The organism is Streptomyces sp. NPDC058701 (assembly GCF_042715295.1).
Lineage (GTDB): Bacteria > Actinomycetota > Actinomycetes > Streptomycetales > Streptomycetaceae > Streptomyces.
Genome location: NZ_JBHXSY010000007.1, coordinates 233806 through 287476 on the forward strand (window position 1 = coordinate 233806; position 53671 = coordinate 287476).

Consider the following 53671-nt stretch of genomic DNA (forward strand, 5'->3'; position numbering starts at 1 on the left):
CGCGCCTGCTCACCCCCCCCCCCCGCCCGCCGCCCCCGGCCCGCCCGGCCCCCCCCGGCGCGCCCCCCCCCCCCCCCGGGGGCCCCCCCCCCCCCCCCGGCCCCCCCCCCCACGGCGTACGGCACAAGGCGATCACGTCAACTGATGGCAGGGGCGGCAGGATTCGAACCTGCGGCCTTCGGTTTTGGAGACCGGCGCTCTGACCAGCTGAGCTACACCCCTTCGGTGAAACCAACCATGACACGGCAGGGTCTGAAGATCCACTGATTTCCGCGGTCAACCGGGTGGAATTTCGCCGGCGCCGTGCGCGCCGGCTGCCGTGAGCCAGTCGTCTAGCTCGGCGTCCTCGCTGTTCAGAGCGATGTCGAGCGGCGTCAGCCCGTCGTGGCCGGTGCGGTTGATGTCCGCGCCTTGAGACGTCAGGTAGTGCGCCGTGGACGGTTGGCCGCCGTGGCATGCCGACCAGCAGCCCCTCGTCACGTCTCCCGGGGAAACTCCGGAGGTGAGGAAACGGGCAACCCGGTCGAGGAGACCGAGGGCCGCCGCCTGTAGGCCGGGGCGGGCTCCGTGGTCCAGAAGCCTGCGCGCGGCCCGCCACCGGCCGAAGCCGCAGGCGTCGGCGAGCGGGACGCCGCCACCGCATCGGCGGCCTGCGGGCCCGTCGGCCGGGGCGCCCGCACCCCATCGATTTCCGGCCGCCCTCTTGACCGCTCTGGTCCAGACCAATAGTTTCCGGCATGCACCGCGCACGCGCTCACGCCCCACTCCCCGCATCCGCAAAGGAAGCCCATGCGCCGCAGCATGCTCGGCAAACTGGCCGTCGCCGCCTGCTCCCTCTCCCTGCTGACCGCCTTCGCACCCTCCGCCGGCGCGCACGGCGACGGAGGGAAGGGGCACGACCGCTCGTACAAGAAGGTCGGCTACTTCACCCAATGGGGTGTCTACGGCAGGGACTTCCAGGTCCAGGACCTGGACGCGAACGGCTCCGCCGGCAAGCTCACCCACATCAACTACGCCTTCGGCAACGTCAGCGCCGACGGCAAGTGCTTCACCGGCAACGTCCCCGGTGAGGCCGACGCCTGGGCCGACTACGGCCGGCCGCTCGACGCCGCGAACTCCGTGGACGGCGTGGCGGACACCTGGGACCAACCCCTCGCCGGCAACTTCAACCAGCTGCGCGAGCTGAAGGCGAAGCACCCGGGCCTCAAGGCCCTCATTTCGCTGGGTGGTTGGAGCTGGTCCACGCACTTCTCGGACGCCGCGCTGACGCCCGCCTCCCGCAAGGCCCTCGTGACCTCCTGCATCGACCTCTACATCAAGGGGAACCTGCCGCAGGACGGCACCCGCGGCGGCGCGGGCGCCGCGGCGGGTGTGTTCGACGGGATCGACCTCGACTGGGAGTGGCCCGGTTCGGCCGGCGACGCGGACACCACGTTCCGGCCGGAGGACAAGGCCAACTTCACCGCGCTCGTCAAGGAGTTCCGCACCCAGCTCGACGCGCTGGCGAAGAGCCAGAAGCGGAAGTCGAAGTACCAGCTGACGGCCTACGTCCCGACGGCTACGGCGAAGATCGATGCCGGTTTCGACGTCCCCCGGATCATGCGCGACTTCGACTTCGTCAACCTCCAGGGCTACGACTTCCACGTCTCCGGCGAGGCGACCACGGCCCAGCAGTCCGCGCTCCGCGCCCGGAACGACTTCAGCGTCGACGGCACGGTGCGGGCCTGGAAGCAGCGCGGCGCGCCCGCCCACAAGCTCGTGGTGGGCATGCCGTTCTACGGGCAGGGCTGGACCGGCGTCAGCGGTGGCGGGGACGGCATGGGCCAACCCGCGACCGGCCCGGCGCCGGCTACCTGGGCCGCCGGGTACGAGGACTACAAGGAGCTGAAGAAGCTCGCCGACTCCGGGACGTACCAGGTGCACCGCGACCGTCGTGGCGGCCACGCCTGGCTGTTCGACGGCACCACGCTGTGGACGTACGACGACCCGCAGGTGCTGCGCACGAAGACCGCCTACGTCCGTGAAGAGGGCCTGGGCGGCGCGATGTTCTGGTCGCTCGACGCGGACACCGCCGACGGCGAGCTGATCACCGCCGTGGACCGCGGCCTGCGCGGCCGCTGACCGGCGCCCCCGCGGGGGCCCTGCAGACCGGCGCCGCCGGGCCGCGGACACCGATCCGGCCCGGCGGCGTCACACCACGTACCACCCCCGCTCGGCCCGTACCACCCCGCGCACACGGGGGGCCGTACGGGCCGTCGGCCGTACGGGCGGGGAAGCGTGGCGTTCCGGCCGCGGTGGGGCCGGGGCGCCCGGTACGGTCACCCGATGACCACAGAAACGATCACCGCGGCCTCCGCGGGGACCTGGCAGCTGGGCGACCTCACCGTCAACCGGATCGGCTTCGGCGCGATGCGCCTCACGCACCTCGCCGACGGCTCCCCCTCGGACCGCGCGCGCGTGACCGGGGTCCTGCGGCGCGCCGTCGAACTCGGCGTGAACCACATCGACACCGCCGCGTTCTACTTCTCCCCCCTGCGCTCCGCGAACGAGCTGATCAACCGGGCGCTCGCCCCGTACGCCGACGACCTCGTCATCACCACGAAGGTCGGACCCGGCCGCGACGCGTCCGGTGCGTGGTGGTGGGCCGAGCCCGGACAGCTGCGGGGGCAGGTGGAGGAGAACCTGCGCCAGCTGGGCCGCGACCACCTGGACGTGGTGAACCTGCGCATCGCGCGCCGTGAGACGACCGGGTCGATCGCCGAGCATTTCGGCGCGCTCGCCGAGCTGCGGACGGCCGGGCTCATCCGTCACCTCGGCCTGTCCAACGCCCGGCCCGACCACCTCGCCGAGGCCCGGGCCATCGCGCCGGTGGTGTGCGTGCAGAACCCGTACGGGATCGGTTCCCCGGCCGGGGACCACGCGTTCCTCGACGCGTGCGGGGAACAGGGCATCGCCTTCGTCCCCTTCTTCGCCATCGCCGGAGCGGGCCGAGAGGCCGGCGTGATCGCGGACGAAGGCGAGCGCGTGCGCGCCGCGGCCCGGGCCCACCGCGTCTCGGCGGCGCAGCTGCGCCTCGCGTGGACGCTGAGCCGCGGCCGGCACGTCCTGGCCATCCCGGGGACCGGCAACCCGGACCACCTGGAGGAGAACCTCGCGGCGGGGGCCGTCCGCCTGTCGCCCGAGGAGATCACGCTCCTGGGCGAGGCGGAGCCGCCGGCGTAACGGCGCCCACCCACCCCGGTACTCCGCTACCGGACAGCCCCCTCGCCAACGCCCTCGCCCAGGCCCCCGGCGTGCGCCGTCGCCAGCGCCGCCGTGTCCGCGAACGCGGGCACGCACCCGGTGCCACCGCGCCCGGACACCGAGAGGGAGGCCGCGGCCATGCCGTACGCCACCGCGTCCGCGAGGCGGTCGCCGAGGGCGACCCGGGCGGTGGTGGTGCCGGTGAAGCAGTCCCCCGCGCCGGTCGCGTCGACGGGGGCGGGGTTGACGGGTACGGGGTGGTGCGCGACCCGTCCGCCGTCGTCGAGCAGCAGCGGTCCCGCGCCCGCGGTGACCGCCACCGACCGGGCGCCGAGCGCGCGGCAGCGGGCGGCGGCCGTACGCGGGTCGGCCGTGTCCAGGAGGGCGAGCGCGTCGGCGGGGCAGGACGTCTTGAGCAGCCCGGTCAGCGGGGCGATCCGGGCGAGCAGCTCCCGGGCCTCGGCCCGGCCGGTCAGCCGGGAGCGGAAGTTCGGATCGTACGAGAGGTGCCCCCCGGCCCCGTGCACGGTTCGGGCGGCGGCGAGCACCGCGTCTCGGCTTCCGCGCGAGAGCGCGCCGGTGATCCCGCTGGTGATGAGCGCCTTCGTGCCGGTCAGCAGTGCCCGCCAGGAGTCGACGTGGGCGGGTGAGAGGGTGGAGCCTGCGCTGTGGGTGCGCCAGTAGACGAACTCGCGGTCGCCCTCGGTGTCGGCGCCGAGCAGGTAGGCGCCGTTGGGGCGCGGGGCGCGGCGTACGTGGGAGACGTCGATGCCCAGGTCGGCGGCGCGGCGCAGCAGCGGGACGCTGAGTTCGTCGTCTCCGACGACGGCGAGCAGGGCGGTCCGGGCCCCTGCGGCCGCGGCGGCGGCCGCCGCGTTGAGGGCGTCGCCGGAGTAGGAGAGGCGGGCCGGGGTGCCGTCGGCGGCGGCGCGCAGGGCGGCGTCGGCGTGGATCTCGACGAGGACTTCGCCGAGCACGAGCACGTCGTACCCGGTCACGCCCGCCCCTCCCGGACACGGCCGGCGATACCGGCACCCGCGACACCGCCGGAACCGTCGGCGCCGCTGGCTCCGGCCCCGGCCCGGGCGCCGGAGCAGTCGGCGCAGCACGGGCCCGCCAGCTCGGCGAACACGGCGGCCAGTTCACCGGGGTCGTCCGGCAGTCCGTTCCCGATGCCGACCGCGCCGGCGCCGGCGGCGAGCCAGTCGCGCACCTCTGCGGGCCGGATCCCGCCGGTGGGGACGATCAGGGCCTCGGGGAGGACGGCCTTGAGGGAGCGGATGAACTGCGGGCCGCCCACGTGGGCAGGGAACACCTTCGCCGCACCGGCGGACCGGACGGCCGAGGCGATCTCCCCGGGCGTGAAACCACCCTCGATGAACACCGCGGACCGGCGGTCGGCGACGGCCCGGACCTCGGGGGCCGGGTACGGGGAGATCAGGAAAGCCGCCCCCGCGTCCAGGGCGGTCTCGGCCTGGGCGGCGGTCGAGACGGTGCCGACGCCGACGACGGCGGGACGGCCGTGGGCGTCGGCCAGCGGGACCGTACGGCGGACGGCGTCGGCCCAGCCGGGCGTGGAGGTGGTCAGCTCGACCGCGCGGCAGCCCGCGGCGAGCAGGGCCGTAGCCCTGCGGACGGCCGCGTCGGCGTCGGGGCTGCGCAGCACCGGCAGCAGCCGCTGGGCGGCTATCACCGCGTACGGGTGGCAGGACAAGGAACCCTCCCGTTCGTCCCACGTAATGGAACGAGGTATCGTGTACCGGAACCAGTTGGTCTAGACCCTACACAGGACGGGAGTTCCCGTGTCAACGAACGACCCGACCGGCCGACAGGCGGAGCGCCGGACGGACGGGCCCGTGGGCCGACCGGCGGACCGGCGCTCGGCCCCCGCGGCGGACCGGCCGACGGACAGCCCCCCGGCCACCGGGCGCGGCGGCCGGACCTCCGCCGCCGGGTCGGCGCTGGAGAAGTCACTGCGCATCCTGGAGGCGGTCGCGGCGCCCGGCGGCCCGCACCGGCTGGCCGACGTGACGGCGGCGGCGGCCGTGCCCAAGTCGAGCACCTTCCGCATCCTCGCCTCGCTCGTCGAGCAGGGCTTCGTACGCCAGGACTCCGAGAGCCGGTACGGGGCGGGTCCGCGGCTGCGCGGCCTGTCCGCGCTGGTCACCGGCGGGGAACCGGCGAGCATCGGACGCATCCTCGGTGAGCTGCAGCAGACCACCGGCCAGACCGTGCACCTCGCGCTGCACAGCGGCGAGACCATCACCTACATCCAGAAGCTGGAGAGCGACCAGCCCTTCCGCACGGCGTCCCGCGTCGGCATGCGCATGCCGCTGCACACGACCGCCATCGGCAAGAGCATCCTGGCGCACCTGCCCGAGGCGGAGGTGCGGGAGCTGATCGCCGCCGCCGGACTCCCGGCGCGGACCCCGCGCACGGTGACCGGCGCCCGGGAGCTGGGCGCGCAACTCGCCGAGGTGCGCGCCCGGGGCTTCGCCCTGGACGACGAGGAGAACGAACCCACCATCCGCTGCATCGGTGCGGCGGTCCTGCGACCGGACGGCCGCCCGGTCGGTGGGGTCAGCGTCACCACCGTCACCTTCCTGGTCTCGCGCGAGGAGATCGAGGCGTACGCCCCTGCCCTGCGCACCGCTACGGAGGCCCTGGCTCCGCTGCTGTGAGCCCGGCGCGGAGCGCGCGGGCGAGCCAGAGGTGGCGGTGGCCCGGTTCCAGGAACCCCCCGGCCTCCTCCGAGACCCGGGACAGCAGCTCGGAGGCCTCCCGCCGCCGCCCTGCCGCGATCAGCGCCCGTGCCCACTCCAGCCGGGAGTGGACGACGTGCGGGTGGTCCGTGCCGAGGACGCGGGCGCGGTCCGCGGTCAGAGCCGCCCAGGCCCGCACGGCCTCGGCCGCGTGCCCGGTACGGGCCGCCAGCGACGCCTGACCGGCTCGGACGGCCAGGGTGTGCGGATCGTCGGGGCCGAGCCGCCCCTCGGTGTCCGCGAGCAGCACGGCCCACTCCCGCCCGGCGTCGGCGGGTTCCGCCGGGCGGTACCAGATCAGGCCGCGCCGTACGGCCAGCACCCGGGGGTGGTCCGCCCCCAGTACGGGCACGGCGTCGGTCAGCAGGGAGGCCAACTGCCGGGCCGCCGAGCGGGGATCTCCCGACTCGCCGGTGAAGTAGGCGAGTTGGTGGCGGGCGGCCAGGGTGTCCGGATGCCCCGCGCCGAGCACGGCCCGGGCGTCCGCGACGAGCAGCCCGAACCGCCCGGCGGCGGCGCGGGGATGCCCGGCCTCCCCCGTGAAGAAGGCCAGTTGGTGACGGGCGGCCAGGGTGTCGGGGTGGCGGGGGCCGAGCCGCAGTTCACGCCGGCGGGCGATCGCTGCCAGGTCGGCGGCGGCCCGGCGCGGGCGGCCCGCGTCGCCGACCGCGAGGGCGAGGGGCAGCTCCGCCTCGGCCACCCCGCCCCGCCAGGCCGCGGTGAGGGCGCTGACCGCGCGGGCCGGCCGCCCCTCCTGACGGGCGACGAGCCCCAGGTCGTACGCGTCCCCGGGCCCGGCGCGATCCAGCAGCCCCTGCCACAGGTGCTCGGGAACCGGCCCGAGGCCGGGCGCGTCCAGCAGGCGTCGGTCGGCCGTGTACCCGAGCAGGTCGTTCCCGCTCAGCAGGCCCCGCCCGCCCGCGCCGGGGACCGGCTCGCAGGCCCATGCCAGGGCCCGTGCGAACGCCTCCCCCGAGTCCCTCCCGGCTGCCGCGGCGACGCCCCGGCCGGCGTCCGCCCCGGCAGGGCCGCCGAGGGCCCCGCCCGGAGCCCCCTCGAAAGGGCCGCCGAGGGCCTCTCCGGAGCCGCGGCCGGACCCCGTCCCGGAACCCCCGTCGCCGGGCCCGGGCAGGTAGGCCGGGTACAGCGCCCGCAGCCACGCGCGGGCCACCGGGCGGCGCAGCCCGGCCCGTCGGCAGTCCACCGCCGCGGCGACCACGGCGGCGCCGGCCGGCTGGGCGCCGACCGGGCGGCCACCGGTCCACCGGGCCACCGACCGCTCACCGCCCGCGAGGACTTCGGCGGGCCCGCGACCCTCCCCCGCGTCCAGGGCGGCCCCGATCCGCGGGTCCTCCCGGCGGGCGCCCGCCCTGCCCCGTTCCGCCGGCGTCCAGGACCGGGCGAGGGGGACGACGACCGCGCGGCCGAGCAGGTCGCACTCGGCCCGCCAGGCACCGCGGTCGCAGCCGGTGAGCCGGCTCGCCTCGCGCGCCCGGTACCGCCGGTACTCGGCAACCCGCATCGTGGCCACCACCACCGCCCCGTCCAGCCCGTCCAGATGCACGGCCGTGAGGCCTCCGGCCCCGAGGTGGTCCTCCAGGCCGTCCAGCCACAGCACCGCGCGCCGGCGCCGGGCGGCGACCCGTACCGCCTCGGGCAGGGCGGCACGGGAGAGCGGCCGGACGAACGCGTACCGGGGGTGGACGGCCCGCACCGCCTCGTACGCGAGCCGGGTCGCACCGGCGAGGGCCTCCCCCACCACCAGCACGAACCGGGTGCCGGGCTCGGCGAGGGCGGCCCGCAGCAGGGCCTCGGCGTCGCGCGGCACGTACGCGGGCTGTCCGCCCGGCCCCTCCACCGGGTGCATCCCGGCCCCCTCGGGAGGTACGTCCCGCAGCCGCGGAATCCGCCCACCGGGGGTCCGCCACACGTCCGCTGCCGCGGCCGCGCGCGGCCCGCGCCGCGCGGAGGCGTTTCCGCGCGCCGGTGCGGTCCGCCGCGGCGCGAACAGCTCCGGCACAAGCCGCGTGGTCGAGAACGATGCCGACATGGCGCCCCCCACATGCCCCGTGTCGTCCTATGGTTCCCCGTAAGTCCGTTCGACTACCCCAACGAGCCTGCGGGGAGCCGCAGTTCCTCGGATGGGACGCGGCCGTACGGCGCCCCTCCGCAACCCGCGCGGTCGGCTCGGCGGCCCGCTGCCCCGTACCGCCCGGCGCCGGCTCCGCCCGCGCACTGTGCGGTGTCGACCCCTCCGACGCCCCGCGACCGGTCCTCAGGACCGGCGGCGCTCCCGCCGCGACCACGACGGCCAGCGCGGCCGCGACCCCGAGCGTGCGTGCGTCCGGAGAGGTCAGGGCCTGACCGCGCAGCGCTTGCCGGGCGGTGAGGGCGATCAGGCCTCCTGGACGAGTTCGCGGCCGCGTCCGAGCGGATCGCCGAGGCCGACCTGGCCTTCGTGGCCCGGCGGCACCGGCCCGAGGAGATGGCGGAGCGGGTGGGGGTCGGCACCGCCCTGGGGGACGCGACGCCGGCCTGCCTGCGGCGGTTCGCCCCATCGGACGCATCGGCTCGGCACTACCGGCGCCCGGACGCCCCGGAGGCGGGCGGGCGGACTTCGGGATAAGACGTTCGGGAGGGACTCGCTGGACGGACGCGCGGAAGCGACGCGCTGGACGGACGCGCGGAGGCGACGCGCTGGACGGACGCGCGGAGGCGACGCGCTGGAGGGACGCGCTGGAGGGACGTTCGGAAAAAGTCTTCGGGAAAAGCGTTATCGGGCCCCCTCTCGACGGTCTCCCAGGTATCGGGCATCATCGACCGCCGGTACGGACAGGGAACATCACATGAGTACTCAGCACACGGCAGCGCTGGTGGCAGCGGCCCGCGCGGGCGATCCCCGCGCCCAGGACGAGCTCGTCAGCACCCACCTGCCGCTCGTCTACAACATCGTCGGGCGGGCCCTGAACGGGTCCTGCGACGTGGACGACGTGGTGCAGGACACCATGCTCCGGGCGCTCGACGGGCTGGGCGGCCTGCGCACGGACGACAGCTTCCGGTCCTGGCTCGTGGCGATCGCGATGAACCGGGTACGGGCGCACTGGCAGGCCCGCCAGAACGCTCCGGGCGCGAGCGGCCTGGAGGCGGCCGAGGACGTCGCCGACCCCGGGGCCGACTTCGTGGACCTGACCGTCGCCCGCCTCAACCTGGCGGGCCAGCGCCGGGAGACGGCCCGCGCCACCCGGTGGCTGGAGCCGGACGACCGGGCGCTGCTGTCGCTGTGGTGGCTGGAGTGCGCCGGCGAGCTGACCCGTACCGAGGTGGCCGCCGCGCTGGAGCTGCCCCCGCAGCACACGGCGGTGCGGGTGCAGCGGATGAAGGCCCAACTGGAGGCGGCCCGGGTGGTCGAGCGGGCCCTGGACGGCCAGCCGCCGTGCGAGGGGCTCCGGCAGATGACCGCGGGCTGGAACGGGGTGCCCTCCGCCCTGTGGCGCAAGCGAATAGCCCGCCATGCCCGGGAATGCGTACGGTGCTCCGGGCTGTGGAGCGGCCTGGTTCCGGCGGAGGGCCTGCTGGCCGGTCTGGCCCTCGTGCCCGTCTCGGCAGCCCTGCTGGCGGGGATGCGCACGGCCGGAGCGGCCGGCTTCGACCCCGCGGCCGCGGCCTTCGCCGACGGCTCGGAGGCGGACTTCGCGAACGCGGCCACCCAGCTCACCCCCACCGTGTCGGGCCCCGGCCGGGCGGCCCGGCGCCGCGCGGGCGACAAGGGCGGACCGGCCGCCGGCGGGCCGGGTTCCGGCGAGGCGGTCGCGGTCTCCCGCGGCGCGCTGCGCCGGCGGCGCCGCGGCCGCCGCCGGGTGGTCGGCGGCGCCGTGATCGCCGCCTGTGTCGCGGGCGGCGGGCTGGCGTACCTCGGCACGCTCCCCGGCTCCGGCGCGACCGGGGCCGGGGCCGGTGCGTCGCCCGCGCCGCTGGCGGCGCTCTCGGCGACCGACCCCGCGCCGCTCCCCAGCGCCTCGGCCTCCGCCTCGCCGTCGCAGTCCCCCTCGTCCTCCCCGTCGCCGTCCGCGTCGGCCTCGGCGTCGCCCTCCACCGCGCCGAGCCCGAGCGCGAGCCCGACGCCGCAGAAGAGCCGTTCCAGCGCCCCCGCGCCCAAGCCCTCGGCTCCGGCGCCCGCGCCGGCTCCGCCGGGAGCCGCGGGCCAGGTCGTCGCGCTGGTCAACAAGGAGCGCGCCACGGCGGGCTGCGGGCCGCTGAAGGAGGACCCGCAGCTGCGCGCGGCCGCCCAGGGCCACTCCGACGACATGGCGAAGCGGGACTTCTTCTCGCACACCAGCCCGGACGGCACGGACCCCGGCAAGCGGACGACCGCGGCCGGGTACCGCTGGTCGACCTACGGGGAGAACATCGCCAAGGGCCAGCAGACGGCCCAGTCGGTGATGGAGTCCTGGATGAACAGCTCGGGGCACCGCGCGAACATCCTCAACTGCTCCTTCAAGGACATCGGCGTCGGCATCCACCAGGGTGCGGGCGGCCCTTGGTGGACGCAGAACTTCGGGGCCCGCTGACCGGTCCCGGAACCCCGGCGGCGCCGGGGTTCCGCAGGCTCCGCCGGACCTGGCCCAGGGGTGTCGCCGGAGGCGCTCCACCGGACGGCAGGAGCGAGTGCGCCGACCCCGCCTAGTGGTGGAAGCCGGACCTCGGCTCCGTGGCCGGGACCGGCGGCGGAGAGGCCGTCAGGTGCTCCACGGCCCGGCGCAGGTCCTCGACGAGCAGGGCGATCTGGTCGCGGGTCACGCCGTGCCGGACGAGGACGCGCTGGATGACCGTGTCCTGGCGGTCGGCCGGCAGCGGGTACGAGGGCACCTGCCACCCCCGCATCCGCAGCCGGTCGGACAGGTCGTAGAGGCTGAAGCCGGCCGCGGCCGGGTCGGTGAGGGTGTAGGAGACGGCGGGCAGGGCGCCTTCGCCGTCGTACAGGAGGGTGAACGGCCCCATCGCGGCCACCTCCCCGGCCAGGTACTGGGCGGTCTCGGCGCAGGCCTGCTGGACGCGACGGTAGCCGCCCCGGCCGAGGCGCAGGAAGAGGTAGTACTGGGCGATGATCTCGCCGCCGGGGCGGGAGAAGTTGAGGGCGAAGGTCGGCATGTCGCCGCCCAGGTAGTCGACGTCGAAGACGAGGTCCGCGGGGAGCAGGTCCGCGGTGCGCCAGACGATCCAGCCGACGCCGAGGGGCGCGAGCCCGTACTTGTGGCCGGAGGTGTTCACGGAGGCCACGCGCGGCAGCCGGAAGTCCCAGACCACGTCGGGGTGCAGGAACGGTGCGACGAAGCCGCCGCTGGCCCCGTCGACGTGGATCGGGACGTCCCAGCCGTGCTCGGCCTGGATGCGGTCGAGCGCGGCGGCGAGCTCCGCGACCGGCTCGTAGTCGCAGGTGTAGGTGACGCCGAGGATGGCGACGACGCCGATGGTGTTCTCGTCGACGTGTGCGGCGAGCTGGTGCGGACGCAGGCCGGTGGCGCCCTCTTCCAGGGGGACCTGGCGCAGCTCGACGTCGAAGTACCGGGCGAACTTCTCCCAGCAGACCTGCACGGGCCCGCAGACCAGGTTGGGCCGGTCGGTGGGCAGCCCCTGGGCCCGGCGGCGTTCGCGCCAGCGCCACTTCAGGGCGAGGCCGCCGAGCATGGCGGCCTCGCTGGAGCCGGTGGTGGAGCAGCCGGCCGCGGTGGTGCCCCCGGGGGCGTTCCACAGGTCGGCCAGGATGTTGACGCAGCGGGACTCGATCTCGGCGGTCTGCGGGTACTCGTCCTTGTCGATCATGTTCTTGTCGAGGCACTCGTTCATCAGGCGGTGCACGCCGTCGTCCGACCAGGTGGTGCAGAAGGTGGCCAGGTTCTGGGCGGCGTTGCCGTCGAGGAGCAGCTCGTTGTGGAGGAGTTCGTAGACGACCTCGGTGGGCGAGTGGTCGTCGGGCATCCGGTACTTCGGGAGGATCTGGCCGCTGAGGGCGGACGCGAACACGTCCGAGTCGGCGTCAGGGCCACGTACGTCCTTCGTCTCATGGAGAGCCATATCGGAACTATAGGTGAATAAGCCTCAGATCCTTCCGGAACGCCCTGAGCCTCTCTTCGGCCACCTTCCCGGGCGGTTCGCGGTGCGGCTTCCGGCCGTCTCCGCGGTGTGACCCCTCCCATAGGGGACAGGGCGCGCCGGAGAAATTACTGCCGAGTAGGGTTACCCGCGTAGATCTTCCGGTACGCGCCGCTGGGGCCGGTACACACGGGAAGATCATCCAACTTGTTCTATCAACAACTTATCCGGTCATGTCCTGATACAGGTCAACCGTGTTCGCCCCACTGATACTTCTTCGCTCCATGAACACGATCACCCGCCGGCAGGCCTTGGGAACCTCTGCCGGTGTCCTCACCGCACTCGGCCTCGCCGCTGCCGCCACGAGCGCCAGCGCCGCCCCCGCCCCGTCCACACCCACCGACGCGGGCACGGTCGACGAGGTCTACAAGGGCCGCCGCATCCAGATCACCCCGGGCAGCGGCGGCCACCACGGCGGCGGCCACCACTCCCCCGGCCAGCCCACCGTGCGAATAGACGGCCGCGAACTGCACGTGATGCGCAACGCCGACGGCACGTGGATCAGCGTGGTCAACCACTACGAGACCTTCGCCGATCCGACCTCCCTGGCCCGCGCCGCCGTGCGCGAGCTCCAAGGCGCCACCCTCGCCCCGTTCGCACCGATGGGAGGCGCGGCATGACCGTGCGCAAGAACCAGGCCGCGCTCACGCCCGAGGAGAAGCGCGCCTTCACCAACGCCCTGCTGGAGCTGAAGCGGACCGGCCGCTACGACCGGTTCGTCACCACCCACAACGGCTTCATCATGAGCGACACCGACTCGGGAGACCGGGTGGGCCACCGCTCCCCGTCCTTCCTGCCCTGGCACCGCCGCTTTCTTCTCGAGTTCGAGGCGGCGCTGCAGGCGGTGGACGCGACGGTGGCGCTCCCGTACTGGGACTGGACCACCGACCGCACCTCCCGTTCCTCCCTCTGGGCAGCCGACTTCCTCGGCGGCACCGGACGCGCCCGCGACGGACAGGTCCTCGACGGACCGTTCGCGTACGCGACGGGCAAGTGGAACGTGAGCGTGCGGGTGGACGGGCGCGCCTACCTGCGGCGGGCCCTCGGCGAGGGCGTCGCCCAGTTGCCGACCAAGGCCGAGGTCGACGCCGTGCTGGCCATGCCGGTGTACGACGCCGCCCCCTGGAACAGCTCGTCGAGCGGCTTCCGCAACAACCTGGAGGGCTGGCGCGGCGCCAACCTGCACAACCGCGTCCACGTGTGGGTCGGCGGCCAGATGGGCACCGGCGTATCGCCCAACGACCCGGTGTTCTGGATGCACCACGCCTTCGTGGACAAGCTGTGGGCCGACTGGCAGGCCCGCCACCCGCAGTCCACGTACCTGCCCGCGGCCGGCACGGCGAACGTCGTGGACCTGGGCGACACGATGCGGCCGTGGAACGACGTGACCCCGGCGGACATGCTGGACCACCGGAAGTTCTACACGTTCGACACCGAGCCCGCCGCTGCCGCCAGCCAGCGGTAGTGCAGTTCGGGGCGGCCGACCTGGCCGTACCGGGGGGTGCGGTCCGCGCGGCCGCTGTCCACCAGGTGCTCCAGGTAGCGTCGGGCGGTGATCCGGGAGATCCCGGCCGCCCCGGCCGCCCCCGCCGCGGTCAGCCCCTCGTCCGCCGCCCGCAGCAGGGCGGCTACCCGGTCCAGGGTCGGCGCGCTCAGCCCCTTGGGGAGCTCGGCGGGGCGGGGCGCGCGCAGGGCCGCCACGGCCCGGTCCACGTCGTCCTGGCCGGCCGCCTCGCCCGCCGTCGCACGGAACTCGGCGTAGCGCAGCAGCCGTTCGCGCAGGGTCGGGAACGCGAAGGGCTTGAGCACGTACTGGACCACGCCGAGGGAGACGCTCTCGCGGACCACGGCCAGGTCCCGCGCGGAGGTCACGACGATCACGTCGACGGGATGTCCGGCGGCGCGCAGCCCGCGCGCGAAGCGCAGGCCGTGCCCGTCGGGAAGGGTCAGGTCGAGCAGCAGCAGGTCGACGCGGGTCCGGTCCAGGACGCGGGTGGCCTCGGCGAGCGAGTGCACGGCGCCGACCGCGGTGAAGCCGGGCACCCGGCCGACGTAGAGCGCGTGCGCGTCGGCGGCCACCGGGTCGTCCTCCACGACCAGCACCCGCACGTCCCCGCCCGTCATGGCCGGTCCCCGTCGGAGCGGTCCGTCCGGGGCTCCGGCCCCGACGCCCGGACGCCCTGCCCGGCGGCCTGTCCCGCCCGCCCGCCAGGGGCCCCCCGCGGCGGGCCCGGGTCCCGCCCGGGCCCCCGCCGGGCGGCCTGTCCGGGCACTCGACCGGCGGCCCGGCGCTCCCCCGCCGGGCCGTCTCCGGCGTCCGGCGCCGCGGCCGCCAGGGGCAGGCGTACGGTGAACTCCGCGCCACCGCCTGGCCCCTGCGCCGCGGTGACCTCGCCGCCGTAGCGGTCGGCCACCTGGCGGACCAGCGCGAGGCCGAGCCCGCGGCCCTCCCCCTTGCCCGACCAGCCGCGGCGGAACACGTCCACCCCCTCCGGGAGGCCGGGGCCGTTGTCGGCGACCCGCAGGAGCAGTTCACCGCCCGCCGGACGCAGCGTGACGGCGATCCGCGCGGCCGGTACGCCCGCGACGGCGTCGACCGCGTTGTCGATCAGGTTGCCCAGCACCGTGACGAGGTCGCGCGCCGGCGGCAGCCCGCCGCCCGCGGCCAGCCGGCGGCTGTCCGGGGTGACGACGAGTTCCACACCGCGTTCGTGCGCCTGCGCGGCCTTGCCCAGCAGCAGCGCCACCAGGACCGGCTCGCCGACCGCCGTGATCACCTCGTCGGTGAGGGCCTGCGCGAGCTCCAGTTCGGCGGTGGCGAACTCCACGGCCTCCCGCTCGCGGCCGAGTTCGATGAGGGAGACCACCGTGTGCAGCCGGTTGGCGGCCTCGTGGGCCTGGGAGCGCAGCGCCTGGGTGAAGCCGCGCTCGTGGTCCAGCTCGCCGGTCAGCGACTGGAGCTCGGTGTGGTCGCGGAGGGTGATCACGGTGCCGCGGCGGCCGCCGCCCGCGACGGGCGAACTGTTGACGACGAGCACCCGGTCCGCCGTCAGGTGCACCTCGTCCACCCGCGGCCGGTCCGCCAGCAGGGCGCCGGTGAGCGGAGCGGGCAGGCCCAGGTCGGCGATGGACGCGCCCCGCATCCCGCCGCCCAGGCCGAGCAGTTCGCGCCCGGCGTCGTTGATGAGGGTGATCCTGCGCTGCCCGTCGAGCATGAGCAGCCCCTCGCGGACCCCGTGCAGGGCCGCCTGGTGGTAGTCGTACATCCGGCTCAGCTCGGCCGCGTTCATCCCGTGCGTGTGGCGGCGCAGGCGGGCGTTGACCACGTACGTGCCCATGCCACCGAGGGCGAGCGCGGCGGCGGCGACCCAGGCGAGGGCGGTGAGCTGGGCGGCGAGCCGGTCGCTGACCGCCCGGACCGTGATGCCGGCGCTCACCATCCCGATGACCCGGCCGCCGTCGTCGAGCGGGGTGACCACGCGGATCGAGGGGCCCAGGGTGCCGGTGTAGGTCTCGCTGAAGGCTTCGCCGCGCAGGGCGGGGGCGGTGTTCCCGAGGAACGGCTCGCCGATCCGGCGCGGGTCGGGGTGGGTCCAGCGCCGGCCGTCGGGGGCCATGATCGTGACGAAGTCGACCCCGGAGTCGACGCGGACCCGCTCCGCGTACGGCTGGAGCCGGGCCGAGGGATCGGCGCCGCGCACGGCCTCCCGTACGGCCTCGCGCACGGACGGGGAGTCCGCGACCGCGTGGGCCACGGCTCCGGCCTGACGGCGGGCGGCCTCCTCGGCCTGGCCCCGGGCGGTCGCGTACGCGAAGACGGCACAGCCTGCGACGACCACGGCGACCAGCAGCACCTGCATGGCGAAGAGCTGGCCGGCGAGGCTGCGCGGCGGACGGGGCAAACGGAACATGACGCTCAGTGTGCACCGGGCCGTGAACTCAATGAACGCAAGGGTGACCGGGGTCACAGCGGCGCGCGATGGTCCTCCCGGGACGTAATCACCACAGGAGGCATCGTGGCCGCCAGGCGCGACAGAACGCACTATCTCTACATCGCGGTGATCGCCGCGGTGCTGCTCGGCATCGCCGTCGGCTTCGCCGCACCCGGCGTGGCCGTGGAGCTCAAGCCGCTGGGCACCGGCTTTGTCAACCTCATCAAGATGATGATCTCGCCCGTGATCTTCTGCACGATCGTGCTGGGCATCGGATCGGTCCGCAAGGCCGCCAAGGTGGGGGCGGTGGGCGGGCTCGCCCTCGGCTACTTCATGGTGATGTCGACCGTGGCCCTCGCCATCGGCCTGCTGGTCGGCAACCTGCTGGAGCCGGGCAGCGGCCTCCACCTGACCGAGGCGGCGCGCAGCGCGGGCGAGGCGCAGGCCAAGGCGGGCGGGGCGGAGAGCACGTCCGAGTTCCTGCTCGGCATCATCCCGACCACGATGGTGTCCGCCTTCACCGGCGGCGAGGTGCTCCAGACCCTGCTGGTGGCGTTGCTGACCGGGTTCGCGCTCCAGGCCATGGGCGCCGCGGGCGAACCGGTGCTGCGCGGGATCGGTCACGTGCAGAAGCTGGTGTTCCGGGTACTGGCGATGATCATGTGGGCCGCTCCGGTGGGCGCCTTCGGGGCGATCGCGGCGGTGGTCGGGGCCACCGGCATCGACGCGCTGAAGTCACTGGCCGTCATCATGATCGGCTTCTACGCGACCTGCCTGCTCTTCGTCTTCGTCGTACTGGGGACACTGCTGCGGGTGTGCACCGGGGTCAGCGTGTTCGCGCTGCTGCGCTACCTGGGCCGGGAGTTCCTGCTGATCCTCTCGACCTCCTCCTCTGAGTCGGCGCTGCCCCGGCTGATCGCGAAGATGGAGCACCTGGGGGTGTCGCGCCCGGTCACCGGGATCACCGTGCCGACCGGATACTCCTTCAACCTGGACGGGACCGCGATCTACCTGACGATGTCCTCGCTGTTCGTGGCGGAGGCCATGGGCAAGCCGCTCGCCCTCGGCGAGCAGATCTCCCTGCTGCTGTTCATGATCATCGCCTCGAAGGGGGCGGCCGGGGTGACCGGCGCCGGTCTGGCGACCCTCGCCGGCGGGCTCCAGTCGCACCGCCCCGAGCTGGTGGACGGGGTCGGGCTGATCGTGGGCATCGACCGGTTCATGAGCGAGGCCCGCGCCCTGACGAACTTCGCGGGCAACGCGGTGGCGACGGTGCTCATCGGAACGTGGACGAAGGAGTTCGACCACGCGCGCGCCGGCGACGTCCTCGCGGGACGGCTGCCGTTCGACGAGAGCACCCTGGTCGACGACGCGCACGGCGGCGACTTCGGCGGGCCCGGTACCCCGGGCGGCGGCGCCGGGAAGGACACCGGTGAGGTCGCCGGGAAGGACACCGGTGCGGTCCCCGGGAAGGATGCCGTCCCGGTGCAGCCGCACGGCGACAAGGACGGCGTCCCGGCCTGACCGGAACGCCCGCGCGGGAAGGCCGGGCCGGGCTCGCCCCCACGGTGCCCAGCCCGGCCGGACCCGGCACAGACCACGCATCTCACCCATACTCGGATGACCTCCACCGATAAACGAACCCCCGTGTTGCAAAAGGTACTTCCGCACCGGGGCATGCGTCTGACATCTTGCGTCCACCACTTGTTTCGTACGGCCCGGTAGGTGCGACCCACCGGGTCATCGGAGGACGCATTGATACCCCACATATCCCGCAGACCCCGACGCACCCTGGTGCTCGCCGCCGCCCTGGGCGCGGCGCTCGCCTTCGGGGCCCCGGCCGCGATCGCCGGTACCGCCCCGGTCTCCCCCGCCGCCCCGGCCCCGGCCCCCGCGCCGCAGGCAGCGGCGCCGGCTTCCCAGAGTGCGACCTGGGCTGCCGGCACCCGCGCCTACCTCGTGATCACCGCCCCCGGTGACAGCTCGGCGGTACGCTCCGCCGTCACCGCCAACAGCGGCACGGTCTTCGCGTACTACGACGCCATCGGCGTCATCGTCGCCCACTCCTCCTCGGCCTCCTTCGCCGCCACCCTGCGCGGCGTCAGCGGAGTCCAGCAGGTCGGCGCCACCCGCACCTCGGACGTACCGGCGGACGCCTACAACCCGGCGCTGCCCGCCAACCCGGCGCAGTCCGCGACCGGTTCGGGCGAGCCCGTCCGCGCCGACATGACGCAGATCAAGGCCGACCAGGCCTGGGCCGTCACCACGGGCGCCGCCAGCGTCAAGGTCGGCATCCTGGACACCGGTGTGGACGACCAGCACCAGGACCTGGCGCCGAACTTCAACGCGGCGGACTCCGCCTCCTGCGCGTACGGCAAGGCGGACACCCGCGCCGGCGCCTGGCGTGACGTCGGCACCCACGGCACTCACGTGGCCGGAACGGTCGCCGCCGCCAAGAACGGCAAGGGCGTCATCGGTGTGGCCCCGGGCGTGAAGATCTCCTCGGTGCGCATCGCGGAGCCGGGCTCCTCGCTCTTCTTCGCCGAGAACACCGTCTGCGGCTTCATGTGGGCCGGTGACCACGGCTTCAAGGTCACCAACAACAGCTACTACACGGACCCGTGGCAGTTCAACTGCCCGGACAACGCCGACCAGGCCGCGATCATCGAGGGCGTCAAGCGCGCCCAGCAGTACGCGGAGGGCAAGGGCTCGCTGCAGGTCGCCGCGGCCGGCAACTCCAACCTCGACCTGGCCAACAAGACGACCGACACCGCAAGCCCGAACGACTCGACGCCGGTCACCCGCACCATCACCAACGCCTGCCTGGACATCCCGACCGAGCTCCCGGGCGTGGTCACGGTCTCGGCGATGGGCACCACCGCGAAGGCCTCGTACTCCAACTACGGCCTGAACGTCGTGGACATCACGGCGCCCGGCGGTGACGCCACCGGCATCTACAGCACCCTGCCGGGCGGCAAGTACGGCAGCATGAGCGGTACCTCGATGGCCTCCCCGCACGTCGCGGGCGTGGCCGCGCTGCTGGCGAGCACCAACCCGGGCATCACCCCGGCGCAGCTGCGCGACAAGCTGGCCACCCAGGCCAACGACGTCGCCTGCCCGTCGGACACCCGCTGCAAGGGCACCACCGCCAAGAACGGCTTCTTCGGCGAGGGGCAGGTCGACGCACTCAAGGCGGTCGGATCCACCCCGCCCCCCGGCAAGTTCTTCGAGAACACGGGTGACTTCGCCATCGGCGACAACACCACGGTCGAAAGCCCGATCACGGCGAGCGGGGTCACGGGCAACGCCCCGGCCACCCTCAAGGTGGGCGTCGGCATCGTGCACACGTACATCGGCGACCTGAAGGTCGACCTCGTGGCTCCCGACGGCTCCGTGTACACGGTGCACAACCGCTCGGGCGGCAGCGCCGACAACATCAACCAGACGTACACGGTCAACGCCTCCTCGGAGGTCGCGAACGGCACCTGGAAGCTCCGGGTCAACGACAACGCCGGCGGCGACACCGGCAAGATCGACTCCTGGAACCTCACCTTCTAGGAAGACGTCGCGGTTCCGCTGCGGGGCCATCGGGGTGTGCACCCCGGTGGCCCCGCTCCGGTTTCCGTACGCGCGCGGCCGGGCGGGGCCGGGCCGGGCACTGCCGGGCGGGGCGCCTACCGGGTCCGCAGGACGCAGTCCCCGCAGAAGCCGCCACCCGGCACCTTGTAGTAGAGGCAGCAGCTGTTCCGGACGAAGGCCACGCCGAGCCCGGGCTCGTGGAGGAAGGTGCCGGCGCCGGCCAGCGGCCCGCCGTCGGCCAGCAGCGCGGCCGCCGCGCCCACGGCCGCGTCCCCCTCGACCCGGTCGGTCAGCACCCGCAGGGCCCCGACGAGCCCCGAGGCGGCGTTGCCCCGCAGGACCTTGGGCGAGACCCCGAACCGCTCGCGCAGGCCCGTGTCCAGCAGGTCCAGGTTCCCGAGGACGGTCTGCGCCAGTGCCTCGGCCGGCAGCGCGCCGGGCTCGGGGAGCCACAGTTCCAGCGAGCCCGCGCGGGGCAGCCGCCACCACACCCGGCCGGGGTCCAGGTCCGGCACCCGCCCGGCCAGCGCGAGGCACCCCAGCCCGAGCGACCACAGTCGCGAGGCGATGCCGAACTGCGCGGTCGAGGCCGCCACCCGGTCCGGTCCGGTGCCGATCCGGCGGCCCACCTCGGCCACGTACGGTTCCAGGTGCTCCCGGTACAGGTCGCCCAGCGGCCGGAATCCGGGACCGGGCGGCTCCTTCCCGGACGGAACGGCGAAGAAGGGCCCGACGGCGGCCAGCCGTCGCAGTACGTCGTCCAAGGTCAGGCCCCCGGTCCGGTGCCGGGAGCCCGCCCGGCACCCGGCTCCCCCACGCAGTGCATGCCCCGATGATCTCAGGCACGGCCCGGCGCCCCGCGGGGCGGGTCCCGACCGTCCTCGTCGGCTCACAGCCCGTCGAGGAACTCCAGCAGCACCCGGTTGAAGGCCTCCGGCTGCTCCACGCCCGGCAGGTGGCCCGCCCCCTCGATGACGGCGAGCACCGAGTGCGGCATCAGCGCGTGCAGCGCCCGCGCCTCGGCGACGGGGGTGTAGACGTCGTCCGCGCCGACCACCACGAGACAGGGCTCGCCCGCGGCGGCGAGCACGGGCCGGTAGTCCGGACGCTCCGCGCGGCCGCGCAGGGCGGCGGCCGCGCCCCGGGGATCGGTCGCGCGCATCATCGCCCCCACGTGCGCGGCGGCGGCGGGCATCCCGGTCACGTTGTAGGGCGCCAGCATCTTGTCGATGACCTCTTCGGCGTACGGCCCCATTCTCTCCGCGAGGAGCCGCTCGGCGGCCGCCCGGCGGAATTCCGCGCCCTCCGGCGTCTCCGGAACCGGGGACGTGTCGGAGAGGACGAGGGCACGTACCAGACACGGGTGGCGCAGCCGCATCTCCATCGCTATCTGCCCACCCATGGACACACCGCCGACGACTGCTTGTTCGATGTCCAGGAGGCCGAGCAGAGCAGCCAGGTCGTCCGCCAGATCGGCGAGCAGCGCCTTGCCGGGGACGACCGGACTTTCCCCGTATCCGCGCAGGTCAGGAGCAATGACCCGGTAGCCGGACGCGGTCAGCGCGGCCGTCTGGGGGGCCCACATCGTGCGGTTGAACGGATGTCCGTGGATCAGGAGGACGGGCGCCCCGGCACGGGGACCGAGATCGTCGAAATGGAGTTGCGCGCCATTGCCGAATCGGGGGTTCATGAGAGGACTTTAAGGGGCTACATTGAGCCGCTCGCGTTCACCTGACAGCCCGTTGCCTTTCACTCGTGTTTTGCACGGGGGGCGACGTCAGGGACGCAGACTGTGCAACCACCCCACCGCCCAGAAGGACCGAAGGCTCCGTGCCCGTACCCGTACTCCTCGCCGGCCGCACCGTGCGGCTCGAGCCCCTCGCCCCCCACCACACCGAGGCCCTGGCCGTGGCCGGGGCCGAGGATCGTACGACTTACGCCTTCACCCCCGTGCCGCACGGGCTGCAGGCGTCCCACGAGTACATCGACCGTGCCCTCGCCGATCAGGCGGCGGGTCGATCGCTCCCGTTCGCGGTGGTCAGAGCCACCGACGGACGGGTGGTCGGTTCGACCCGGTTCCTGGAACTCGACTACTGGCAGGGGCCCCTGGTGTGGCCCGCCGTGCCGGGCGTCCCGTTCGGCGATCCGGCGACGGCGATCCCCGATGCCACCGAGATCGGCAATACCTGGCTGTCCCCGGGCGCCCAGGGCACCGGCATCAACACCGAGGCGAAGCTCCTCATGCTCCGCCATGCCTTCGAGACCTGGGGCGTCCGGCGCGTCTCCCTTCGCGCGGACGCCCGCAACGGCCGCTCCCGAGCCGCGATGCAACGCCTCGGCTTCACCTCCGAGGGGGTCCGCCGGGCCCATTCCCGGGGACTGGACGGAGCGGTCCGCAGTACGGCCTTCTACTCGATCCTCGACGAGGAGTGGCCGACCGTGCGGTCGGTCATCGAGCAGAAGCTGTCACCCGCGGCGCAGCGCAGGCGGCGCCGCAAGACCCTGGTGCCGGCCTAGTCCCGGCCAGGTCCCCTCCCCGGAGCCGGAACGGTCCTGCGCCGCACGTCCCGGCCACCTCCCCCGTCCCCACCCCCGGCCTGCCTCGATCACGCCGCACCGAACCGTCCGCCCGCGCGGCTCCGGTCCGGATCAGTCGAGGAAGGCCGGGCCCAGGGCCGAGGGCATGAGCGGGGCCGCCGTGCCGGTGCCGTCGGCCGGCAGGGAGTACAGGTCCGCCCCGAAGTCCCCCGGGAGGGAGTAGACGACAGTCCGGTCGTCCGCCCACACGACCTGGTCGTCGACGCTGCGTTCCTCCGCGAGCGGGGTCTCCGCCAGCGTGGCCAGCTCCAGGGCGTACAGCCGCCACGGTGCCTCGGCCGGCCGCCCGGGCACCCGCTTCTTGAACACCATCCGGGTGCCGTCGGGCGACAGCGACGGGCACTCCGCGTTCTCGCGCAGCGTCGTCACCGTCCGCGCCGCCAGGTCCCCGCGGACCAGGTGGGTCCGGCCGCCGGTGGCCAGGGTCGCGTAGAAGGTCCGCTCGTCGGCGGCGAAGGTGACCCCCCAGAAGTTCACGTCGGCGCTGCGGTACGGCTTGCCGTCCCTGACCACCGCGAAGTCCTCCAGCGAGGCGTCGAGGCGGCCGGTACGCAGGTCGACCACGGAGGTCCGCGTCGAGAAGTCGGTTCCGGCGTACGAGTCCCCGCCGACGAAGACGGTCCACGCGGCGAGGTGTCCGCCGGGCGAGACCCGGGCGCGGGTCGGTACGCCGGCCAGCGGGTACGCCGCGACCTCGGCGAGCCGGGCGTCCAGAACGACGGCCCGGTAGCCGCCCTGGACTCCGTCCCCGGCCGCCCGCAGGCAGATCCCGGTGCCGGCCGCCGCGTGGAAGCGCAGGCAGCTCACCCCGGAGGCGGTGCGGTCGCCCCCGGGCCCGGCGGCCGGGACGGTGGCGAGTTCGTCGCGGTGCGGGCCCCAGGCCATGGTGCGGAACACGATCCGCCGGCCGCCGTCGCCGGGCGCCAGGGACACCGCGCCCCGGGAGACCCGCGGGCCGCCGTCCCGGGCCCGGTCCTTCTCGTCGGCCCGGGAGGAGGCCCGCAGCACGGCGCCCACCCCCACGGCGGCGAGCAGGACGAGGACGACGGCGAGGATCGGCATCCGGCGCTGGAAGGTCATCAGGGGCCTCTCGGTACGGTTGCGTGCCCGGTGCCCGCCCGGTGCCCGCCCGGGAGCTCCGGGCGGAACGGTCCGGCGGCTGCGCGGACGCACCGTACCCGGGGGACCTCGAGGGAGCCAGGGCCGGTCGGCCAACGGACCGCACACGTCACGGGTCCGGCGGGAGCCGGGCAAGGTCCTGGCCTAGAGCACCCCAAGAGAAGGGAAAATGCGGAACCCTGGCATGCTTTCGTACATCCTTCGAACGGAAGGAACCCACGCCAGACCGCCCCGCCCCACCAGGGCAGCACCACCTCCGGAGAGCCACCGCACATGTCGCACGCACCCGACGGGCAGCCGTACCAGCCGTACCGGCCGGAAGGGCGGCAGTCCCGGCCTCAGCCGCCCCACGGCGGACAGCAGTACGAGCAGCAGCCGCACCACGGGGCGCCGCAGCCGCCGTACGAACAGCAGCGGTACGAGCAGCAGCCGTACGAACAGCAGCGGTACGGGCAGGAACCCCACGCACAGGAGCCGTACGGCCAGGGCCGGTACGAGCAGGGGCAGTACGGCCAGGGGCAGTACGGCCAGGGCCAGTACGGGCAGCAGCCGTACGGTCAGGAGGCCCCGCGCCCCCGGAAGTCCCGGCTCCGCCGCTGGGTGACCGCCGGCACGTCCGTCCTCGCGCTCGCGGGCATCGCGGCGCTCGTGATGAACCACTACGAGATACCCCCGTTCACCGACAAGGGCGCGGCGGTCTCGTTCGGCCTGCCGCCCGCGGGCGGCTCCGGCAAGGCAGGCGCGGAGGCCCCGCAGCCGGTGAACTCCAAGATGCTGATGCCCACGGGCCCGGCCGCCGACTTCAAGAACGCGGCGACCCTGGCGGACGGGACGCACATCGCCGTCACCACGCTGGACGGCAAGAAGTCGGGCTTCAAGGGCAAGGTGTGGGTCTGGGCGCCCAAGGAGTACAACGACCCGAAGTTCGCCAAGAGCGGCTTCCCGGTGATGATCGCCCTGCCGGGCGGCGCCGGATACCCGAGCAACTACTGGATGGGCACCGACCTGGGCCTCCAGACCAGCATCAGCAAGTGGTACGCGGAGGGCAAGAGCAAGCCCTTCATCCTGGCGATGCCGGTGCTCAACCCCGGTCCGGACGACAAGGGCGTCTACTGGGACGCCTCCGACATCCCGGGCCAGCCGAAGATGGGCACCTGGCTCACCGAGGACGTTCCGGACCTGATGAAGGCGAACTTCCGCACCGTCAAGTCCCGTGATGGCTGGGCGTTCATGGGGTCGTCGACCGGCGGGTTCGCCGGCCTGAAGGCCGTGCTGAAGCACCCGGACAAGTTCAAGGCCGTGATCGCCTCCGGCCCGGACGTCGTCCCGGACTCCTCGCTGTGGAAGGGCCACGACAAGGAGAAGGCCGAGAACAACCCGGAACTGCTGGCGAAGCAGCTCATCGACCGCAAGGGGCCGGACGTCTACCTCGCCTTCCAGGTGGGCGACAGCGAGAACAACCAGAAGACCCTGCCCGATGTGCAGAAGTTCATCGCCACGTACGGCAAGGGGCCGGTGCACACCACCCTGAGGGTCATCAAGGGCGGCCGGCACAATGCCAAGACCTACGTTCCGAACATGGGCGAGGGGCCCATCCAGGAGATCAGCAAGGTGATGGAGGGACCGGTGGAGTAACCTCCGCCACCGACACGCCCGCTTGCTCCCGCTCCGGCCCGCCGAACGCCTTCGGCGGGCCGCTGCCGTTCCAGGGCTCCCAGCCCGGGTCGCCGGTCACCGCGAAACGCACCCACGCCGCGTGCATCTCCCGCGCCAGCTCCCGCGGGGCGTCCGGTCCGGCCAGCCAGGCGGACTCCGGCACGTCGAGGGTGTCGAACACGAAGCCCAGCTCCAGCGCGTGGCAGGAGCCGAGGCCGGGGACGCCCGAGCTCCAGCCGAACTCGTACAGGAAGGTCGGCGCGGGCCGCCGCGCCCCCGCCAGCCGCCGCAGCGGATCGCGCAGCAGCCGGTCGGTGAACAGCTGCCCGGCGAGCTCGGCCGGGCTCGCGCCCGGCAGTCCGGCGCGCAACTCCCGTACGGCGTTGCGGTCCTTGCCGGTGCGCAGGCGGGCCAGCTCCACGGCGGCCGGGCCCATCCGGTCGAGCAGCCGCATCACGCCCGTGGGGGCGAGCCAGAGCCGGTACTCGTCGCGGGTCCAGCCGGCCAGCAGGGGCACGTCCCCGGAGATGCCCCGGCCGGCCAGTGCGTCGAGGGGGTCATCGGGCAGCGTGTCCGGGTCCTCGACCAGGCCGAAGGCCGGTCCGCCCAGCAACGGCCCGGACCGGCGCAGTACGGCGCCCTGCGCGGCGAGCAGCGCCGACAGGGAGGTGGCGGCGAACTCCCGGGCGGTGGCCCCGGCCTTGAGCAGGGACGCCATCCGCCGGACCGTGGTGCGCACCCGGTCGCGCGGCAGCGTCTCGGGGGCGCCGCTCTGCAGGACGGCCCGGGCGAAGAGCCCGGCGGCGCGGGGCGCCGCGAGCAGGGCCCCGATGCTGATGGCCCCCGCGGACTCGCCGAAGACGGTGACGCGGCCGGGATCGCCTCCGAAGGCCGCGATGTTGTCCCGCACCCACTCCAGGGCGGCGATCTGGTCGAGAAGGCCGCGGTTGGCGGGGGCGTCCGGGAAGAGCCCGTAACCGATCACGCCGAGACGGAAGTTGAACGAGACCAGCACGACACCGTCGCGGGCGAAGGCCGAGCCGTCGTAGACCGGGACGGCGGAGGAGCCGCGGGCGTGCGCCCCGCCGTGGATCCACACCATGACGGGCAGGCGGGCGGCCGGCGCCGGATCGGGGGTCCACACGTTGACGCTCAGGCAGTCGTCCCCCGGGATCTCCGGGTCGGGAAGCAGTGCGGCGAAGGTGGCCGGGTAGGGCACCTTGGGCGCGGTGGGGCCGTAGGCGCCCGCGTCGCGCACGCCGTCCCAGGCGGCCGGGGGCGCGGGCGCCGCGAAGCGGAGGGCTCCGACGGGCGGCGCGGCGTACGGGACGCCCAGGAACACGGCGGCCCCGGCGGCGCCGGTCCGCCCCTCCACGAGGCCGTACCGGGTCCGCACCCGGGGGCGGGTCCCGTCACCGGGCCCGTCGCCGCCGGGCCCGTCGCCGCCCGAGGCGGTGACCGTGCCGCTCGCTGCGCCCATCTGGTCCTCCTGGAATCGGCCGGGCCGCACAGGTGCGGCCCGCGCACGTTCGCACGGCAGTACCACGGGTGACAAGGCGTGACCGTGCCCGGGCGCGTCCCGGTTGGTCCGGCATGCGATCCCTCATGCGACTCCTGCGCATCGACCCCCCGGCGCGCGGCGCCGTCCGCTCCGGGACGGTGCCCGTCCTGCTGCTGGCGGCCGTCGCGCTGGCCGGCGGTCCGGCCCGCGCCGCCGCCGGGCCGGACTTCCAGTACCTCGGCCAGGACGACCGGGTGCACGGGCTGACCGCGCCGAAGGGCTGCGTCGAGGCGGAGGGCGGCGGCGCGCGGGCCGTCACGAACCACACCCGGGGCACGGCGACCCTCTACCGGGAGCCGGGCTGCGCGGGCCGTGTGGTGGAGGTCCTGCGGCCCGGGGCCGTCACGCAGGTGCGGCCGTACTTCGCCTCCGTGCGCTTCTCCGTCACCGGGTAGGCCCAGGGACCGTGACCCCGTGGCCATCCCTGCGTTGTATGCCATGTCAAACGCCGCACATTCTGCGGCGCCCCCATATGTCTCACGAGGAGATCTTGATGTCGCGTATCGCGAAGGCTGTCGCCATCACCGCTGTCGCCGGTAGCGCCATGGCCGCCGGCGCGGGTCTGGCCGTCGCCGACGCCGGAGCGCACGGTGCGGCCGTCGGCTCCCCCGGTGTCCTGTCGGGCAACGTGCTCCAGGTTCCGGTGCACGTCCCGGTCAACGTCTGCGGCAACACCGTGAACGTGATCGCCCTGCTCAACCCGGCGTTCGGCAACACCTGCGTCAACCAGTCGGGTGGCGGCAAGCACCACACCGACGAGCACCACACCGAGGGCTACGGCGGCTGATCACCGGTCATCGACCGTCTGATCGCCTGAACGCCTGATCGACGAAGGGCCCCCGCCGTTCCGGCGGGGGCCCTTCCCGTGCCGTCAGGACCAGGATCGCCTCGGGTCACGCGTAGCGGTAGAGGCCGCCGTGGCCGAGCATCTCGCGGGGGGTGACGTCCCACGGCGGCATCGGCTCGTCCAGCGCGATCACCCGGCCGCGCTGCGGGTCGCCGAGGCCGGGGGGCGAGGCCGGCAGGTACCCGGAGCCGGGGTGCTTCTGCTGCCAGCGGTCCCAGATGAGGTCCACGAAGGCGTGGTGCAGCCAGAACACCGGGTCGTTGGGCGCGGTGCCGCCCGTCATGTGGCCGCCGATCCACTGGTGGACCTTGTTGTGGTTGCGCCAGCGCTCGCTCTTGGGCGCGGCCCAGCCCTCCAGTTTGTTGCGGAACCCGCCGGCGGTGGTGGTCGAGTCCCAGGGTGCGACGTCGTAGGCCGGGTCGTCGAGGGCCCACTGGAGCTCGGCCGGCGTGGGCAGGGCGATCGGGTTGTGCGGCCGGCCCAGGTTCCGGGTGAGGAAGCGGGACTCCGTGATGCCCACGGTGACCGTCCAGTTGCCCCGGCCGTAGGCGAACGGGCCGGTCATCACCTGCCGGTCCTCGGCCCGGCCGGTACCGCCGAGGAAGTCGTCGGCCCAGAGCGGGGAGACGGGGCTGGTGTCGGTGGTCCAGTCCCAGTACGGGATCGAGACGCCGGGGTCGAGGGCCTGCAGCTGCTTCTCGAATTCCAGCAGGTAGCGCCGGTGCCAGGGGAAGAACGACGGGGACATGTGCCCGACGCGCAGCTTCCGGTCGCGGTCGGGCACGAAGTACTTGTCGTGGGTGCGGACGAATGTGTCGTAGGTGCCGTTGCGCTTGAGTTCCAGCACGGCCGCCGTGAAGCGCTTCTTCTGTGCGCTGGTCAGGTTTTTCTGGTTCTGCCGGGTGTACACGTCGGGGCTCCTCGCGTCAGCCGTGGTGCGGGGCGGACGCCAGCGCCAGCTGGGCGGAGCCCAGTTCGTCGACGGCGGCGCGGGCCAGTTCCAGGCGTGTCGGATAGGACTGGAAGTGGTTGATCCCGCTGAGGTAGCTGCCGTCGGCGCGGCGCATCACGTGCAGCGGGCGTCCGTCGATGCGGATTCCGGCCCGGTCCACCGCGATGTGCCGGCCCCGGTACGTCTCCTCGTCGAGCGGCGCCGGCGTGAGCGTCTGGCGGGGCCGCCGGGCGCGCAGTACGGGCCCCAGCGCAGCGGCCGTGCCGGCGAGCACGGCCGCGGTGAAAGCCGTGCGCAGGACGGCGCGGCGGGTCAGTGGTACGGCGGCGGATGCTGCGGACATACGGTCTCCCTCGCTCGGTGGCCGGCGCCGACGGGTCTAACGCGGCGCGGCGGGCGAGGTCACCCTGCGGCGCCCCGGGGCCGCTTGTAGTAGAGGGTGGTGGGGTGCAGACGGCCGTCCGGGTCGGTGGCGTAGTCCGGGATGGTGCCTGCCTCGGTCCAGCCGGCGGACCGGTAGACGCGCTCGGCGGCGCTGCCCGTCTCGGTGTCCAGGAACAGCAGCACCACCCCGGCGCGGGCCGCGGCGGCCTCCGCCTCGGCGAGCAGCGCGCGGGCGGTGCCGCGGCCGCGGGCCGCCGGATGGACCATCAGCTTGCGCAGTTCGGCCCGGTGACGCCCGTTGGGTTTGGACTCCCGGTACCAGCTGACGGTGCCGTCGAGGCGTCCGTCGTCCGCGCGGGAGACCCAGAGCGCCAGGGAGCCCTCCTCGACGGCGGGCAGCAGGGAGTCCCACCAGGCGGCGGCGCCCGCGTGGTCGAGGCCGGCGAGGAAGCCGAGCGAGGACCCGTCGGCGACCACGTCGAGGAGGAGCGCGGCGAGTTCGTCGCGGTGGGTGCGCAGGTCCGGGGCGGAGAGCGGGGTGATGGCGGCCGTCATGGGGCGAGCATAGGGATCATGGGGTGACGCGCCACAGGCGGGGCGGGTGCGGGCCGCGGGATGCGGCGGTCATCCGCCGGGCGGGGACGAGCCCGCCGAAGGGTTGCGTGGCCGCGCGGTGCGCGGCGCGTACGCGGAGGCGGCGAAGGCGGCTGTGCCGAGGAGGCGGAGGGCGCGCGGCACGGCGTCGCCTCCTCCTGCTGCGCGTCATCGGTCCGCACGCCGCCGACGGGGCATGACAGGGCCCGGCCGGGGGCTACGTTCCCGGCCGGGCCCTGTGTACGGGGGCGAGGGGAGCTCCGGTCAGAGCTCGTCGTCGCGCTGGTCCTGCTCGCGCCGCGGCTCGTCCTCACGACGCCGGGCGGGTTCGTCGCGGTCCGGGTCGCGGGACGTCCGGCCGAACTCGGGCCGTACCGGGTCCGGTCCGCAACCCCGGTCGCGCGCCGGCTCCGCGCGGTGCCCGGGGCCCTGTCGTCCGTCCTGCGTACCGCCCATGACGGCGACTCCTTCGGTTCCTTCGTACCCTCGGCGTACCGGTGGTGCCTGCCCTTCCCACGCTGCCACGGATCGTCACGGACCGCACCTTTTGCCTCACGCGGCGTGAGGGGCCGTCGTGGTCGCGCGCCCAGCCCCGGATGCGAACCGCGCCCGGGGATCCGAGGATGGACGCCATCACACCCACCTCTGTCGTCAGGAGCTTCCCCATGCTGGAGCGCATCCCGCTCACGGACCGCACCGAGGTCACCTTCGTCCTTCCGGCGGACACTCCGCCCGGCCCGGTGAGCGTGGTCGGCGACTTCAACGACTGGCGGCCCGGCGCCCACACCCTGCGGGCCCGCGAGGACGGGCAGCGGGCCGTCACGGTGGAGCTGCCGAAGGAGAGCACGCACTCGTTCCGGTACCTCGCCGCCGGCGACTACTGGTTCAACGACGGGAGCGTCGGCGACCAGGACGGCCCGAACAGCCGCCTGCACACCTGACCGGTGGGCCCGCGGGCGCCCCGGGTCACAGGAACAGGGCGCCGACGGCGACGAAATACGCGGCCGCCAGCAGCGTCAGCGCCAGCGGGGTCCCCCACGGATGCGCGTGCCACCAGGCCAGCCGCACGCGGGGGAACTGCCCCTTCAGCTCCCCGGGGGTCGGGGCGTGCGCGTCCGGCACCGGCACGTCCCGTAGCCGGCGCGTCAGCCGCTCCGCGTCGGACGCGCGCCACAGCCGCAGGTCGAGCACGTACGGCGGGTGCTCTCCGCAGTGATGACCACGCGTCCCGGCGTCGGGTGGAAGGGTCCGACGCCGAACGTGGTCGGGCGCAGCGCGGTCACGAACTCCGGTGGCGCGCCGTAGAGGTTGACGCCGAGGGCGTTGTCGATCCGCAGTTCATCGCCGACGACCGCGATCTCGGCGGTGAGGTCGACCCGCACAGGCACGGGCCCCCCACGAGCCGACGACCGGCGGGGGCCGCGCCGCCGGGCCGCCCTACAGGACGACCGGCAGGGCCTGGAGACCGCGCATCAGGCGGGTCTGCCGCCAGGCGAGGTCCTCGCTCGGGACGGCGAGCCGCATCCCGGGGAATCGGGTGACGAGCGCCCGGAGCGCGATCTCCGCCTCGGCCAGTGCGAGGGGCGCGCCCAGGCATCGGTGGATCCCGTGCCCGAACGCAAGGTGCCCGGCGGCGTTGCGGTCCAGGTCGAGACGGTGCGCCTCGGCGAAGCGGGCCGGATCGCGGTTGGCGGCTCCGGGGGCGATGAGGACCGGAACGCCCTCGGGGATCTCGACCCCGCCGAGCCGGAGCGCTTCGGTGGTGTAGCGGAAGGTCGCGATCCCGACCGGGGAGTCGAAGCGCAGCAGTTCGTCGAGGGCGGAGGCGATCAGGTCGGGGTCCCGGTGCAACCGGTCGAGGGAATCGGGGTGCTGGATGAGCGCAAGGGCGGCGTTGGCGATGAAGTTGGCCGTCGTCTCGTGACCGGCCACGAGCAGGAGCACGGCGAGGGAGACGACCTCGTCCGGGTCCAGCGGCCCTGCGTCGCCCTGCTGGGCCAGCAGGTGCAGGAGGCCGTCGCCGGGTTCGCGGCGGGCGGACCCGACGAGGCCGGTCATGTAGTCGCCGATGGCGTGTGACGCGGCGTCGATGCGGTCCGGCCGGCCTGCGGCGAACAGCTCGTTCGACCATCGGGAGACCATGGCGCGGTCGTCCTCGGGCACGCCGAGCAGCTCGCAGATGACGGTGACGGGGAGCGGCGCGGCCAGAGCATCCACGAGGTCGACCGGGGCGCCCGGTTCCCAGCCGTCGAGCAGGCCGTCGACGACCCGCTGGACGTACGGGCGCAACCGCGCGACGGGGCCCGCGGTGAAGAGCCCCGCCGCGACGGCCCGTTGTCGTGTGTGTCCGGGCGGGTCGCTCGCGAGCATGCTGCGGGACACAGCGGGGTGCAGGTTCCGGCGTGTGGTCCGGCCGGCGAAGAAGCGGGCCGTGTCCTTGGACAGGCGGGGGTCGGCGAAGGCCTGCCGGGCCTCAGCGTGGCCGGTGACGAGGTACGAGGAGTGCCCCTGGGAGCCGGTGAAGACCTTCTGGACCGGTCCCGCGCCGCGCAGGCGGTCGTAGGTGGCGTAGGGATCGCGCAGGAAGCCGGGGTCCTGGAGGGGGTCGGTCATGATCCCGACCCGTCGGCCGTACCGGTCAGCCCGGGGGTGGCGGTCTCCCGGGGCCGGTGCCGCAGAGAAGCGCGCGTCACCAGGAGGAGCCACTCGGTCCCGGCCCGTACGTCGCCCTTGCGGGAGTGCGCGCCGGCGGCGGGCGGCGTTCCTCCCGTGCCGGGCGCGTCTGCGGCCCGCTTCGCGGCGACGGCCGCGGTGAGAACTGCTGCTTCCACTTCCGTTCCCTTCCGGAGTGTCGCTTTCGCCCCGCCGGCGACCGCCTCGGCCGCGGCCTCCTGCACCTGCCCGGAACGGTACCCGCGCAGGGCCGGCACTCCGTCGTTGATCTCGATCACGCGGCGGTGGAGGCGAAAGTCGACGTCCGGCCCGGGGGTGCCCGCTCCGGTGTCGCCCCGGCCGGGGACGACCTCGGGGGCGACGGCCGTGACCTCGCTCCGCGCGAAATGCCGGACGGATCGGTGTCCCCGCGGACCAGGGCGGGGCTCGGTGCCGGAGCGGACCCGACCCACCGCTGCCACCACGGCCGGGGGCACCCCCTAGGGTGACCCCATGCCTGCCACGTTGAGTTCCACCAAGGCCGCCGCCGCGCTCAGAACCTCGGCGCGCGTCTCCGTCGAGTTGCTGCTGGTCATCGCCATGGCCGCCGTGGCCCTGTGGGTGGTGGGCAGGATGTGGTCGGTCGTATGGCCGCTGATAGTGGCCCTGTTCCTCACCACGCTGACCTGGCCCGTGGCCAACTTCCTGCGTCGGCGCGGTCTGCGGCCCGCCCTGGCCTCGGCGGTGGTGACCGTTCTGTTCCTGCTCGTCGCCGCGGGCATCGTGGCGCTGATCGCGGTGCCGGTGGCCTCGCAGTCCGGCGAGTTGGCCGACGGCGTGGTCGAAGGCATCCAGCGGCTGCGCGAATGGGCCTCGGGGCCGCCGCTGAACATCGGCGACGATCAGATCACCGGCGCCTTCGACGCCGGGGTCGCCCGCATCCAGGACAGCGTCGGCAGCATGGTCTCCACGCTCGTCACCGGAGTGGGCACCGTGGTCGACGGCGTGGTCACCGCGGTCCTGTCGGTGTTCCTGATGTTCTTCTTCCTCAAGGACGGGCCGCGGTTCCTGCCGTGGCTCACCCGCCAGCTCCCCGGCCGGCTCGCCACCGACGTCCCGGTCGTGGCCTCGCGCGCATGGGACACCCTGGGCGCGTTCGTCCGCTCCCAGGCGTTCGTCGGCCTGCTCGACGCCGTGTTCATCGGCCTCGGACTGTGGATCGTGGGGGTGCCTCTGGTGCTTCCCCTCGCGGTGCTGACCTTCGTTTCGGCGTTCGTGCCGATCGTGGGTGCGCTGTTCGCCGGCTTCGTCGCGGTGCTCATCGCGCTGGTGTCGAACGGCCTGACGGACGCGCTCATCGTGCTGGCGATCATCGTCGTGGTGCAGCAGCTGGAGGGCAACGTCTTCCAGCCCATGATCCAGAGCCGCGGGCTCGGCCTGCACGCCGCGATGGTCCTGCTGGCGGTGACCCTCGGCGGCAGCCTGGCGGGCGTGGTGGGCGCCCTGCTGGCCGTCCCGGTGGCCGCACTGATCGCGGTGGTCTGGAACTACCTGCGCGAGCAGCTCGTCGAGGCACCGGAGGAACCCGCACCGGAAGCGGGCGCCACTGTGCAGCCTTAGACCCAGCAGGTGTCGAGGGTCAGGTGGGCGGGCGTGAGGGAGCGCAGGAAGTCCCGGGCGTCGAAGAGTTCGCCCGCGGCGGCCACTCCGGTACGGGCGGCCCGGCCGTCCAGGATCCGCACGGCGGCCTCCACGACCAGGGGCGCGGTGACCGCGTAGATGTCGCGCCCGGACGCCGTCGCCCGGCGGCGGGCGCCGGCCCGGGTCGCGACCACGTCGACGACGAACGTCTGCGCCGAGCGCCCGTCGGCGTCCACCGCCGTGGGCGGGGGTGTATCGGGGTCGCCCAGGTCGAGCAGGGGCTCCTCGTTGATGCGGACGTGGATCTCCGGGACCCGCAGGTGGCGGGAGATGGTGACCTGGTCGGCCGTGGGGAGCGCGGTGACCTTGCGGATGCCCACCGGGGGCGGGAAGTCCCACGTGGAGGTCTGCGGGGGACCCTCGGGCGCGACGAGCCGGTTGCCGGTGAAGACCAGGTGGCGCCCGGCGTTGCGGCGCACGGTCTTGCGGGTCCCCTCGGTCGGGTGCCAGCTGTCGAGGGCGATCGCCACCGTGATCTCGTCGGCGTCCGGCCAGTCGCCCATCGCCGCCCCGGCCAGCAGGTCGCCCAGCCCGCCGTAGAAGGCCATCGACGGGGCGTCCACCACTCCGGCCGCGCGGGCCCGGGTGTCGTAGCGCAGGAACGTCTCCACGGTGACGGCCTGTTCCGCGGCCACGTCCAGGTACGGGATGCCGGCGCGCAGGGCCGCCTCCACGACGGGGGGCACGGTGTCCGCGAAGGGGCCCGCGCAGTTGACGACCGCCGCCGCACCGGACAGCGCGCGGTCCAGGGCCGCCGGATCGGACAGCGACGCGACGCGGGCGCGCGCGCCGGGCTGGGAGCGGGCGGCGGCGTACAGCCTGTCCGCGTCCCGGCCGACCAGGAGCGGGGTGTGGCCGCGTCGGCGCAGTTCGGCGGTGACGAAGGCGGCGGTGTGGCCGTAGGCGCCGACGACCGCGACGGTCGGGTGGTGTGTGCTCATGTGCCCCATGGTCACGGCCCCGCCGGGGCGGCACGAGTGGCCGAAACGACGGGATGCGTACACTTTCGGACATGACGTCCGTGGTGTTGGCGCTGTACGACGGGGCGATGCTGTTCGAGGCAGCCGCGGCCTGCGAGGTGTTCGGCGTCGACCGCGGGCTGACCGACGCGTGGTACGACTTCCGGGTGTGCGGGCCGCCCGGGGCCCGGCTCGGCGGCTGGCTGCGGGTCGACACCCCCCACGGCTTCGACGCCCTCGCGGAGGCGGACACCGTCGTCGTCCCGGCGTGCGCCGACGTCGACGCCGACCTGCCGGGCGACCTGGTGGATGCCGTACGGGCGGCCCACGACCGGGGTGCCCGGGTCGTCTCGCTGTGCACGGGGGCGTTCGTGCTGGCCGCCGCGGGTGTGCTGGACGGGCGTCGCGCCACCACGCACTGGGAGCACACCGCCGCGCTCGCGGCCCGCTACCCCCGCGTCGACGTGGACCCGGACGTCCTCTACATCGACGACCGGAACGTGCTGACCTCCGCGGGCAAGGCCGCCGGGATGGACCTGTGCCTGCACCTCGTGACCGCCGACCACGGCGCGGCCGTCGCGAACGCGCTGGCCCGCCGATTGGTGGTGCCGGCCCGCCGCGCGGGCGGACAGGCGCAGTTCATCGCCGCGCCGCCGGCCGCGGACACCGGCCACGCGCTGGCGGAGCTGCTGCAGTGGACGGCCGGGCGGCTGCACGAACCGCTGACCGTTCCCGACCTGGCCCGCCGGATGAACATGAGCCCCCGGAACCTGACCCGGCGCTTCGCCGCCGCCACCGGGACCACCCCGCTGCGCTGGCTGCACACCCAGCGCGTCCACCGGGCCCAGGAACTCCTCGAAACCACCGACGACAGCATCGAACTCATCGCCTCCCGAACCGGGATGGGCACCGCGGCCACCCTGCGCCGCCATTTCCACCGCGCGCTCGGCGTGCCCCCGGACGTGTACCGGCGTACGTTCCGCACCCATCGCCCGGCCGGCGTCGCCACGGCCACCGCGGGCTGACGGGCCGCCGCGGGCCCCCGGCGGCCTCCGCCGGGGGCCCGCGCCCGTTACGGCGCGGGGAGTTCCGCGAAGTCGGCGACCAGGCCACGGTGGTGGCCGGCCGTACCGAGGGCGAGGGAGTCGGCCTTGGCCCGCTTGAGGTAGAGGTGGGCCGGGTGTTCCCAGGTCATGCCGATACCGCCGTGCAGCTGGACGCACTCCTCCGCGGCCCGGACGGCGACGCCCGAGCAGTAGGCCTGGGCGACGGCCACCGTCAGGGGCGCGTCGGGCGACCCGATGGCCAGCGCGTCGGCCGCGGCCCGGGCGGCGGAGCGTGCGGAGGCCACGTCGAGCCAGAGCCGGGCGAGGCGGTGTTTGAGGGCCTGGAAGGAGCCGACGGGCCGGTTGAACTGGTGGCGGCCCCGCACGTACCCCACGGTCTGGGTCAGGCACCATTCGGCGATACCGAGCTGTTCGGAGGCCAGCAGACCGGCCCCGGAGAGCAGGGCTCCGGCCACCGCCGCCCGGGCCGTCACCGGGTCCGCGAGCCGGGTTCCGGCGGCGGCGTCGAGGGTGACGCGGGCGAGCGGTCGGGTCAGGTCCAGCGGTACCAGGGGCGTCAGTCCGGCCGAGGCCGCGGGCACGGCGTACAGCCCGGTGTCGGCGAGGACCAGCAGGACGTCGGCGGCGGCCGCGTCCGCCACGGAGGTGACGGCGCCGGTCAGCACTCCCCCGCCGCCGTCGCGGACCAGTGCCGGCAGGGGCGCGCCGGGGGCGAGGGTCAGCGGTACGGCCGGGACGCACACCTGCCGGCCGGAGGCCAGCTCCCGCAGCAGCGGTGCGACGTCCGCGGTGTCACAGCCGAGCAGGATCTCCGTCGCGAGCACGGAGCTGGTCAGGTAGGGCAGGGGGGCGACGGCCCGGCCCAGCTCCTCCAGGACGACGGCGGCCTCGCGGTGGCCCGCGCCCTGGCCGCCGAGCTTTTCCGGGACCAGGAGCCCGGCGGCTCCGATCCCGGCGGCGAGGGTGTCCCACAGGGCCGGGTCGTGCGGGCGTCCGCTCTCGGCCCGGGCGAGGACGGTCGCGGCATCGCAGCGGTCGGCCAGCAACGACCGTACCGCCGAGCGGAGTTCCTCCTCGGTCTCGGAGTAGAGCAGGTCGAGGGGGGCGCTCGGGAGGGGGGAGTCGGTCATCGGGCGAGGTCCTTCCAGGCGAGGTCCTTGTCGTCGCGCGGTTCGGCGGGCAGGCCGAGGACGCGTTCGGCGACGATGTTGAGGAGGATTTCGCTGGTGCCGCCCTCGATGCTGTTGCCCTTGGCGCGCAGGTAGCGGTATCCGGCGTCGCGGCCGGTGAAGTCGACGAGTTCGGGCCGGCTCATGGTCCAGTCCTCGTACAGGAGGCCCTCTTCGCCGAGGAGTTCGACTTCCAGGCCGCTGATCTCCTGGTTGAGCCGGGCGAAGGTGAGCTTCATGCCCGAACCTTCGGGGCCGGGCTGTCCTGCGACGAGCTGCTGGCGCAGCCGCTCGCCGGTGAGCCGGGCCACCTCCGCTTCGACCCACAGCTCCAGCAGGCGCTGGTGGAGCGCGTGGGTGCGCAGGGCAGGGCGCTCGCGCCAGGCGGCGGCGACCGGGGCGATCATGCCGCCCTCGCGCGGGATGCGCATGCCGCCGATGGAGACGCGTTCGTTCATCAGGGTGGTGCGGGCGACCGCCCAGCCCTCGCCCACGGGTCCGAGGCGGTGGGCGTCGGGGATGCGGACGCCGGTCAGGAACACCTCGTTGAACTCGGCCTCGCCGGTGATCTGGCGCAGCGGCCGGACCTCGACGCCGGGGGCGTGCATGTCGCAGAGGAAGTAGGTGATGCCCCGGTGCTTGGGGAGCGCCGGGTCGGTGCGGGCGATCAGGATGGCCCAGCGGGCGGTGTGGGCACTGGACGTCCACACCTTCTGGCCGTCCACCACCCATTCTCCGGCGGCCTCGTCGAGAACGGCGCGGGTGCCGAGCGCGGCGAGGTCGGAGCCGGCGCCGGGCTCGCTGAAGAGCTGGCACCAGACCTCCTCCCCCGCCCACAGCGGGCGCAGGAAGCGGCGCTTCTGCTCCTCGGTCCCGTACGCGAGGAGGGTGGGGGCGGCCATGCCGAGGCCGATGCCGATGCGGCGCGGCTCGTTGTCGGGGGCGCCCGCGGCGTCCAGTTCGGCGTCGACGACGGCCTGGAGGGAGCGGGGGGCGTCGAGTCCGCCGAGGCCCTCGGGGTAGTGGACCCAGGCCAGTCCGGCGTCGAACCGGGCGCGCAGGAAGTCCGTACGCGGCGTGCCGGCGGGCGGGTGCGCGGCGAGCAGGTGCGCCACCCGGGTGCGCAGTTCCCCGGCGGTGGCGGTCATCGGGCGCCTCCGTCCAGGGCCGGTACGACGACCAGCCGGCCGGTGGTGGTGCCGTCGGCGACGCGTTGCACGGCGTCGGCGGCTCCGGCGAGCGGGACCCGCTCGCTGACCAGCGGTTTGATGGCTCCGTCGGCGGCGAGCCGGGTCAGCTCGGCGTGGCAGGCCCCGATGGCGGCGGGCTCCTTGATCGCGTAGAGCCCCCAGTGGAGGCCGAGGACGGCGTAGTTCTTCACGAGCGCGTGGTTGAGCGCGGGGGTGGGGACGGTGCCGCCGGCGAATCCGACGACGACGATCCGGCCCTCGAAGGCCACGCACTTGGCGGAGGCGGTGTAGGCGTCGCCGCCGACCGGGTCGTAGACCACGTCGGCGCCGTGGCCGCCGGTGAACTCCTTGACGCGGGCCGCGATCGCGGCGGCGTCCTCCGTCTCGCGGTCGATGACGAGGTCGCAGCCGAGTTCCTCGGCGGTGCGCACCTTGGCCTTGCCGCCGACGACGCCGATGACGGTGGCTCCGGCGGCCTTGCCGAGCTGGACGGCGGCGCTGCCGACCCCTCCGGCGGCGGCGTGCACGAGGAGGGTCTCGCCTCGCTGGAGCCGGGCCCGGCGGTGCAGGCCGAACCAGCCGGTCTGGTAGCCGATGTGCAGGGCGGCCGCTTCGGCGTCGTCGAGGGAGTCGGGGGCGGGGAGCAGGCTGCGCGCGGGGGCGGTGACGTACTCGGCGAATCCGCCGTGCGGCAGGACGGGGTTGGCGATGACGCGGCGGCCGTCCTCGGTCTCGGCGCAGACCTCGACTCCGGGGGTGAAGGGGAGGGGCGGCTTGATCTGGTATTGGCCGCGGGCCAGCAGGGCGTCGGGGAAGTTGACGTTGGCCGCGAGCACCCTGAGCTTCACCTCGCCCTCGCCGGGCACCGGCTCCGGAACCTCTTCGAGGCGCATGGCCTCACGGGGCTCTCCGGGGGTATGTACTCGCCATGCCTTCATCCGGGGCCTCCAGCCGCCGTCGGTGAACCACGCTCCGCGGGCATACTAAGCGGTCGCTTGCCTTCCTGGGAACCCATGGGGGAAGCGAGCGGTCCGCAGGGGTGCCGAAGTCGACCGAACGGGGCCCGGATTATTCCGTGTACTTCACACCGACTGATCGGGCAGCATGGGGCCGAAACTCAACAGGCCCGTGCGCACGGGCACATGACATCCGCACCAGGGGGATTCCGCACCATGAACAGGACCCGTACGAGAAGCACCGCCTCCGCCGCCCGCCCGGGGAACGCCGCCTCGGCGACCGCCCGGACGAGGAGCGCCGCGTCCGCGGCCGTCGCCGTCGCCGTCCTCGCGGGCCTCGTCACCGCGGCAGCGCCGGCGGTCGCGGCCGGGCAGGCGTGCACCCCTGGGATCGTGACGTTGCCGTCGCTGACGGACGGTGCCGGCGGCGCGGTCACCGGCTTCGGGGCGAACGGCCTCACGGTCGGCTCCAGCGGCGGGCGGCCCGTCTACTGGACCGCCGACCGCGCGATCCACGAGGTTCCGCTCCCGGAGGGCTTCCACAGCGGCCAGGTCCGGGCGGTGAACGCGCGCGGCCTGATGGTGGGCACGGCCCAGAGCGGCGCCCAGGGCCATCCCCAGGCCACCTTCACCTACCGGATCGGCGACCCGTCGGTCCGGCTGCTCACCGCACCCTCCGCCGGCTCCTCCGGGGCGGACGTCAACGACGCGGGCCACGTGGTCGCCCTGGACGGCGGTGTGGCGAAGGAGTGGGTCGACGGCGCCGTCGTGCGCGAGCTGCCGGTCCCCGCCGACGCGCACCCGAGCACCGTGATCACCTCGGTGGACGGCATCAACAAGCGCGGCGACATCGTCGGCACGGCCCACACCAACTACGTGGACCTGGAGAACGACACCAGCGTCAGCTGGACCTTCCCCGTGGTGTGGCCCGCCGGAAACTACCCCGCCCGCGGCCTGCCGGTCTGGAACGAGGCGGAGCGCGACATCGGCAGCCGCGCGACCGACATCGACGGCAAGGGCCGGGTCGTGGGGTACGAACAGGAGAGCTACCGGGACGTGCAGCGCCGGACCCCGGCGCTCTGGAAGCAGCCGTACACCGCCCTTCCGGCCGACCCCGGCCCGGTCGCCGGCTACGGCCACCTCACCCTGGACGCCGTCAGCCCGACCACGAACGTGACGGTCGGCACGGCCGTGAACTTCGTCGACGGCTACGCGGCCCGCACCCAGGCGGCCTACTGGCCCGGCACGGGGCCGGTGCTGGCCCTCCCGAACCCGGCGGGCGGCTCCGGCGACTCGCGCGGCGCGGCCCTCGCGGTCTCCGACGACGACCGGGTCGGCGGCTCCTACGAGAACTGGTCCGGCGGCGCGTTCGGCGCCGTGATCTGGACCTGCGCGAGCAAGCAGGCGTACCTCCCGCAGGGCTGATCCCGTCACGGGCATGGTGATCTGGGCGCCCGCGCGCTATCGATGCCCCCATGACGGACGACGCCACGAGCAACGACGCCACGAGGGACCTCGCGCGGGGGCTGCCCGCGCCGCCGCCGCTCGGTGCGACCGCCCTGCCTCCCGGGACGTACGGGGGGCAGGTGGTCCTGGTCACCGGTGGCGGCACCGGGCTGGGCAAGGCCATCGCCGCCGAGTTCGCCCGGCTCGGCGCCGACCTGGTGATCGCCGGCCGGCGGCCGGCGCGGCTGGAGGCGGCGCGCGCGGAACTGACGGCCGTCCCCGGCGCGGGCCGGGTGACGGCCGCCGTCTGCGACATCCGGGACCCCGAGCGGATCGAGGAGGTCCTCGACGCGGCGGTGGCGGCGCACGGCCTGCCGGACGTGCTCGTCAACAACGCGGCGGCCAACTTCCCCTCCCCCGCCGAGGACCTGTCCCCCAACGCCTGGCGGGCGGTCGTGGACATCACCCTGACCGGCACCTGGTTCGCGACCCGCGCGTTCGCCCGCCGCCACCTCGCCGCGGGAACCCCGGGGTCCATCGTGAACATCGGCGCCTCGTACGCCTGGACGGGCGGCCCGGGCTTCGCGCACAGCGCGGCCGCGAAGGCCGGGGTGAAGAACCTGGTGGAGACCCTCGCCGTCGAGTGGGGCCCGTACGGCATCCAGGTCAACGGGCTCGTCCCCGGACTCTTCCCGCACGCCGACATGACCCCGGACGTCCGGGACGGCCTGGAGCGGGCGGCTCCCGAGCCGAAGGACGCCCGGCAGCCGGCGCTGCGGGTCGGCGTCCCGCGCGAGCTGGGCTGGGCGGCGACGTTCCTGGCCTCGCCGTACGCCCGTTTCGTCACCGGCCACACCCTGGTGGTCGACGGCGCCAACTGGCAGCGCCGGTCCCTGGTCCAGCCCGAGGTCGTCCCCGTACGGGAGCAGCTGGGACGGGGGCCGTTCCGCCCGTGACCGGCCCCGTGCGCCCCTCCGCGGCTCCGCCGCGACCCGGCCCGCCGCCCGCGCCGCCCGGGTGTGGCAGATTGCCTCCCGGAGGTGGTGCGGTGACGGCGGCGCGCGGGACGAGGAGCGGTACGGGTGGCGCGGGCGGCGCCGGAGCCGCGGCGACGGGGCGGCCGTCGCTGACGGAGCGGCGCCGGGAGGCCACTCGGTACGAGATCGCGGAGGCCGCTGCCGCCCTCTTCGGGGAGCGGGGGTACGAGGCCACGACGGTCGACGACATCGCGCGGGCGGCGGGGATCTCCCTGCGGACGTTCTACCGGTACTGCCCGACGAAGGAGGACGCCCTGACCCCCGTCCTGACGGCGGGGGTCGTGGAGCTGGTGGAGCAGCTGGCCCTGCGCCCCGCCGAGGAGCCCGTGACGCAGGCCGTGCAGGCGGCCTTCAGCGCCTCGACGGCCGGTGCGCGGTACGCGCAGGCCCGGACGGTGCGGCTGATCCGGGTGATGGGCGGGGTTCCGGCGATCCGGATGCGCTGGCTCGCCGCCGCCCGCGCGATGCAGGACCGCCTGGCCCCGGTCCTCGCGGCGCGCACCGGCCGTCCCGCGTCCGATCTGGAGACCCGGCTGCTCGCGGCGGTGCTGATCGACGCGGTCACCGTGGCGCTGGAGCACTGGGCCGCGGGGAACGGCAGCGAGCCCCTGACGGACGTGTCCGCGCGCGCCCTGGCCCTGCTCCGGCTGGAGCCTGAGGCGGGGCCCGACCGGGCGGGCGGCCCCCCGGTCAGCCCCCGGTGAAGTGCGGGGGACGGCGCTCCGCCTTCGCCCCGTAGCCCTCCCGGCAATCGTCGGAGGTGAGGGTGAGGGCCGCGGTCATGGCGACGCGGTCGAGGGCGGACGGGAGTGCGGCGTCGGCGTAGGCGTCGACCGCGCGCTTGATCCCCTGGACGGCGAGGGGGGCGTTCGCGGCGATCTCCGCCGCCAGCGCGCGGGCGGTCTGCTCCAGTTCCGCTGCCGAGACCACCAGTTGGACCAGGTTGAGGCGCTGCGCGGTCGCGGCGTCGATCCGCCGGCCCGTCAGGGCCAGGTACTTGGCCCAGCCGGCGCCGGCCTCGCGGGCGATGCGCAGGTCGCCCCCGGCGTCCACCGCGACCCCCAGCCGGGCCTCGGGCAGGGCGAACACGGCGTCCTCGGCGGCGACCCGGATGTCGGCCATCAGGGCCAGCTCGAAGCCGAAGCCGAGGCAGTACCCCTGGACGGCCGCCACCACCGGCTGCGGGAGGCGGGCGAGGACCGCGAAGCGCTCGTGGACCCAGCGGATGCCCTCGTAGTAGTTGCGGGTGCGCTCGGCGGCCGTCGCTCCGGAGACGGCGCCACCGGGGGCGGTCACGTCGATGCCCGCGCAGAAGGCGCGGCCCTCGGCCCGGAGCAGGACCGCCCTGACCCCCGGGTCGAAGCGGATGCGGTCCGCCAGCAGTCCCAGTTGCCGGGTGGACTCCCAGCTCCATCCGTTGAGCCGGTCGGGGCGGCACAGGGTGAGGACGGCGAGGCCGTCGGCCACCTCCAGCCGGATCCGCTCCTCGCCCTCCGCGATCTGCGTGCTGACGGTGTCGATCACCTGTGCCTGCACCCCCGTTGCAAACTGACGGACCGTCAGCCTAGGGGGGACGGGTCAGCGGGGGAAGACCTCGAACAACACCGCCGGCCGGCCGCCGAAGCGGGCTCCGGCCTGCTCGGCCTGCCCGGTGAGGAAGCCGCGCACGTACTCCTCGGGGTCCTGGTCGGTCAGCACCCCGATGTACGCCTTGTGCTCCATGAGCGACCGCACCGCCCGCTCCATTCCCGGACCGGCGTCGGCGGCGTGCGTCGGGGTGGTCGTACCGGTCACCGCCACCCAGCGCACTCCATTCCAGGGCTCCAGTCCCTGTTCGGTGAGGAGTTCGGGGAAGATCCACCGGTTGCCCGCGTCGGAGGCGGCGTCGAGGGTGGCCCGTCCGACGGCCTTGTGGTCGGGGGTGTTCCAGGCACCGCCGCCGCCCTCGCCGCCCCAGGTGTCGCGGTGGTTCAGGGTGATGACCAGCTCGGGGCGGTGCCGGCGGATCGCGGCGGCGATGTCCCGGCGCAGATCGAGACCGTACTCGACGACGCCGTCCCGGTAGTCCAGGAACTCGACCCGGGACACCCCGACCACCGCGGCGCTCGCACGCTGCTCCGCCTCGCGCAGCGGGGCGCAGGTGGCGGGGTCGATCGTGTCGATGCCCGCTTCACCGCGCGTGGCGAGGAGGTAGCCCACCTCGCGGCCGCCGTCCGTCCAGTCCGCGATGGCGGCGGCGCCCCCGTACTCCAGGTCGTCGGGGTGGGCCACCACGGCGAGGGCGCGCCGCCAGTCGGTGGGCATGGGCGGCAGCGGAGCCCGCTGATCACGCGCTTCGGTCATGCCCCGCACCCTAGACGAACGGACCCGCGCCGCGGGGGCGGCGGGGCGCGGCAACCGGTACGCCGCCGCCGTGCGGAGGGGGGCGTGGTCGAGGCGTTCCGCGCTGCCGACGGGGGCCTGCCAGGACGGCCGGCGCTCGACGTCGGTCCCGCCCTGCCCTTCGCCGCCGAACCGGACAGCGTGTGAGCGTGCCGCGCGGACCGGGTCGCGGAGGGCGTGCCGGCGTGTGAGCCTGTGTGCATGGATTGGGCGTCGTGGACCACGGTCAATGTCTTCGCGGGCCGGGGTGGTGCGCGTACCGAGGAAGCCGGTGCGCTCACGGGTGACCTCACCGTGCACACCACCTGGACGGGCGCCGAAGCGCGCGTGTCCGTGCAGTACAGCGGCTCGTCCGACTGGTTCACGCTCGCGGGCAGCCCCCTCCCGTGCGCGTCGGAGCGGGACAGCCGCGACCTCCACGACGTGGTGGTGGAGCTGGTGCGCGCGGGGAAGGCCGCCGACGGCCTGCCCCCGATGGCCGCGGCGTAGCCGGGCAGCGGACTGCCGGCCCGGCACACGGGGCTTGCCCGGCACACGGCGCACGGCGCCCAGCCCACGGCCGCATACGCAAAAGACGCCCGGCGGGGAGTTCCCGGCCGAGCGTTCAGGTGCGTCTACTGCCCGCTGATACTGCCTGTGGCGGCTTAGTACCAGTGGTGGGACTGCCAGAAGTTCCAGGCGCCGACGGGGCTGCCGTAGCGGGAGTTCATGTAGTCCAGGCCCCACTTGATCTGGGTGGCCGGGTTGGTCTTCCAGTCGGAGCCCGCGGAGGACATCTTCGAGGCCGGCAGGGCCTGGACGAGGCCGTAGGCGCCCGAGGAGGAGTTCGTGGCGGTGTGGTTCCAGCCACTCTCGCGGGCCACGATGTTGTTGAACGCCGCGAACTGGGCCGGGTCCTTGATCATCTGCTGCGCGATCGCCTTGGCGTTCATCGGGGCGGCCTGCGCGGGAACCGTGGCGAGCATCGAACCGGCGACGCCCAGCGCGAGGACGGAGCCCACGAGGGCCTTCTTGGAAGCGGCGATGCGGCGGATGACGGTGTGGGACACGGAATGACCTTCCGACGGGAACAGGGACGGTCGCGGCATGCCGAGGACATGCGTGAGCCACTCACGCGGTGGAGAGGGGTTCGTCTGCGGCGGGTGAAGTACCCCTGCCGACTGGCGACTCATCCAGTTCTACAGACGCCCCGGCCCCGTGGCAACGCCGCCACCTACTAGCGGCCCTCGCAGCCCGGGCCGATGGGCCCTCACCCCGCCCGCCCCGTATCCGCACAGGTGAGGACGGGTGCGAGCGGGCCTGACCTCCCCCCTGGGGGGCTACTACTCCGGCTCGTACGTGACGTGGGTCCTATGGGGCGGGTCACCTCCAGGCGCCCCGGATCTCACCCAGCGTCACGGCCCGCACCCCGTCGGGTGGCCATTCCGGAGGCCCGGTCACGCCGCTGGTCCGCACGGCGCCGACGCTCGCGGCCCGTACGGGTATCCGGTCGCCGGGCGGGCCCGCGAGGACGGCCGAGCCGAGCAGCCCCGACACCTCGGCCGCGCCTACGCCCGTACCCGCCGGCGCCCGGCACCGGCGGGTACGGCCGACGGGCGCGACGGCGGGGGAAGCCGCCGCGGACCCTTCGGCATCGGGCGCGGAGGGTTCGTACGGCTCCGGCACCGAGCGTGCGGCCGGACCTCCGCGCACCACCCGGGCTCTACAGATGTAGAGTCCTGCTCACACCTCCCCCTCTACAGACGTAGAGGGGGAGCTGACCCAACCCCAAGGAGCCGCGATGAACGCCACCGCCCCCGCCGTCACCCGCCATGCCGCCCAGCCCCTGCGGCCCTTCAGGGTGGGCGTCGGCGGCCTCGTCCTGCTGGGTGCGGGCCACCTCGCCCTCGCCGCCGCTGCCGCCTGGGGCGACCCGACAGCGGAGCAGGCAGCCTCCTCGGCCGCCATGCGGGCAACGAACATGACGCTGCTCGGCCTGGAACGCAGCACCCTCGACGTCGTCAACGGCATGAGCACCGTCATGGCCCTGTTCGTCATCTCCTCCGCGCTCCTCGCCCTGTTCGCGGCCCGGCAGGCTCCCGCCCTGGTAGAACGGCGCACCGCCTTCGGATGGACGCTCCTGGCCACCTCGCTCGCCGGCCTGGCGATATCGGCCCTCTTCCTTCCCCCTCCGCCGATCGCCGTCCTCGCCGTCACCAGCTGCGCCTTCGGCCTTTCCCTGCGCCGGGCAGCACGCTGACCCCGGCCTCGGCGACCACCGAAACGACGCGCTCCGCCCCGGCCGGCTGCCGGGGCGGAGCGAGGGGCGTACGGGGTGCGCTCAGCGGGCGCTCGTGCGCCCGCGACGACGGAGCACGGCGACTCCGCACGCGAGGGCGAGGGTCGCGCTGGAACCGCCGGCGAGGAGCAGGGCGGAGGACGGGCCCTCGCCCTCCGTACGCGCAGGGCCGTAACCGCTGGAATAGCCCCTGCTGTCGTACTCCGACCCGGGCAGCTTGTCGGCGTAGCGGGCCTTGACCAGCTTCTGATATTCACTGAGCGATACCGACGCCCGGCCGTCCAGCCCTTGTCGGGCCTGGTCGTTGAGCGGCTCGACGGTGAGGAGTTTGAGCTGGTACCAGCCGCGGTTCTGCGGTTCCGTGAAGACCAGGGTGCCCACGGTGGCCCTGCTCGCGTACACGGCGTCGCTGTCGCCGTCGCGCACGGCCGCCAGGTGCCAGCCTCCACCCTCGGTGGGGGCGAGCATGACGGTGACGTTGCGGCCGTTGACGGTGGTGCTCAGCGACGAGACCAGTTGCGTCAGCTTGACCGCATTCACGGGTACGGGTTCGGCGGTGCCCGCGACGAACCCGGGGGTGATCTCGTTCCGTGCCACCGGATCCTTGATCGTGAAGGCCGGAAGCCCCTGGCACGGCTCGGCCGTCTCGGGGATCGTCTGGACCGGGCCGCCGGCGGCGTCACCGGCGGGCACCGGAGTACGCAGGAAGCGGCAGACGGTGTCGCGCACGTCGGCGGACCGCACGGCGTCGAGGGCCGCCCGGTAGTCCGGGATGTCGGCCGGGAGAGGGTCCTTCGCCGGGGCCGCGTGGGCCGGGCCGGCGACGGACAGCAGAGCGGAGGCGCTCAGTGCGATGACGGTGGAGAGGCGGTGGACGCGGGAGGGTCGGGAGAGGCGCGAAGCCACTCGCTTGCCGGACATTTCGGTGCCGCTGATGTCGCGCATGTCGCCTGCCTTAGCGGGAGATACCGATGCGGGAGTGGGTCCACTTGGAAGAGCTGTTGCTCACGTAGTCGTTGTACTTCCACCACGTGTACGTGGTGGTGTCCGGCCACGGGTCGGCCACCGCGATCGTGGTGTTCGACGTGTCGAACCCGTAGACCACGTTCATGTGACCGCCACCGGAGGCCCATCCGATGCGGGCACCGATCGGCCGGGCCGCCTTGACGTCGGTGTACACCTGGTTGAAGGTGGCCGCGCTGTTCAGGCCGGAGCCGGTATGGGTCATGCCCAGGCTGCTCCAGCCCTTGGCCATGTCGTCGAGCGTGGCGGGCTGGTTGTTGCAGCCGTAGTGGGGCTGGGCCCGGTTGCAGAAGTCCGTCTGTGTGGAGCCGAAGCCCTGGAACTTCGCGATGGTCAGCCCGGAGGCGACCCAGCACCACTGGGACTTCTCCTGTTTCAGCATGCTGATGGTGTCCTGGCCCGCTTCCGCGTGAGCCGTGCCTCCCGCGGCGGTGAGCGATCCCGAGGCGACCAGCGCGATGGCTGCCGCCGTGATTCCGTACCTGAACCTGCCCATTTTCCTGCCTTCCCCTGATGGGTAGAACGAGATGAACGGGTCAATCTGGCAGGAATATGACAGCGCATCATGTCTGCGTCACATAGGGGCCTTACAGAGAATTACCCCGTACCGGCTAGTTGTCGGGTTATCGCTCGACCGTGGCCCCCCGGCTCGCGCCGCTCGCCGAAGCGGACACGCAGAGTTCGGCAGCTCATCCGACAACTCACTCGTAGGGAGCATTCATGTCCCTCTGGCGTGGGACGGAGGGCCGTCACGGACGGCGGTCGGCGGCGTGGCCGCTTGACTGGTGCTCCTTGACGACCTGTCGGCAGAGGAGCGCGGGGCATGACCGAAGAGACGCGGGACCAGGCACAGCAAGCGAAGCGGAGCCACGGGCACGGGCACGGGCACGGGGAGCAGACGCGACAAGCACCCTGGAGTCCGTTCGCCGCGCTGGAGGAGGTCGGGCTGCTCGCGCTCGGCGCCGTCGATCTCGCCCTGGACCAGGTACGGCAGGCGACCGGACGGGGAGGGGACATGGCCCGGCGTTCGGACCTGCGCGATCTCGTCGCCGACGGGGTGAAGGAGCTCAGGGCGCGCGGGGAGCTCGCCTCACGGCGCGTCGTCGCGGCGGACGACGACAACTACCTGGAACTGATGGCCCACCGGGCCGCCGCACGGCGCGCGCGGGCCGCCGGCACCGCGACGGCGCCGGGAGCCGCGACGGCACCGGGGGCCGGGCCGGCGCATGCATGACGACCTCGCGTTCCGGCAGCGCATCGACACGCACCTGCACCGGCTGGTCGACGAGGAGGAAGCCGAGCTGTTACGGCTGTCCAGTGAACTCGGCCCGCTCTGCGACCAGTTGCGGAGTTCACTGACGCGCGGGAAGCGGATGCGGGCCGCGTTCCTGTACTGGGGCTGGCGGGCCGCAGGCCAGCCGGACTGCGACGGGGTGATCCGGGCGGCCGCGGCCATGGAACTGGTGCACGCGGCGGCCTGCACCCACGACGACATCATCGACGACAGCCGCCTGCGGCACGGCGTCCCGACCGCCCGTGCGGCCTTCTCCGCGGGCGGAGCGGGCCGTTGGGGCCCCGGCGACGACTCCGGGACCCCGCGGCAGGACCGGTCCGCCGCCCTGGCGATGATGCTGGGCGATCTGCTGATGGGGTACGCGGCCCAGGTCTTCGCCACCTGCGGGCTGCCCGGCGCGTACGTGGCACGGACGGTGCCCCTGTGGTCGACACTGCTGCGCGAGACCGTCGCGGGCGAGTTCCTGGAGGTCCTGCGGACGGGCGCCGACGGCGTGCCCGAGGTCGCCGAGTCGCTGGAAGTGGCCCGGTACAAGACCGCCAAGTACACGGTGGAGCGTCCGCTGCACCTGGGCGCCACCCTCGGCGGCGCCCCCCGGCAGGTCATGGCGGCCTTCACCGCGTACGGGCTGCCCCTGGGCGAGGCGTTCCAGCTCCGCGACGACCTGATCGGCACCTTCGGCGACCCCGCCGAGACCGGCAAGTCGAACCTGGACGACCTCCGGGACCGCAAGCCCACCACGCTGCTCGCCACGACGCTCGCCCTGCTGGACCCGCACGACCGGGCGCTGCTGGACAAGACCCTCACCCGCGAGGCCCTGGACGAGTCCGATGCGGCGCTGGTGCGCGGGCTGATGGACGGGTGCGGGGCCCGGCAGCGCGTCGAGGACATGATCGCGGACCGGGTGGCGGCGGCCCGGGGCGCGCTGGACTCCGCGGCCCTGCCGATGGACGTACGGACGGCACTCGGCGGGCTCGCCACCTCGGCGACCGCACGGACCCTCTGAAACCACGCGCAACACACGAGCCATACGAGGAGCACGACGTGACCACCGAGATCCGGCCCCGCTACACCGACGCGACGCTCGACGAACTCAGCCTCCGGGGGGACCCCTTGGCCGACGAGACCGTGGCCGCCATGTTCGAGCGCGGCGAGGTGCGGGACTTCAACACCCTGATGCGCTTCTTCAGCACCGCGGGCCACAAGCTCCCCGAGGGGCTGCCGCCGTCGGCTGTGTCGTTCCTGGAGGCCACCGCCCTGCCGCCGAAGTGGGTGGACTGGGACGTGATGGAGCGCGCCCGGTTGTTCTTCATGGACAATGCCGCGCACATCAACACGGGCCTGTCCTTCGCGGCGATGCCTGTGACCTACGCCGTACCGCGCGTGGCCCGGCTGCTCGCCTCCACGCACTCGATGGACTACCCCTCGCGCCGGATGGCGAACACCGGCCAGTTCGTCACGTACCTGATGCGGACCAACGCCTTCGAGGAGGGGAGCAAGTTCATCCCGGCCGCCCAGAAGGTCCGGCTGCTGCACGCGGCGGTACGCCACCACCTCACGCACTCCGGGCGCTGGGACATCGCGGCGGACGGCGTGCCGCTCTGCCAGGAGGACATGATCGGCGGGCAGATGTGCTTCTCGATCCTCGTGCTGGACGCCATGCACCGCCTCGGCATCCACATGAGCGAGGAGGGGGCGGAGGCCTACTTCTACGCGTGGCGGGTGGTGGGCTCCATCCTGGGCTGCGACATGACGGCCGCGCCGGGCAACCTCACGGAGGCCCGCGCGTTCGCCGACCTCTACCTCAGCCGCCACCTCGGTCCGTCCGAGGACGGGGTCCGGCTCAACAACCAGCTGATGCGGATGTACGAGGACGTGGTCCCCGGCACCCTCTTCGACCCGATCGTCCCCGCCACCATCCGCTTCCTCGTCGGAGCCACGATCGCGGACTGGCTCGACATCCCGCGCAGCCCCTGGGACACGGCGGCGAGGGCCGTCCCCGTCGTCCTCGGCCTGCTGGAGACCGTGGAGGACAGCAGCCCGCTCGGCGAGTGGGCGCTGGACAAGGCGGGCGGCCTGCTCACCACCTTCGAGCTGGCCTCGCTCACCCGCGGGCGGGTCATGCAGTACGCCATCCCGGAGGAGCTCAAGAGCGAGTACGGCGTACGGTCACAGGCCCCGCGCACCCACCGGTGGGTTCCGCCGTCGCCGACCCCCGCCTGACGGGGCGGGGGCCGGAGGAGGCCCGCGGCGCGGGCACCCGGGTCAGCCTGCCGGAACCGTCCACTTCTGCTGGGGTGCGCCGGTGCAGGTCCACAGTTGTAGACGTGTCGCGTTGGCGGGGTTGCCGCCGCTGACGTCGAGGCACTTGTTCGCCTGCGGGTTCACGATGCCGCGGGCCCCGGACACCACCCAGCGCTGGGCACCGGTCCCGTTGCAGTCGTAGAGCTGGAGCGGGGTCCCGTCGGCGGTGCCGCCGCTCGCGACGTCGAGGCACTTGCCGAGCGCCCGTACGGTCCCGTCGGCGCCGAGGGTCCAGCGCTGGGCGGCGGTCCCGTTGCAGTCGTACAGCTGGACCGGAGTGCCGTTGGCCTGGTTCGCCGCGGCCACGTCGACGCACTTGCCGGCGAGCCCGCTGATCTGGCCGGTCCGGCCGCCGGAGCCGCCGTCGTACGAGGTGACGCGGACGTGGTCGACCACCAGCTGCTGGGGGAAGACCGTGCTGCCGTCCGGGTCGCCCGGCCAGTAGCCGCCGACCGCGAGGTTGAGGATCAGGAAAAACGGCTTGTTGAAGGCCCAGCTGCGTCCGCCCAGGTCGGCGGGGGTCCGCCGCTGGTAGACGACGCCGTCGACGGACCAGGTGATCGAGTCGGGGGCCCAGTCGATGGTGAAGGTGTGGAAGGCGTCGGCGAAGGCCTGGCCGCCGGGGAGGGTGTACGCCGCCCCGATGCCGCCGGCGCCGGAGTAGCCGGGCCCGTGGAGGGTGCCGTGCACGGTCGACGGTTCGAAGCCGACGTTCTCCATCACGTCGATCTCGCCGGAGTTCGGCCAGCCGACCTGGCCGATGTCGTTGCCGAGCATCCAGAAAGCGGGCCACATGCCCTGGCCCCGCGGCACCTTGAGCCTGGCCTCCACCCGTCCGTACGTCTGCGTGAACCGGCCCGCGGTGTTCAGGCGGGCCGAGGTGTACTCGCAACGGCCGTACCAACACGTGTAATCGGCCGGGTTCTCACGTCGGGCGGTGATGAGCAGGTGGCCCTGCCCGTCGAGGGCGGCGTTGCGGTTGCCGGCCGTGTAGAACTGCCGCTCGTGGTTGTTGACGTTGTCGCCTGTCTCGATCTGCCATTTGCCGGGATCGGCGGCGGCTCCGGCCGGTCCGTCGAAGTCGTCGGAGAAGGTCACGGCCGCGGCGGCGGTCGGCGGTGCGGCGGCGGTCGGCGGTGCGGCGGCGGTCGGCGGTGCGGCGGCGGTCGGCGGTGCGGCGGCCGGGGTGGGCTCGGCGGCGCCGGTCGCGGGGGCGGCCAGGCCGCCCCAGCAGACCAGGGCGAGTGCGCATAAGAGCACGCGCCGGTGCCAGGTGGGGTGCACGGTCATCACATCGCTTCGGGTGTGGGGGGATATGCATAGTCATGCCCATGACAATGCTCCGCTGGGGAATGAACGCGGAAGCATGCCGTCCGGGCCGCTTCGTTCACTACTTGATTGAAGGCGCGCGCCACGACCGCGTCAAGATGTCCGCACCCCCCGATGCACGTGGTCGACCCACCGGCACCCACCACCACCCACCGGCACCCGGCCCCGCGTCAGGAGCGCGGTCCGGGTCCGCGGCGGTCTCATGCCGGCCCTCGGGCCGGTCTCACGCCGTGGTCCAGCCCGGATCGCGTCCGCTCAGTCCGACGGCCCGGTCCAGCAGCGGGGTGTCGTCCGGTACCGGCACGACGGGCCCGAAGATGCCGCCGCCGCGGGTCTCGTCCTCCGCGGCCGCCAGCAGGAATCCGTACGCGGCGCTCAGCGCGGCCGGATCGGGTGCGTACTGCTGGCCGGTGGCCCGGGCCAGGTCCCAGCCGTGCACCACCAGTTCGTCCGCGGCGACCGCGCCCGCGATGTCGCCGGGCAGGTCCACGCCGCCCGCACGGGTCATGCCGGTCCAGGCGGCCGGGTCCTGCCAGGCCTCGGCCAGCTCGCCGAGGACCCGGGGCAGATCCTCGCGCCAGTCGGCGGGCAGGACGGGCGCGGCCGCGTCGGGAGCCGTGTCGGTCGTGGCGCCCAGGTCCTTGCGGGCGGCGTCGCGGAAGGCGACGGCCAGGCCCGTGAGGTGCCCCAGCAGGTCGCTCACCGCGTACTGCGGGCAGGGCGTCCGGTGGGCGAGCCGCGCGTCCGGGACGGCCGCCGCGAGGCGGGCCACGATCCGGGCCTGCGGTCCTAGGTCGAGAGTCGTCGTACCGGTCATCTGCCACGCCTCCGGAAGATCGGTGTGAAGGGGTTCCGAAGGGTAGACCGGCGGCGGGGCCCGTTCTCATCGCAGTGCGGGCAGGAGGGTGACCCGGGTGAACCGCATGCCGGGCGAAAGCGTGCCTGGCCTCGGACGTGAATCCGACTGGGGCACCGCGGTCCGCCACCCGGCCGGGGTGCGGCCCGCGGCACCCGCACCCCGGCCGGGGCCGGGCATCAGTTCTTGACGTCCTCGTTGAAGCGGTTCGAGCAGTCCTGCTGCTCCTGCTGGGTCTGGGCGTTGTCGAGGCAGGACCGCAGGTCCTTGCCCTCGTCGGAGTTGAGGATGGACACCCCGACGGCCACCAGGAGTCCCGCGATGACCACGGTCACGGCGCCGAGGACCAGGCCGCTGATGGCCATGCCGCGGCCACCGGCGCCGCCCCGGGCTCGGCGGAGGGCGGCTATGCCGAGGCCGATGGCGACGAGCGCCAGTGGAATGCCCACGAACCAGAGCCACAGGAGCAGCAGGGACGCGATGCCGGTGACCAGCGCGGCCACGGCCAGGCCGTTGCGGCCGGTTGCGGGCCCGGCGGCGGGGGCGGGGGCGTGGTGGGTGCCGGCGCCGTCGGGAGCGGGGTACGCGTCGGACATGAGGGGGTCCCTTCAGGGCGATGGACAACTCCACTGCGAATCAGCGGCGTTCACC

General features: G+C 74.0%; 55 protein-coding genes and 1 tRNA gene. 23 read left to right on the forward strand and 33 right to left on the reverse strand.

The window, feature by feature from the left end; all coding sequences use genetic code 11:
* Window positions 1–145 precede the first annotated feature (145 nt).
* Together ACFWW8_RS10350 and ACFWW8_RS10355 are read right to left on the reverse strand one after the other, a co-directional pair.
* Window positions 146–222, reverse strand: a tRNA-Trp gene (locus ACFWW8_RS10350).
* A 54-nt stretch (window positions 223–276) separates the two neighbouring features.
* A complete protein-coding gene (locus ACFWW8_RS10355; RefSeq protein WP_386526270.1) occupies window positions 277–480 on the reverse strand; it encodes an ankyrin repeat domain-containing protein in 204 nt (67 codons plus the stop codon).
* Between the two features lie 309 nt (window positions 481–789).
* Between ACFWW8_RS10355 and ACFWW8_RS10360 the strand changes: the two genes are divergently transcribed.
* Together ACFWW8_RS10360 and ACFWW8_RS10365 are read left to right on the forward strand one after the other, a co-directional pair.
* Window positions 790–2121, forward strand: coding sequence for a glycoside hydrolase family 18 protein (locus ACFWW8_RS10360; protein WP_386526273.1), 1332 nt, complete (start codon window positions 790–792; stop codon window positions 2119–2121).
* Window positions 2122–2325: 204 nt separating this feature from the next.
* On the forward strand, window positions 2326–3222 hold the full coding sequence (locus ACFWW8_RS10365; protein ID WP_386526275.1) for an aldo/keto reductase: 897 nt from the start codon (window positions 2326–2328) through the stop codon (window positions 3220–3222).
* 26 nt (window positions 3223–3248) lie between these two features.
* On the opposite strand, the gene ACFWW8_RS10370 is transcribed toward ACFWW8_RS10365, so the two are convergent.
* Both ACFWW8_RS10370 and ACFWW8_RS10375 read right to left on the reverse strand, forming a co-directional pair.
* The gene (locus tag ACFWW8_RS10370; protein WP_386526278.1) at window positions 3249–4241 is read right to left on the reverse strand and encodes a PfkB family carbohydrate kinase; all 993 of its coding nucleotides are present in this window, start codon (window positions 4239–4241) and stop codon (window positions 3249–3251) included.
* On the reverse strand, window positions 4238–4957 hold the full coding sequence (locus ACFWW8_RS10375) for a bifunctional 4-hydroxy-2-oxoglutarate aldolase/2-dehydro-3-deoxy-phosphogluconate aldolase (RefSeq protein WP_386526281.1): 720 nt from the start codon (window positions 4955–4957) through the stop codon (window positions 4238–4240). Before ACFWW8_RS10375 ends, ACFWW8_RS10370 begins: the two co-directional genes overlap by 4 nt.
* Before the next feature lie 88 nt (window positions 4958–5045).
* On the opposite strand from ACFWW8_RS10375, the gene ACFWW8_RS10380 reads away from it, so the two are divergent.
* Complete coding sequence (locus tag ACFWW8_RS10380; protein WP_386526283.1) at window positions 5046–5924, forward strand: IclR family transcriptional regulator; 879 nt, start codon at window positions 5046–5048, stop codon at window positions 5922–5924.
* Here the strand turns inward: ACFWW8_RS10380 and ACFWW8_RS10385 are convergent.
* Window positions 5896–7872 (reverse strand): hypothetical protein, encoded by a 1977-nt coding sequence (locus tag ACFWW8_RS10385; RefSeq protein WP_386526285.1) that lies wholly within the window; start codon window positions 7870–7872, stop codon window positions 5896–5898. The genes ACFWW8_RS10380 and ACFWW8_RS10385 overlap by 29 nt on opposite strands.
* A gap of 979 nt (window positions 7873–8851) precedes the next feature.
* Here ACFWW8_RS10385 and ACFWW8_RS10390 point away from each other — a divergent pair.
* On the forward strand, window positions 8852–10573 hold the full coding sequence (locus tag ACFWW8_RS10390; protein WP_386526287.1) for a sigma-70 family RNA polymerase sigma factor: 1722 nt from the start codon (window positions 8852–8854) through the stop codon (window positions 10571–10573).
* 112 nt (window positions 10574–10685) lie between these two features.
* Here ACFWW8_RS10390 and ACFWW8_RS10395 read toward each other — a convergent pair whose 3' ends face one another.
* Window positions 10686–12077, reverse strand: coding sequence for a glutamate decarboxylase (locus tag ACFWW8_RS10395; RefSeq protein ID WP_386526289.1), 1392 nt, complete (start codon window positions 12075–12077; stop codon window positions 10686–10688).
* Window positions 12078–12379: 302 nt separating this feature from the next.
* Here ACFWW8_RS10395 and ACFWW8_RS10400 point away from each other — a divergent pair, with 302 nt between their 5' ends.
* Together ACFWW8_RS10400 and ACFWW8_RS10405 are read left to right on the forward strand one after the other, a co-directional pair.
* Window positions 12380–12775, forward strand: a complete 396-nt coding sequence (locus ACFWW8_RS10400) for a tyrosinase family oxidase copper chaperone (RefSeq protein ID WP_386526291.1) — start codon at window positions 12380–12382, stop codon at window positions 12773–12775.
* Window positions 12772–13620, forward strand: a complete 849-nt coding sequence (locus ACFWW8_RS10405; protein ID WP_386526293.1) for a tyrosinase family protein — start codon at window positions 12772–12774, stop codon at window positions 13618–13620. The genes ACFWW8_RS10400 and ACFWW8_RS10405 overlap by 4 nt, the downstream gene beginning before the upstream one ends.
* Here ACFWW8_RS10405 and ACFWW8_RS10410 read toward each other — a convergent pair.
* Entirely contained in the window at window positions 13575–14279 is a 705-nt protein-coding gene (locus ACFWW8_RS10410; RefSeq protein ID WP_386526295.1) for a response regulator, read from the reverse strand. The two genes, ACFWW8_RS10405 and ACFWW8_RS10410, sit on opposite strands and share 46 nt — an antisense overlap.
* A complete protein-coding gene (locus ACFWW8_RS10415; protein WP_386526297.1) occupies window positions 14276–16066 on the reverse strand; it encodes an ATP-binding protein in 1791 nt (596 codons plus the stop codon). The genes ACFWW8_RS10410 and ACFWW8_RS10415 overlap by 4 nt, the downstream gene beginning before the upstream one ends.
* A 105-nt stretch (window positions 16067–16171) precedes the next feature.
* Here ACFWW8_RS10415 and ACFWW8_RS10420 point away from each other — a divergent pair, with 105 nt between their 5' ends.
* Entirely contained in the window at window positions 16172–17611 is a 1440-nt protein-coding gene (locus ACFWW8_RS10420; RefSeq protein ID WP_386526298.1) for a cation:dicarboxylate symporter family transporter, read from the forward strand.
* 270 nt (window positions 17612–17881) lie between these two features.
* Window positions 17882–19645, forward strand: a complete 1764-nt coding sequence (locus tag ACFWW8_RS10425) for a S8 family serine peptidase (RefSeq protein ID WP_386526430.1) — start codon at window positions 17882–17884, stop codon at window positions 19643–19645.
* Window positions 19646–19761: 116 nt separating this feature from the next.
* Here ACFWW8_RS10425 and ACFWW8_RS10430 read toward each other — a convergent pair whose 3' ends face one another.
* The gene (locus ACFWW8_RS10430) at window positions 19762–20430 is read right to left on the reverse strand and encodes a (2Fe-2S)-binding protein (RefSeq protein ID WP_386526301.1); all 669 of its coding nucleotides are present in this window, start codon (window positions 20428–20430) and stop codon (window positions 19762–19764) included.
* 125 nt (window positions 20431–20555) lie between these two features.
* Window positions 20556–21356, reverse strand: a complete 801-nt coding sequence (locus ACFWW8_RS10435; protein ID WP_386526303.1) for an alpha/beta fold hydrolase — start codon at window positions 21354–21356, stop codon at window positions 20556–20558.
* 140 nt (window positions 21357–21496) lie between these two features.
* Here ACFWW8_RS10435 and ACFWW8_RS10440 point away from each other — a divergent pair, with 140 nt between their 5' ends.
* Window positions 21497–22183 carry a GNAT family N-acetyltransferase gene (locus ACFWW8_RS10440; RefSeq protein WP_386526306.1) on the forward strand — a complete coding sequence of 229 codons (687 nt, stop codon included), beginning with the start codon at window positions 21497–21499 and terminating at the stop codon, window positions 22181–22183.
* Between the two features lie 132 nt (window positions 22184–22315).
* Here ACFWW8_RS10440 and ACFWW8_RS10445 read toward each other — a convergent pair whose 3' ends face one another.
* Complete coding sequence (locus ACFWW8_RS10445) at window positions 22316–23344, reverse strand: TolB family protein (RefSeq protein ID WP_386526309.1); 1029 nt, start codon at window positions 23342–23344, stop codon at window positions 22316–22318.
* A gap of 312 nt (window positions 23345–23656) precedes the next feature.
* On the opposite strand from ACFWW8_RS10445, the gene ACFWW8_RS10450 reads away from it, so the two are divergent.
* Window positions 23657–25018, forward strand: coding sequence for an alpha/beta hydrolase-fold protein (locus ACFWW8_RS10450; protein ID WP_386526311.1), 1362 nt, complete (start codon window positions 23657–23659; stop codon window positions 25016–25018).
* On the opposite strand, the gene ACFWW8_RS10455 is transcribed toward ACFWW8_RS10450, so the two are convergent.
* The gene (locus tag ACFWW8_RS10455) at window positions 24987–26519 is read right to left on the reverse strand and encodes a carboxylesterase/lipase family protein (RefSeq protein WP_386526313.1); all 1533 of its coding nucleotides are present in this window, start codon (window positions 26517–26519) and stop codon (window positions 24987–24989) included. The two genes, ACFWW8_RS10450 and ACFWW8_RS10455, sit on opposite strands and share 32 nt — an antisense overlap.
* 125 nt (window positions 26520–26644) lie before the next feature.
* Between ACFWW8_RS10455 and ACFWW8_RS10460 the strand changes: the two genes are divergently transcribed.
* Together ACFWW8_RS10460 and ACFWW8_RS10465 are read left to right on the forward strand one after the other, a co-directional pair.
* The gene (locus tag ACFWW8_RS10460) at window positions 26645–26995 is read left to right on the forward strand and encodes a hypothetical protein (RefSeq protein ID WP_386526315.1); all 351 of its coding nucleotides are present in this window, start codon (window positions 26645–26647) and stop codon (window positions 26993–26995) included.
* A 98-nt stretch (window positions 26996–27093) separates the two neighbouring features.
* Window positions 27094–27387, forward strand: a complete 294-nt coding sequence (locus tag ACFWW8_RS10465) for a chaplin (protein WP_386526317.1) — start codon at window positions 27094–27096, stop codon at window positions 27385–27387.
* A gap of 106 nt (window positions 27388–27493) precedes the next feature.
* On the opposite strand, the gene ACFWW8_RS10470 is transcribed toward ACFWW8_RS10465, so the two are convergent.
* From ACFWW8_RS10470 to ACFWW8_RS10485, 4 genes are all read right to left on the reverse strand, one after another.
* Window positions 27494–28357: a tyrosinase family protein gene (locus tag ACFWW8_RS10470; protein ID WP_386526320.1), complete on the reverse strand. Its 864-nt coding sequence runs from the start codon at window positions 28355–28357 to the stop codon at window positions 27494–27496.
* A 16-nt stretch (window positions 28358–28373) separates the two neighbouring features.
* Window positions 28374–28742, reverse strand: coding sequence for a tyrosinase family oxidase copper chaperone (locus ACFWW8_RS10475; RefSeq protein ID WP_386526322.1), 369 nt, complete (start codon window positions 28740–28742; stop codon window positions 28374–28376).
* Between the two features lie 59 nt (window positions 28743–28801).
* Window positions 28802–29338: a GNAT family N-acetyltransferase gene (locus ACFWW8_RS10480; RefSeq protein ID WP_386526325.1), complete on the reverse strand. Its 537-nt coding sequence runs from the start codon at window positions 29336–29338 to the stop codon at window positions 28802–28804.
* Between the two features lie 303 nt (window positions 29339–29641).
* A complete protein-coding gene (locus ACFWW8_RS10485; protein ID WP_386526327.1) occupies window positions 29642–29833 on the reverse strand; it encodes a hypothetical protein in 192 nt (63 codons plus the stop codon).
* A gap of 209 nt (window positions 29834–30042) precedes the next feature.
* On the opposite strand from ACFWW8_RS10485, the gene ACFWW8_RS10490 reads away from it, so the two are divergent.
* A complete protein-coding gene (locus ACFWW8_RS10490; RefSeq protein WP_386526329.1) occupies window positions 30043–30318 on the forward strand; it encodes an isoamylase early set domain-containing protein in 276 nt (91 codons plus the stop codon).
* A 25-nt stretch (window positions 30319–30343) separates the two neighbouring features.
* Here ACFWW8_RS10490 and ACFWW8_RS10495 read toward each other — a convergent pair whose 3' ends face one another.
* Genes ACFWW8_RS10495 through ACFWW8_RS10510 form a run of 4 tightly spaced genes read right to left on the reverse strand, consistent with a single transcriptional unit; the run spans window position 30344 to window position 32526 of the window.
* Window positions 30344–30499 carry a hypothetical protein gene (locus tag ACFWW8_RS10495; RefSeq protein WP_386526331.1) on the reverse strand — a complete coding sequence of 52 codons (156 nt, stop codon included), beginning with the start codon at window positions 30497–30499 and terminating at the stop codon, window positions 30344–30346.
* A gap of 23 nt (window positions 30500–30522) precedes the next feature.
* Window positions 30523–30765 (reverse strand): hypothetical protein, encoded by a 243-nt coding sequence (locus ACFWW8_RS10500; protein WP_386526334.1) that lies wholly within the window; start codon window positions 30763–30765, stop codon window positions 30523–30525.
* Between the two features lie 49 nt (window positions 30766–30814).
* The gene (locus tag ACFWW8_RS10505) at window positions 30815–31990 is read right to left on the reverse strand and encodes a cytochrome P450 (protein ID WP_386526337.1); all 1176 of its coding nucleotides are present in this window, start codon (window positions 31988–31990) and stop codon (window positions 30815–30817) included.
* A complete protein-coding gene (locus tag ACFWW8_RS10510; RefSeq protein WP_386526340.1) occupies window positions 31987–32526 on the reverse strand; it encodes a DUF6545 domain-containing protein in 540 nt (179 codons plus the stop codon). Before ACFWW8_RS10510 ends, ACFWW8_RS10505 begins: the two co-directional genes overlap by 4 nt.
* Before the next feature lie 16 nt (window positions 32527–32542).
* On the opposite strand from ACFWW8_RS10510, the gene ACFWW8_RS10515 reads away from it, so the two are divergent.
* Complete coding sequence (locus ACFWW8_RS10515; RefSeq protein ID WP_386526343.1) at window positions 32543–33649, forward strand: AI-2E family transporter; 1107 nt, start codon at window positions 32543–32545, stop codon at window positions 33647–33649.
* On the opposite strand, the gene ACFWW8_RS10520 is transcribed toward ACFWW8_RS10515, so the two are convergent.
* Window positions 33646–34671: a saccharopine dehydrogenase family protein gene (locus ACFWW8_RS10520; protein ID WP_386526346.1), complete on the reverse strand. Its 1026-nt coding sequence runs from the start codon at window positions 34669–34671 to the stop codon at window positions 33646–33648. The genes ACFWW8_RS10515 and ACFWW8_RS10520 overlap by 4 nt on opposite strands.
* A 71-nt stretch (window positions 34672–34742) precedes the next feature.
* Between ACFWW8_RS10520 and ACFWW8_RS10525 the strand changes: the two genes are divergently transcribed.
* Window positions 34743–35714, forward strand: coding sequence for a helix-turn-helix domain-containing protein (locus ACFWW8_RS10525; protein WP_386526348.1), 972 nt, complete (start codon window positions 34743–34745; stop codon window positions 35712–35714).
* 47 nt (window positions 35715–35761) lie between these two features.
* Here ACFWW8_RS10525 and ACFWW8_RS10530 read toward each other — a convergent pair whose 3' ends face one another.
* The 3 genes from ACFWW8_RS10530 to ACFWW8_RS10540 are packed head-to-tail and all read right to left on the reverse strand — an operon-like array spanning window position 35762 to window position 39053.
* Window positions 35762–36886, reverse strand: coding sequence for an acyl-CoA dehydrogenase family protein (locus ACFWW8_RS10530; protein ID WP_386526350.1), 1125 nt, complete (start codon window positions 36884–36886; stop codon window positions 35762–35764).
* Window positions 36883–38073, reverse strand: a complete 1191-nt coding sequence (locus ACFWW8_RS10535; RefSeq protein WP_386526353.1) for an acyl-CoA dehydrogenase family protein — start codon at window positions 38071–38073, stop codon at window positions 36883–36885. The genes ACFWW8_RS10530 and ACFWW8_RS10535 overlap by 4 nt, the downstream gene beginning before the upstream one ends.
* On the reverse strand, window positions 38070–39053 hold the full coding sequence (locus tag ACFWW8_RS10540) for an NADPH:quinone oxidoreductase family protein (RefSeq protein WP_386526356.1): 984 nt from the start codon (window positions 39051–39053) through the stop codon (window positions 38070–38072). Before ACFWW8_RS10540 ends, ACFWW8_RS10535 begins: the two co-directional genes overlap by 4 nt.
* Before the next feature lie 234 nt (window positions 39054–39287).
* On the opposite strand from ACFWW8_RS10540, the gene ACFWW8_RS10545 reads away from it, so the two are divergent.
* The 3 genes from ACFWW8_RS10545 to ACFWW8_RS10555 all read left to right on the forward strand — a co-directional run bounded on the left by ACFWW8_RS10545 (window position 39288) and on the right by ACFWW8_RS10555 (window position 42258).
* Window positions 39288–40496 carry a hypothetical protein gene (locus ACFWW8_RS10545; protein ID WP_386526358.1) on the forward strand — a complete coding sequence of 403 codons (1209 nt, stop codon included), beginning with the start codon at window positions 39288–39290 and terminating at the stop codon, window positions 40494–40496.
* A 50-nt stretch (window positions 40497–40546) separates the two neighbouring features.
* A complete protein-coding gene (locus ACFWW8_RS10550) occupies window positions 40547–41473 on the forward strand; it encodes an SDR family oxidoreductase (protein ID WP_386526361.1) in 927 nt (308 codons plus the stop codon).
* A gap of 92 nt (window positions 41474–41565) precedes the next feature.
* Window positions 41566–42258, forward strand: coding sequence for a TetR/AcrR family transcriptional regulator (locus ACFWW8_RS10555; RefSeq protein ID WP_386526363.1), 693 nt, complete (start codon window positions 41566–41568; stop codon window positions 42256–42258).
* Here ACFWW8_RS10555 and ACFWW8_RS10560 read toward each other — a convergent pair.
* Window positions 42245–43078: an enoyl-CoA hydratase/isomerase family protein gene (locus ACFWW8_RS10560; RefSeq protein ID WP_386526366.1), complete on the reverse strand. Its 834-nt coding sequence runs from the start codon at window positions 43076–43078 to the stop codon at window positions 42245–42247. The two genes, ACFWW8_RS10555 and ACFWW8_RS10560, sit on opposite strands and share 14 nt — an antisense overlap.
* 54 nt (window positions 43079–43132) lie before the next feature.
* On the reverse strand, window positions 43133–43897 hold the full coding sequence (locus ACFWW8_RS10565) for a PIG-L deacetylase family protein (RefSeq protein WP_386526368.1): 765 nt from the start codon (window positions 43895–43897) through the stop codon (window positions 43133–43135).
* 240 nt (window positions 43898–44137) lie between these two features.
* Here ACFWW8_RS10565 and ACFWW8_RS10570 point away from each other — a divergent pair, with 240 nt between their 5' ends.
* Window positions 44138–44425, forward strand: a complete 288-nt coding sequence (locus ACFWW8_RS10570; protein ID WP_386526371.1) for a hypothetical protein — start codon at window positions 44138–44140, stop codon at window positions 44423–44425.
* Between the two features lie 155 nt (window positions 44426–44580).
* On the opposite strand, the gene ACFWW8_RS10575 is transcribed toward ACFWW8_RS10570, so the two are convergent.
* Window positions 44581–45024: a transglycosylase SLT domain-containing protein gene (locus tag ACFWW8_RS10575; protein WP_386526374.1), complete on the reverse strand. Its 444-nt coding sequence runs from the start codon at window positions 45022–45024 to the stop codon at window positions 44581–44583.
* 274 nt (window positions 45025–45298) lie between these two features.
* Complete coding sequence (locus ACFWW8_RS10580) at window positions 45299–45628, reverse strand: hypothetical protein (protein ID WP_386526377.1); 330 nt, start codon at window positions 45626–45628, stop codon at window positions 45299–45301.
* Window positions 45629–45716: 88 nt separating this feature from the next.
* Here ACFWW8_RS10580 and ACFWW8_RS10585 point away from each other — a divergent pair, with 88 nt between their 5' ends.
* Window positions 45717–46175 carry a hypothetical protein gene (locus ACFWW8_RS10585; protein ID WP_386526380.1) on the forward strand — a complete coding sequence of 153 codons (459 nt, stop codon included), beginning with the start codon at window positions 45717–45719 and terminating at the stop codon, window positions 46173–46175.
* A gap of 81 nt (window positions 46176–46256) precedes the next feature.
* On the opposite strand, the gene ACFWW8_RS10590 is transcribed toward ACFWW8_RS10585, so the two are convergent.
* Complete coding sequence (locus ACFWW8_RS10590) at window positions 46257–47159, reverse strand: hypothetical protein (protein ID WP_386526382.1); 903 nt, start codon at window positions 47157–47159, stop codon at window positions 46257–46259.
* Window positions 47160–47169: 10 nt separating this feature from the next.
* Window positions 47170–47733, reverse strand: a complete 564-nt coding sequence (locus tag ACFWW8_RS10595; RefSeq protein WP_386526384.1) for a papain-like cysteine protease family protein — start codon at window positions 47731–47733, stop codon at window positions 47170–47172.
* A gap of 327 nt (window positions 47734–48060) precedes the next feature.
* Between ACFWW8_RS10595 and ACFWW8_RS10600 the strand changes: the two genes are divergently transcribed.
* From ACFWW8_RS10600 to ACFWW8_RS10610, 3 genes are read left to right on the forward strand one after another with little or no spacing between them, the layout of a single operon-like run.
* Window positions 48061–48471, forward strand: a complete 411-nt coding sequence (locus ACFWW8_RS10600) for a hypothetical protein (RefSeq protein WP_386526386.1) — start codon at window positions 48061–48063, stop codon at window positions 48469–48471.
* Window positions 48464–49537 carry a polyprenyl synthetase family protein gene (locus ACFWW8_RS10605; RefSeq protein WP_386526389.1) on the forward strand — a complete coding sequence of 358 codons (1074 nt, stop codon included), beginning with the start codon at window positions 48464–48466 and terminating at the stop codon, window positions 49535–49537. Before ACFWW8_RS10600 ends, ACFWW8_RS10605 begins: the two co-directional genes overlap by 8 nt.
* A 38-nt stretch (window positions 49538–49575) precedes the next feature.
* Window positions 49576–50754, forward strand: a complete 1179-nt coding sequence (locus ACFWW8_RS10610) for an oxygenase MpaB family protein (protein ID WP_386526391.1) — start codon at window positions 49576–49578, stop codon at window positions 50752–50754.
* Window positions 50755–50796: 42 nt separating this feature from the next.
* Here ACFWW8_RS10610 and ACFWW8_RS10615 read toward each other — a convergent pair whose 3' ends face one another.
* The 3 genes from ACFWW8_RS10615 to ACFWW8_RS10625 form a co-directional block, all read right to left on the reverse strand.
* On the reverse strand, window positions 50797–52125 hold the full coding sequence (locus ACFWW8_RS10615) for an RICIN domain-containing protein (protein ID WP_386526393.1): 1329 nt from the start codon (window positions 52123–52125) through the stop codon (window positions 50797–50799).
* A 262-nt stretch (window positions 52126–52387) separates the two neighbouring features.
* A complete protein-coding gene (locus ACFWW8_RS10620; protein ID WP_386526396.1) occupies window positions 52388–52981 on the reverse strand; it encodes a TIGR03086 family metal-binding protein in 594 nt (197 codons plus the stop codon).
* Between the two features lie 218 nt (window positions 52982–53199).
* The gene (locus ACFWW8_RS10625; RefSeq protein ID WP_386526398.1) at window positions 53200–53616 is read right to left on the reverse strand and encodes a DUF4190 domain-containing protein; all 417 of its coding nucleotides are present in this window, start codon (window positions 53614–53616) and stop codon (window positions 53200–53202) included.
* Window positions 53617–53671 lie beyond the last annotated feature (55 nt).

What these genes read in the sequence shown, in the direction of transcription:
- ACFWW8_RS10515 (WP_386526343.1), top strand. Translation starts at nt 32,543, where the DNA reads ATGCCTGCCACGTTGAGTTCCACCAAGGCCGCCGCCGCGCTCAGAACC.
- ACFWW8_RS10480 (WP_386526325.1), bottom strand. Translation starts at nt 29,338, where the DNA reads ATGACGGCCGCCATCACCCCGCTCTCCGCCCCGGACCTGCGCACCCAC.
- ACFWW8_RS10390 (WP_386526287.1), top strand. Translation starts at nt 8,852, where the DNA reads ATGAGTACTCAGCACACGGCAGCGCTGGTGGCAGCGGCCCGCGCGGGC.
- ACFWW8_RS10550 (WP_386526361.1), top strand. Translation starts at nt 40,547, where the DNA reads ATGACGGACGACGCCACGAGCAACGACGCCACGAGGGACCTCGCGCGG.
- ACFWW8_RS10490 (WP_386526329.1), top strand. Translation starts at nt 30,043, where the DNA reads ATGCTGGAGCGCATCCCGCTCACGGACCGCACCGAGGTCACCTTCGTC.
- ACFWW8_RS10570 (WP_386526371.1), top strand. Translation starts at nt 44,138, where the DNA reads ATGGATTGGGCGTCGTGGACCACGGTCAATGTCTTCGCGGGCCGGGGT.
- ACFWW8_RS10545 (WP_386526358.1), top strand. Translation starts at nt 39,288, where the DNA reads ATGAACAGGACCCGTACGAGAAGCACCGCCTCCGCCGCCCGCCCGGGG.
- ACFWW8_RS10620 (WP_386526396.1), bottom strand. Translation starts at nt 52,981, where the DNA reads ATGACCGGTACGACGACTCTCGACCTAGGACCGCAGGCCCGGATCGTG.
- ACFWW8_RS10360 (WP_386526273.1), top strand. Translation starts at nt 790, where the DNA reads ATGCGCCGCAGCATGCTCGGCAAACTGGCCGTCGCCGCCTGCTCCCTC.
- ACFWW8_RS10465 (WP_386526317.1), top strand. Translation starts at nt 27,094, where the DNA reads ATGTCGCGTATCGCGAAGGCTGTCGCCATCACCGCTGTCGCCGGTAGC.
- ACFWW8_RS10600 (WP_386526386.1), top strand. Translation starts at nt 48,061, where the DNA reads ATGACCGAAGAGACGCGGGACCAGGCACAGCAAGCGAAGCGGAGCCAC.
- ACFWW8_RS10415 (WP_386526297.1), bottom strand. Translation starts at nt 16,066, where the DNA reads ATGTTCCGTTTGCCCCGTCCGCCGCGCAGCCTCGCCGGCCAGCTCTTC.
- ACFWW8_RS10535 (WP_386526353.1), bottom strand. Translation starts at nt 38,073, where the DNA reads ATGACCGCCACCGCCGGGGAACTGCGCACCCGGGTGGCGCACCTGCTC.
- ACFWW8_RS10445 (WP_386526309.1), bottom strand. Translation starts at nt 23,344, where the DNA reads ATGACCTTCCAGCGCCGGATGCCGATCCTCGCCGTCGTCCTCGTCCTG.
- ACFWW8_RS10505 (WP_386526337.1), bottom strand. Translation starts at nt 31,990, where the DNA reads ATGACCGACCCCCTCCAGGACCCCGGCTTCCTGCGCGATCCCTACGCC.
- ACFWW8_RS10585 (WP_386526380.1), top strand. Translation starts at nt 45,717, where the DNA reads ATGAACGCCACCGCCCCCGCCGTCACCCGCCATGCCGCCCAGCCCCTG.
- ACFWW8_RS10530 (WP_386526350.1), bottom strand. Translation starts at nt 36,886, where the DNA reads ATGACCGACTCCCCCCTCCCGAGCGCCCCCCTCGACCTGCTCTACTCC.
- ACFWW8_RS10625 (WP_386526398.1), bottom strand. Translation starts at nt 53,616, where the DNA reads ATGTCCGACGCGTACCCCGCTCCCGACGGCGCCGGCACCCACCACGCC.
- ACFWW8_RS10525 (WP_386526348.1), top strand. Translation starts at nt 34,743, where the DNA reads ATGACGTCCGTGGTGTTGGCGCTGTACGACGGGGCGATGCTGTTCGAG.
- ACFWW8_RS10410 (WP_386526295.1), bottom strand. Translation starts at nt 14,279, where the DNA reads ATGACGGGCGGGGACGTGCGGGTGCTGGTCGTGGAGGACGACCCGGTG.
- ACFWW8_RS10365 (WP_386526275.1), top strand. Translation starts at nt 2,326, where the DNA reads ATGACCACAGAAACGATCACCGCGGCCTCCGCGGGGACCTGGCAGCTG.
- ACFWW8_RS10590 (WP_386526382.1), bottom strand. Translation starts at nt 47,159, where the DNA reads ATGCGCGACATCAGCGGCACCGAAATGTCCGGCAAGCGAGTGGCTTCG.
- ACFWW8_RS10455 (WP_386526313.1), bottom strand. Translation starts at nt 26,519, where the DNA reads ATGGGCGCAGCGAGCGGCACGGTCACCGCCTCGGGCGGCGACGGGCCC.
- ACFWW8_RS10405 (WP_386526293.1), top strand. Translation starts at nt 12,772, where the DNA reads ATGACCGTGCGCAAGAACCAGGCCGCGCTCACGCCCGAGGAGAAGCGC.
- ACFWW8_RS10385 (WP_386526285.1), bottom strand. Translation starts at nt 7,872, where the DNA reads ATGCACCCGGTGGAGGGGCCGGGCGGACAGCCCGCGTACGTGCCGCGC.
- ACFWW8_RS10400 (WP_386526291.1), top strand. Translation starts at nt 12,380, where the DNA reads ATGAACACGATCACCCGCCGGCAGGCCTTGGGAACCTCTGCCGGTGTC.
- ACFWW8_RS10435 (WP_386526303.1), bottom strand. Translation starts at nt 21,356, where the DNA reads ATGAACCCCCGATTCGGCAATGGCGCGCAACTCCATTTCGACGATCTC.
- ACFWW8_RS10575 (WP_386526374.1), bottom strand. Translation starts at nt 45,024, where the DNA reads ATGCCGCGACCGTCCCTGTTCCCGTCGGAAGGTCATTCCGTGTCCCAC.
- ACFWW8_RS10540 (WP_386526356.1), bottom strand. Translation starts at nt 39,053, where the DNA reads ATGAAGGCATGGCGAGTACATACCCCCGGAGAGCCCCGTGAGGCCATG.
- ACFWW8_RS10605 (WP_386526389.1), top strand. Translation starts at nt 48,464, where the DNA reads ATGCATGACGACCTCGCGTTCCGGCAGCGCATCGACACGCACCTGCAC.
- ACFWW8_RS10395 (WP_386526289.1), bottom strand. Translation starts at nt 12,077, where the DNA reads ATGGCTCTCCATGAGACGAAGGACGTACGTGGCCCTGACGCCGACTCG.
- ACFWW8_RS10595 (WP_386526384.1), bottom strand. Translation starts at nt 47,733, where the DNA reads ATGGGCAGGTTCAGGTACGGAATCACGGCGGCAGCCATCGCGCTGGTC.
- ACFWW8_RS10565 (WP_386526368.1), bottom strand. Translation starts at nt 43,897, where the DNA reads ATGACCGAAGCGCGTGATCAGCGGGCTCCGCTGCCGCCCATGCCCACC.
- ACFWW8_RS10450 (WP_386526311.1), top strand. Translation starts at nt 23,657, where the DNA reads ATGTCGCACGCACCCGACGGGCAGCCGTACCAGCCGTACCGGCCGGAA.
- ACFWW8_RS10475 (WP_386526322.1), bottom strand. Translation starts at nt 28,742, where the DNA reads ATGTCCGCAGCATCCGCCGCCGTACCACTGACCCGCCGCGCCGTCCTG.
- ACFWW8_RS10460 (WP_386526315.1), top strand. Translation starts at nt 26,645, where the DNA reads ATGCGACTCCTGCGCATCGACCCCCCGGCGCGCGGCGCCGTCCGCTCC.
- ACFWW8_RS10520 (WP_386526346.1), bottom strand. Translation starts at nt 34,671, where the DNA reads ATGAGCACACACCACCCGACCGTCGCGGTCGTCGGCGCCTACGGCCAC.
- ACFWW8_RS10485 (WP_386526327.1), bottom strand. Translation starts at nt 29,833, where the DNA reads ATGGGCGGTACGCAGGACGGACGACAGGGCCCCGGGCACCGCGCGGAG.
- ACFWW8_RS10615 (WP_386526393.1), bottom strand. Translation starts at nt 52,125, where the DNA reads ATGACCGTGCACCCCACCTGGCACCGGCGCGTGCTCTTATGCGCACTC.